The sequence below is a fragment of the Cupriavidus sp. Met-2 genome (genome assembly GCF_049843575.1).
Classification (GTDB): domain Bacteria; phylum Pseudomonadota; class Gammaproteobacteria; order Burkholderiales; family Burkholderiaceae; genus Cupriavidus; species Cupriavidus metallidurans.
Genome location: NZ_JBBHZL010000005.1, coordinates 1 through 56,967 on the forward strand (window position 1 = coordinate 1; position 56,967 = coordinate 56,967).

Annotated in this window: 50 protein-coding genes (1 of these 50 only partly in view); 28 read left to right on the forward strand and 22 right to left on the reverse strand. The window is 65.2% G+C overall.

All coding sequences use genetic code 11. The annotated features are described in order from the left end of the window. Nucleotides 1–122: 122 nt before the first annotated feature. Entirely contained in the window at nucleotides 123–1,850 is a 1,728-nt protein-coding gene (locus WD006_RS12590) for a glycosyltransferase family 39 protein (RefSeq protein ID WP_011519253.1), read from the reverse strand. A gap of 238 nt (nucleotides 1,851–2,088) precedes the next feature. Here WD006_RS12590 and WD006_RS12595 point away from each other — a divergent pair, with 238 nt between their 5' ends. From WD006_RS12595 to WD006_RS12610, 4 genes are read left to right on the forward strand one after another with little or no spacing between them, the layout of a single operon-like run. Then, nucleotides 2,089–2,796: a response regulator gene (locus WD006_RS12595; protein ID WP_011519254.1), complete on the forward strand. Its 708-nt coding sequence runs from the start codon at nucleotides 2,089–2,091 to the stop codon at nucleotides 2,794–2,796. Continuing rightward, complete coding sequence (locus WD006_RS12600) at nucleotides 2,793–4,166, forward strand: ATP-binding protein (protein ID WP_011519255.1); 1,374 nt, start codon at nucleotides 2,793–2,795, stop codon at nucleotides 4,164–4,166. Before WD006_RS12595 ends, WD006_RS12600 begins: the two co-directional genes overlap by 4 nt. 48 nt (nucleotides 4,167–4,214) lie before the next feature. Next, nucleotides 4,215–5,441, forward strand: a complete 1,227-nt coding sequence (gene chrA / locus WD006_RS12605; protein ID WP_011519256.1) for a chromate efflux transporter — start codon at nucleotides 4,215–4,217, stop codon at nucleotides 5,439–5,441. A 4-nt stretch (nucleotides 5,442–5,445) separates the two neighbouring features. Continuing rightward, complete coding sequence (locus tag WD006_RS12610; RefSeq protein ID WP_035822426.1) at nucleotides 5,446–6,099, forward strand: DUF2459 domain-containing protein; 654 nt, start codon at nucleotides 5,446–5,448, stop codon at nucleotides 6,097–6,099. Nucleotides 6,100–6,103: 4 nt separating this feature from the next. Here WD006_RS12610 and WD006_RS12615 read toward each other — a convergent pair whose 3' ends face one another. Further along, nucleotides 6,104–6,256, reverse strand: coding sequence for a hypothetical protein (locus WD006_RS12615; RefSeq protein ID WP_155714383.1), 153 nt, complete (start codon nucleotides 6,254–6,256; stop codon nucleotides 6,104–6,106). Nucleotides 6,257–6,775: 519 nt separating this feature from the next. Here WD006_RS12615 and WD006_RS12620 point away from each other — a divergent pair. Next, nucleotides 6,776–7,090, forward strand: a complete 315-nt coding sequence (locus WD006_RS12620; protein WP_008641381.1) for a hypothetical protein — start codon at nucleotides 6,776–6,778, stop codon at nucleotides 7,088–7,090. A gap of 126 nt (nucleotides 7,091–7,216) precedes the next feature. Here the strand turns inward: WD006_RS12620 and WD006_RS12625 are convergent, their stop codons facing one another. Further along, nucleotides 7,217–8,278: a porin gene (locus tag WD006_RS12625; protein WP_011519260.1), complete on the reverse strand. Its 1,062-nt coding sequence runs from the start codon at nucleotides 8,276–8,278 to the stop codon at nucleotides 7,217–7,219. Between the two features lie 316 nt (nucleotides 8,279–8,594). Between WD006_RS12625 and WD006_RS12630 the strand changes: the two genes are divergently transcribed. Beyond that, the gene (locus WD006_RS12630; protein ID WP_011519261.1) at nucleotides 8,595–11,075 is read left to right on the forward strand and encodes a penicillin-binding protein 1A; all 2,481 of its coding nucleotides are present in this window, start codon (nucleotides 8,595–8,597) and stop codon (nucleotides 11,073–11,075) included. Between the two features lie 27 nt (nucleotides 11,076–11,102). On the opposite strand, the gene WD006_RS12635 is transcribed toward WD006_RS12630, so the two are convergent. From WD006_RS12635 to WD006_RS12645, 3 genes are all read right to left on the reverse strand, one after another. Further along, entirely contained in the window at nucleotides 11,103–11,867 is a 765-nt protein-coding gene (locus WD006_RS12635; protein ID WP_011519262.1) for an EAL domain-containing protein, read from the reverse strand. A 199-nt stretch (nucleotides 11,868–12,066) separates the two neighbouring features. Further along, nucleotides 12,067–13,359: a DUF1501 domain-containing protein gene (locus tag WD006_RS12640; protein ID WP_011519263.1), complete on the reverse strand. Its 1,293-nt coding sequence runs from the start codon at nucleotides 13,357–13,359 to the stop codon at nucleotides 12,067–12,069. A gap of 18 nt (nucleotides 13,360–13,377) precedes the next feature. Then, entirely contained in the window at nucleotides 13,378–14,958 is a 1,581-nt protein-coding gene (locus WD006_RS12645) for a DUF1800 domain-containing protein (protein WP_029306379.1), read from the reverse strand. A gap of 295 nt (nucleotides 14,959–15,253) precedes the next feature. Between WD006_RS12645 and WD006_RS12650 the strand changes: the two genes are divergently transcribed. The 9 genes from WD006_RS12650 (at nucleotide 15,254) to aspT (ending at nucleotide 25,244) form a co-directional block, all read left to right on the forward strand. Further along, complete coding sequence (locus tag WD006_RS12650) at nucleotides 15,254–16,330, forward strand: substrate-binding domain-containing protein (RefSeq protein WP_029306380.1); 1,077 nt, start codon at nucleotides 15,254–15,256, stop codon at nucleotides 16,328–16,330. 62 nt (nucleotides 16,331–16,392) lie between these two features. Next, nucleotides 16,393–17,415 carry an ABC transporter substrate-binding protein gene (locus tag WD006_RS12655; protein ID WP_011519266.1) on the forward strand — a complete coding sequence of 341 codons (1,023 nt, stop codon included), beginning with the start codon at nucleotides 16,393–16,395 and terminating at the stop codon, nucleotides 17,413–17,415. A 23-nt stretch (nucleotides 17,416–17,438) separates the two neighbouring features. Beyond that, nucleotides 17,439–18,257, forward strand: a complete 819-nt coding sequence (locus WD006_RS12660; protein ID WP_008641400.1) for an ABC transporter permease — start codon at nucleotides 17,439–17,441, stop codon at nucleotides 18,255–18,257. Nucleotides 18,258–18,390: 133 nt separating this feature from the next. Next, nucleotides 18,391–19,266 (forward strand): ABC transporter permease, encoded by an 876-nt coding sequence (locus WD006_RS12665; protein ID WP_029306381.1) that lies wholly within the window; start codon nucleotides 18,391–18,393, stop codon nucleotides 19,264–19,266. After that, a complete protein-coding gene (locus WD006_RS12670; protein ID WP_029306382.1) occupies nucleotides 19,259–20,317 on the forward strand; it encodes an ABC transporter ATP-binding protein in 1,059 nt (352 codons plus the stop codon). The genes WD006_RS12665 and WD006_RS12670 overlap by 8 nt, the downstream gene beginning before the upstream one ends. A gap of 23 nt (nucleotides 20,318–20,340) precedes the next feature. Then, nucleotides 20,341–21,186, forward strand: coding sequence for a phosphodiesterase (locus WD006_RS12675; protein WP_029306383.1), 846 nt, complete (start codon nucleotides 20,341–20,343; stop codon nucleotides 21,184–21,186). Between the two features lie 142 nt (nucleotides 21,187–21,328). Continuing rightward, nucleotides 21,329–22,093, forward strand: coding sequence for a hypothetical protein (locus WD006_RS12680; RefSeq protein WP_029306384.1), 765 nt, complete (start codon nucleotides 21,329–21,331; stop codon nucleotides 22,091–22,093). Nucleotides 22,094–22,251: 158 nt separating this feature from the next. After that, a complete protein-coding gene (locus tag WD006_RS12685; protein ID WP_029306385.1) occupies nucleotides 22,252–23,307 on the forward strand; it encodes a TRAP transporter substrate-binding protein in 1,056 nt (351 codons plus the stop codon). 233 nt (nucleotides 23,308–23,540) lie between these two features. Then, entirely contained in the window at nucleotides 23,541–25,244 is a 1,704-nt protein-coding gene (gene aspT / locus WD006_RS12690; RefSeq protein WP_011519272.1) for an aspartate-alanine antiporter, read from the forward strand. 95 nt (nucleotides 25,245–25,339) lie between these two features. Here aspT and WD006_RS12695 read toward each other — a convergent pair whose 3' ends face one another. Next, complete coding sequence (locus tag WD006_RS12695; RefSeq protein ID WP_008641427.1) at nucleotides 25,340–25,681, reverse strand: zinc ribbon domain-containing protein YjdM; 342 nt, start codon at nucleotides 25,679–25,681, stop codon at nucleotides 25,340–25,342. A 204-nt stretch (nucleotides 25,682–25,885) separates the two neighbouring features. Between WD006_RS12695 and WD006_RS12700 the strand changes: the two genes are divergently transcribed. After that, a complete protein-coding gene (locus WD006_RS12700) occupies nucleotides 25,886–26,779 on the forward strand; it encodes a DMT family transporter (protein ID WP_029306386.1) in 894 nt (297 codons plus the stop codon). A 46-nt stretch (nucleotides 26,780–26,825) separates the two neighbouring features. Here WD006_RS12700 and WD006_RS12705 read toward each other — a convergent pair whose 3' ends face one another. Next, nucleotides 26,826–27,776: a LysR family transcriptional regulator gene (locus tag WD006_RS12705; protein WP_029306387.1), complete on the reverse strand. Its 951-nt coding sequence runs from the start codon at nucleotides 27,774–27,776 to the stop codon at nucleotides 26,826–26,828. Nucleotides 27,777–27,866: 90 nt separating this feature from the next. Here WD006_RS12705 and WD006_RS12710 point away from each other — a divergent pair, with 90 nt between their 5' ends. From WD006_RS12710 to WD006_RS12735, 6 genes are all read left to right on the forward strand, one after another. Further along, nucleotides 27,867–29,105: a CaiB/BaiF CoA transferase family protein gene (locus WD006_RS12710; RefSeq protein WP_029306388.1), complete on the forward strand. Its 1,239-nt coding sequence runs from the start codon at nucleotides 27,867–27,869 to the stop codon at nucleotides 29,103–29,105. Then, entirely contained in the window at nucleotides 29,105–30,115 is a 1,011-nt protein-coding gene (locus WD006_RS12715; RefSeq protein WP_029306389.1) for an NADPH:quinone oxidoreductase family protein, read from the forward strand. The genes WD006_RS12710 and WD006_RS12715 overlap by 1 nt, the downstream gene beginning before the upstream one ends. Then, the gene (locus tag WD006_RS12720; protein WP_029306390.1) at nucleotides 30,112–31,116 is read left to right on the forward strand and encodes a Bug family tripartite tricarboxylate transporter substrate binding protein; all 1,005 of its coding nucleotides are present in this window, start codon (nucleotides 30,112–30,114) and stop codon (nucleotides 31,114–31,116) included. The genes WD006_RS12715 and WD006_RS12720 overlap by 4 nt, the downstream gene beginning before the upstream one ends. Before the next feature lie 255 nt (nucleotides 31,117–31,371). Beyond that, nucleotides 31,372–32,007 (forward strand): response regulator, encoded by a 636-nt coding sequence (locus WD006_RS12725; RefSeq protein ID WP_011519279.1) that lies wholly within the window; start codon nucleotides 31,372–31,374, stop codon nucleotides 32,005–32,007. A 12-nt stretch (nucleotides 32,008–32,019) separates the two neighbouring features. Continuing rightward, complete coding sequence (locus tag WD006_RS12730; RefSeq protein ID WP_011519280.1) at nucleotides 32,020–33,795, forward strand: ATP-binding response regulator; 1,776 nt, start codon at nucleotides 32,020–32,022, stop codon at nucleotides 33,793–33,795. A 156-nt stretch (nucleotides 33,796–33,951) separates the two neighbouring features. Further along, nucleotides 33,952–35,403, forward strand: coding sequence for an aldehyde dehydrogenase family protein (locus WD006_RS12735; protein ID WP_029306391.1), 1,452 nt, complete (start codon nucleotides 33,952–33,954; stop codon nucleotides 35,401–35,403). 112 nt (nucleotides 35,404–35,515) lie between these two features. Here WD006_RS12735 and WD006_RS12740 read toward each other — a convergent pair whose 3' ends face one another. Beyond that, nucleotides 35,516–35,683 (reverse strand): hypothetical protein, encoded by a 168-nt coding sequence (locus WD006_RS12740; protein WP_008641438.1) that lies wholly within the window; start codon nucleotides 35,681–35,683, stop codon nucleotides 35,516–35,518. 358 nt (nucleotides 35,684–36,041) lie between these two features. On the opposite strand from WD006_RS12740, the gene WD006_RS12745 reads away from it, so the two are divergent. After that, a complete protein-coding gene (locus WD006_RS12745; protein WP_008641439.1) occupies nucleotides 36,042–36,257 on the forward strand; it encodes a YdcH family protein in 216 nt (71 codons plus the stop codon). A 135-nt stretch (nucleotides 36,258–36,392) separates the two neighbouring features. Here the strand turns inward: WD006_RS12745 and WD006_RS12750 are convergent, their stop codons facing one another. From WD006_RS12750 to WD006_RS12795, 10 genes are all read right to left on the reverse strand, one after another. After that, on the reverse strand, nucleotides 36,393–37,508 hold the full coding sequence (locus tag WD006_RS12750) for an NADH:flavin oxidoreductase/NADH oxidase (RefSeq protein WP_375199007.1): 1,116 nt from the start codon (nucleotides 37,506–37,508) through the stop codon (nucleotides 36,393–36,395). Nucleotides 37,509–37,656: 148 nt separating this feature from the next. After that, nucleotides 37,657–40,059 carry an acylase gene (locus WD006_RS12755; RefSeq protein ID WP_029306393.1) on the reverse strand — a complete coding sequence of 801 codons (2,403 nt, stop codon included), beginning with the start codon at nucleotides 40,057–40,059 and terminating at the stop codon, nucleotides 37,657–37,659. A 201-nt stretch (nucleotides 40,060–40,260) separates the two neighbouring features. Then, on the reverse strand, nucleotides 40,261–40,893 hold the full coding sequence (locus WD006_RS12760) for a CDP-alcohol phosphatidyltransferase family protein (RefSeq protein ID WP_011519284.1): 633 nt from the start codon (nucleotides 40,891–40,893) through the stop codon (nucleotides 40,261–40,263). Nucleotides 40,894–40,918: 25 nt separating this feature from the next. Continuing rightward, the gene (locus tag WD006_RS12765) at nucleotides 40,919–41,209 is read right to left on the reverse strand and encodes an antibiotic biosynthesis monooxygenase family protein (RefSeq protein WP_008641446.1); all 291 of its coding nucleotides are present in this window, start codon (nucleotides 41,207–41,209) and stop codon (nucleotides 40,919–40,921) included. Nucleotides 41,210–41,311: 102 nt separating this feature from the next. Next, nucleotides 41,312–41,776 carry a DUF2127 domain-containing protein gene (locus WD006_RS12770; RefSeq protein WP_011519285.1) on the reverse strand — a complete coding sequence of 155 codons (465 nt, stop codon included), beginning with the start codon at nucleotides 41,774–41,776 and terminating at the stop codon, nucleotides 41,312–41,314. 56 nt (nucleotides 41,777–41,832) lie between these two features. Beyond that, entirely contained in the window at nucleotides 41,833–42,225 is a 393-nt protein-coding gene (locus WD006_RS12775; RefSeq protein WP_035822421.1) for a hypothetical protein, read from the reverse strand. 150 nt (nucleotides 42,226–42,375) lie between these two features. Beyond that, on the reverse strand, nucleotides 42,376–43,857 hold the full coding sequence (locus tag WD006_RS12780) for an efflux transporter outer membrane subunit (protein ID WP_011519287.1): 1,482 nt from the start codon (nucleotides 43,855–43,857) through the stop codon (nucleotides 42,376–42,378). 11 nt (nucleotides 43,858–43,868) lie between these two features. Beyond that, a complete protein-coding gene (locus WD006_RS12785) occupies nucleotides 43,869–47,060 on the reverse strand; it encodes an efflux RND transporter permease subunit (RefSeq protein WP_029306394.1) in 3,192 nt (1,063 codons plus the stop codon). Nucleotides 47,061–47,164: 104 nt separating this feature from the next. After that, on the reverse strand, nucleotides 47,165–48,400 hold the full coding sequence (locus WD006_RS12790) for an efflux RND transporter periplasmic adaptor subunit (protein ID WP_011519289.1): 1,236 nt from the start codon (nucleotides 48,398–48,400) through the stop codon (nucleotides 47,165–47,167). 212 nt (nucleotides 48,401–48,612) lie between these two features. Next, nucleotides 48,613–49,488 (reverse strand): alpha/beta hydrolase, encoded by an 876-nt coding sequence (locus tag WD006_RS12795; protein WP_011519290.1) that lies wholly within the window; start codon nucleotides 49,486–49,488, stop codon nucleotides 48,613–48,615. Between the two features lie 372 nt (nucleotides 49,489–49,860). Here WD006_RS12795 and WD006_RS12800 point away from each other — a divergent pair, with 372 nt between their 5' ends. Further along, nucleotides 49,861–50,787 carry a LysR family transcriptional regulator gene (locus tag WD006_RS12800; RefSeq protein WP_008641456.1) on the forward strand — a complete coding sequence of 309 codons (927 nt, stop codon included), beginning with the start codon at nucleotides 49,861–49,863 and terminating at the stop codon, nucleotides 50,785–50,787. Nucleotides 50,788–50,857: 70 nt separating this feature from the next. Here the strand turns inward: WD006_RS12800 and WD006_RS12805 are convergent, their stop codons facing one another. Beyond that, complete coding sequence (locus WD006_RS12805) at nucleotides 50,858–52,111, reverse strand: M20/M25/M40 family metallo-hydrolase (RefSeq protein WP_011519291.1); 1,254 nt, start codon at nucleotides 52,109–52,111, stop codon at nucleotides 50,858–50,860. A gap of 172 nt (nucleotides 52,112–52,283) precedes the next feature. Here WD006_RS12805 and WD006_RS12810 point away from each other — a divergent pair, with 172 nt between their 5' ends. After that, a complete protein-coding gene (locus WD006_RS12810) occupies nucleotides 52,284–53,369 on the forward strand; it encodes a GlxA family transcriptional regulator (protein WP_029306395.1) in 1,086 nt (361 codons plus the stop codon). A gap of 28 nt (nucleotides 53,370–53,397) precedes the next feature. Here the strand turns inward: WD006_RS12810 and WD006_RS12815 are convergent, their stop codons facing one another. Beyond that, nucleotides 53,398–54,129 carry a BON domain-containing protein gene (locus WD006_RS12815; protein ID WP_029306396.1) on the reverse strand — a complete coding sequence of 244 codons (732 nt, stop codon included), beginning with the start codon at nucleotides 54,127–54,129 and terminating at the stop codon, nucleotides 53,398–53,400. Between the two features lie 231 nt (nucleotides 54,130–54,360). Here WD006_RS12815 and WD006_RS12820 point away from each other — a divergent pair, with 231 nt between their 5' ends. The 3 genes from WD006_RS12820 to WD006_RS12830 all read left to right on the forward strand — a co-directional run bounded on the left by WD006_RS12820 (nucleotide 54,361) and on the right by WD006_RS12830 (nucleotide 56,599). Then, on the forward strand, nucleotides 54,361–55,074 hold the full coding sequence (locus WD006_RS12820) for an SOS response-associated peptidase (RefSeq protein ID WP_029306397.1): 714 nt from the start codon (nucleotides 54,361–54,363) through the stop codon (nucleotides 55,072–55,074). 127 nt (nucleotides 55,075–55,201) lie between these two features. After that, on the forward strand, nucleotides 55,202–55,399 hold the full coding sequence (locus WD006_RS12825; protein WP_029306398.1) for a hypothetical protein: 198 nt from the start codon (nucleotides 55,202–55,204) through the stop codon (nucleotides 55,397–55,399). A gap of 117 nt (nucleotides 55,400–55,516) precedes the next feature. Further along, the gene (locus WD006_RS12830) at nucleotides 55,517–56,599 is read left to right on the forward strand and encodes a calcium:proton antiporter (RefSeq protein ID WP_029306399.1); all 1,083 of its coding nucleotides are present in this window, start codon (nucleotides 55,517–55,519) and stop codon (nucleotides 56,597–56,599) included. A 68-nt stretch (nucleotides 56,600–56,667) separates the two neighbouring features. Here the strand turns inward: WD006_RS12830 and pcaD are convergent, their stop codons facing one another. Beyond that, nucleotides 56,668–56,967, reverse strand: partial view of a 3-oxoadipate enol-lactonase gene (pcaD, locus tag WD006_RS12835; RefSeq protein ID WP_029306400.1) — the end only. The gene runs 477 nt beyond the window's last position; 300 of the gene's 777 nt are visible here — the last part of the coding sequence; its start codon lies beyond the right edge, outside the window — the gene reads right to left on this strand; its stop codon occupies nucleotides 56,668–56,670.

Below are 56,967 nucleotides of genomic sequence, written 5' to 3' on the forward strand. Positions count from 1 at the left end.
GTGGTGGCCGATGAAGCCGTTGATGCCAAGAATCAGGACTCGCTTCTGCTGCATGGATATATATGAAACCAAATTGATAGTGACCGACCTGAAGCCAGCCGGGGAGTTATTCGGAGCAGGTTTTACTGGGGCCCGGCAAGCGATGCCACGTTCGCCACCACCACGCGACGCCAGTCACGCGCCACCACGTACATCGACAAGGTCGGCGCGAGCGCCAGATAGGTGTCCGGGGACATCACGGCCATGGCCGGCTGGCCGTTCTTCCAGAGCTTGGTGAAACTGTCGACATCGGGCACCACGCGCTGCGGCTCCACCGTCGCGCCAAACGTCAGTTCGTCGGCTTGCCCCACCATCATCAGCGGATGACGCAGGTAGAACGGCAACGTATGGTCGAGCATCTGCACGCCGTAGAGCGGCATCTCCGGCGTCAGCTTCTGCGCGATCTGCGGCGCGATATCGGCGCCCGACGCCGGGCGGCCGACCGTCTCGTGGCCAAGCAGCGCCACGGTGAAGCCCAGGTACATGCCCATCGCGTAGACCGCCACGCTGGGCAGCACGCCACGGCGCAGCAGCAGGCGGGCCACCGCGATGCCCAGCAGCATCACGACAAAGGCCACGGCCACCCAGACTGCGTAGGCGCGGTAGAACGAATTGGGAATGTGGTTGGCATTGAGTGTGGCCACCACGGGACTGGCCAGCAGCCCGCAAGCCGCCACGATGGCCATGCCGATGAGTTGCTTGCCCCAGCTACGCGGGCTCAGGCGATCGAGCGCCACCCCGGCGAGAATGCCCAGCGCGGGGATTACCGGCACGATATAGCCCGGCAGCTTCGAGCGGGAAATGCTGAAGAACACGAAGATCGCGATGGCCCAGATGCCGGCCATCAGCGCCGGACGGAAGCGTGCCTGCGTGCCTTCGACCGGCGCGCGCATGGCGGTCCACAGCTTCGGGAAGATGCCCGCCCACGGCAGGAACCCGCCGATGACCAGCGGCAGGAAGTAGAAAACCGAGCCCGACCGCGAGTGGATATTCGACGTGTAGCGCTGCCAGTGCTCGTGAATGAAGAAGAAGTTCGGAAATTCGGGGTTACGGACCGATACCAGATAGAACCACGGTACCGTGATCACGAGCATCACCACGACGCCCAGCGCCAGATGCAGGCGGCGCCAGAGGCCCCAATCCCGCGTCACCAGCGTATAGACCACCAGCACCAGCCCCGGGAGCGCGATGCCCACCAGCCCCTTGGTCAGGATGGCCACGCCCATCGCGGCCCAGCAGGCGACCATCCAGCCGCGCCGCGCCGCCACGGAGGCGTCCGGATGCTGGCCCATCAGCATGAAGGCCAGCACGCAGGACATCACGCCCGCCAGGGTCATGTCGAGCGTATTGAAATGGGCCGCCACGCTCCACATCGGCGCGGCCAGCAGGGCAAGGCCGGTGAAGGCCGCGGCACGCGCGCCAAACCAGCGACGCGCGGCCATCATCGACACGCCGATGCCGAGCAACCCGGACAGCGCCACGGCCAGCCGTGCCTGCCACTCGCCCAGCCCGAAGAGTTCGTAGCCCACCACCGTTACCCACATATGGAATGGCGGCTTCTCGAAATACTTCAGCGCGTTATAACGAATCGTCACCCAGTCACCCGAGGCGAACATCTCGCGCGAAATCTCCGCATAGCGCCCTTCGTCGGGCCCGACCAGATGGCGCATGTCCAGCGAGACGAACCAGACCACCAGGGCCACGGCGACAAACAGCACGACCCAGCCTGTGGCGGCCGACCAGCCGACCGCCCCTTGGGTCGACTGCGAGGATGCGACGGACGCGCGTTGCTGAGAGGTGGGTTGCGGCATGAAAGGGAGGGATGGGTAGGTGGGCTATCAGGGAAATCTCTGGCGCGACGCCATGCCCAGAAAAGCCGGCGTTCGCGATGACACCGGCTAAAAATAGCGCGCAGATTATGAGAGAAACGTTAACGTCAGATTAATAATGCGACACACAGCCTGCGATGCTACGCTTTCCAGCGGCTGATATGGACCTTACGGCGCGATTGGTGCCACTATCTCAAACAGCCGTTTCAGTCACTATAAGATGCGAATCCTGATTGTTGAAGACGACCCGATGCTCGGCGACGGGCTCCAGCGCGGCCTGAAACTGATAGGTCATGCCGTGGACTGGTTTGGCACCGCCGCTGAAGCCGACCGTGCCATTGGCATGATGCACTACGACGCCGTAGTGCTGGACCTTGGTCTGCCAGACGACGATGGCGTGGCGTTGCTTGGCCGTTGGCGCCAGCAGGGCCGGCAGATGCCAGTCGTGGTGCTGACCGCGCGCGATGCCGTGGCCAGCCGGATCTCCGGGCTAGACGCCGGCGCCGATGACTACCTGGTCAAGCCAGTGGAACTGGACGAGCTGGCCGCCCGGCTTCGCGCAGTCACCCGCCGCGCGGCCGGGATGCCCGAGCCCGTCTGGCGTCATGGCCCACTCGAGTACCAGCCCGCTGCGCGCCTGGCGCTCTGGCACGGCAAGGCCGTGGACCTGACCAGCCGGGAATCCATGCTGCTGGAACTGTTGCTGACCTACCCCAACCGTGTGCTGACGCGCGAATTCCTGCGCGACAAGCTCTATGACTGGGACAAAGGCTCCGAAAGCAACACGCTGGAAGTCCACATCCATCACCTGCGCAAGAAGCTCCATCCCGGCATCGTGCGCACGCTGCGCGGCGCCGGCTACACCCTGGGCACGCTCGAGGCGATCGAGATCGGCACCTCGGAACCCGAGGGCGGGGATCGCGCATGACGCTGCGGCGGCGGCTGATCCTGGCCGTCCTGGCCGCCGTGACGTTTGCATGGGTACTGACCAGCGCATTGATCTACCTGAGCGCCCAGGAAGAAATCAACGAGCTCTATGACACCGCGATGGTCCGCATGGCCCAGCAGATGCAGGCCCTGCTGCCGCGCGTGCATACGCAAACCTCGCCGGCGCCGCCGGCGGCGAACGGGCCGATCCCCGGAGATGCCGATCTGGTCGACGAGGGGTCGGCCGGGCTTGGTGATCTGGCGATCGCCGCATGGCGCCCCGACGGGGAGCCCCTGCACATCGACCCGGACGGAGATCACCTGCCCCGGTTGCCCGACGTCCAGGGGTTCACCGAGCGCAAGATCGACGGCGTGCCCTGGCGGCTCTACTACCTGAACGACCCGGCACAAGGCTGGCGCGTATGCGTCGGTCAGGTCAAGGCCGAGCGTGGCGAACTGATCGTCGCGTATCTGCAGGCGCAGGTATTGCCTTGGGTCTTTGGTCTGCCGCTGCTGACCACGCTGCTGCTCTGGGGCGTGAGCCGCGCCCTGCATCCCGTGCTGACGCTGTCGCAGGCCATTGCCGCGCGCGTACCGGGCGATCCTACCCCGCTGACACTGCATGAGGTGCCGCGCGAACTCGTGCCGCTGGTGACGGAAATGAACAAGCTGCTGAGCCGCGCCACGGCGCTGCTCGAACATGAACGCCGCCTGACCGCCGATGCCGCGCACGAACTGCGCACGCCGCTGGCGGCCCTGAAGGCCCAGTGGGAAGTCGCACGCCGCTCCGACGATCCGACCGAGCGCTCCCGCGCCGCCGCCAACGTCGAGGCCGGCATCGACGGTATGAGCCGGCTGGTCTCGCAACTGTTGACGATGAGCAGGCTCGAGGACGAAGAGGCGCCGCCCACGCGTGGCCCGGTGGACTGGCGGGAGGTGTCGCGGCAGGTGCTGTCGGATTGCCTGCTGCTATCCGAACGGCGCAACGTCGACATGGAAGTGCTGTGGCCTCCGGCAGGCCAGCAACCGCTACCTGTCAACGGCGACCCAACACTGCTCGGCACGATGCTTCGTAATCTGATGGACAACGCCATCCGCTATAGTCCGGCTGGCACGGTGGTGACGCTGGCGTTCGAACCTGACCGGATTACCGTGTCCGATCGTGGCCCGGGCGTAGCACCGGAACTGCTGCGGCGGCTCGGCGACCGCTTCTTCCGCGCCGCAGGCCAGCAGGAGCAAGGTAACGGACTCGGGATTTCGATCGCGCGCCGTGTGGCCGTGCTGCATGGGCTCGCGCTGGAGTTCGCCAACCGTCAGGCCGGCGACGGCAGTGGACTGGTGGCTGCCATCCGCCTCAATGGCATGTATTGATCGGCATTGGCCCACAATGACGGGAAATCGTCAGAACCAGCATCCAGCATGAGCACGCTCCGCGCCACCGAAACCCATCGCGCCAGCCAAAGCGCCTGGGAGGTCTTCCTTGTCTTCCTGCGGCTCGGTCTCACCTCCTTTGGCGGGCCGGTCGCCCATCTGGGCTACTTCCGCGACGCCTTCGTCACGCGCCGTCGCTGGCTCACCGAACACGCTTATTCCGATATCGTCGCGCTATGCCAGTTCCTGCCCGGCCCGGCCAGCAGCCAGGTAGGCATGGTGGTCGGTCTGTCGCGGGCCGGCTACCCCGGCGCGCTGGCCGCGTGGGTCGGCTTCACACTGCCATCGGCAATCGCATTGATCCTGTTCGCGCTGGGCCTGTCGCACTATGGCAATCTGGTGCCACCGAGCGCGCTGCACGGGCTCAAGGTGGCGGCGGTGGCGGTGGTCGCGCAGGCGGTCTGGGGCATGGCGCGCTCGCTGTGCCCCGACGCTCCGCGCATCACGCTGATGATTCTCGCCGCCGTGGCCGTGACACTGATCCCCTCGCCGTGGTGCCAGGTCGGTGTGATGGTGGTCGCCGGGATGGTCGGCGCGCAGCGCTTCCGCACCGCACAGGTCCCGCCACACGAACCACTGTCGATACCCGTTGGGCATGGCGCGGCAATCGGATTCCTGCTGCTGTTCGCGGGACTGCTGGCCGGCCTGCCCGTGGTTGCCAGCTTGATTCCGAACCATGCCCTGGCGCTGGTCGATGCGTTCTACCGTGCCGGCGCGTTGGTGTTCGGCGGCGGACACGTCGTACTGCCGCTGCTGCAGGCGACAGTGGTACCCACAGGCTGGGTGAACAATGACACCTTCCTGGCCGGCTATGGCGCCGCGCAGGCGGTACCGGGTCCCCTGTTCACGTTCGCGGCGTTCCTCGGCGCAGCCGGTGGGCCCGCGCCGACTGGCTGGATCGGCGGCATCGTGTGTCTGCTGGCGATTTTCGCGCCCTCCTTCCTGCTGGTCTTTGGCGCCCTGCCGTTCTGGGAGCGATTGCGCCGCCACGCGGGCACGCGTGCGGCGCTCGCGGGTGTCAACGCGGCCGTGGTGGGCCTGCTGCTGTCCGCGCTCTATCAGCCGGTCTGGACCAGCGCGATCCATGCCCCCGCCGATTTCGCGTTGGCACTGCTCGCTCTGGCTGCGCTGACCGTGTGGCGCGTGCCGCCGTGGGCCGTGGTGACGGGTTGCGCGCTGGCGGGCTGGGGGATGCATGTGGGCGGGGTGGCCTGAGCCAATGAAGCGCGCGGGGCTGGCTCGCCCTTGCGCCCGCGTGGCAATCGCCGCGCTGATCACACTGCTGTCGGGCTGCGCCGCCTCCACCGAAACCCCTGCTGCGAATGACCCGGCCACCACCATCGACGTGGTCGAGCGCGACTGGCACACCGACGTCTGCATCCGCACCGAGGATGCGGATACGCGCCTGATGCGGCTGGTGATCGGGTACGGGGACTCGCGTTACCTATGTTTCGGCTTTGGCGATCGACACTACCTGCTCAGTCGGGAGCGCGGCCCGATGACGCTGCTCTCGGCGCTGCTCCCCGGCGCAGGCGCCATCCTGCTGACGGTCTTGCGCGATACGCCGGCCGCCGCATTCGGCGCGGACAACGTGGTGCGGCTCGACGTCAGCGAGCCCGGCATGGAACGGCTACGGGAATTCCTGGGCAACGCCGTGCAGACCAACGATACCGGTGCGCCGATCAGCCTTGGAGAGGGCCCCTATCCAGGTGGCCTCTACTTCGGCGCCACGGCGGACTATGACGGCTTCTATACGTGCAATACCTGGACCGCCGACGCCTTGCGCGCGGCTGGCATCCCGATTCTTGGTCCCGTGCTGTTCGCCGACGGTGTCATGCGACAGGTCCGGCAGATCGCGCAGCCCGCGCGCTAGGCCACTAGCACGGCGCCGGACTGCAGATCGTTGTCGTGGTACCCGGGGCCGGCGTCACCACGGTAGTCTTCTGTGGAGGACTGGGATCGCTGCTGCTGAACGACACGCAACCGGCAACGCAGATCGGCAGCATCAGGATCATGATGAGTCTGGACATGGTGTGTCCCTCCTGGATGTGCAAAAGAACAAAAGAACAAAAAAACAATACGCGGCCAGTTTAGATAGCGGTCCTTGGGCGCCGCCATCGGCCTATCTCCTACAGCGGGTGAACAAGAAGACGCTGGCAAGTGGCGTTGGTAGCGCCGTGAAAAGAGAGTGCCGAGCCGGCTGTGGCGGTCCGGAAACAAATAGAGCCGTCTCGGAAGACGGCTCCATGCCCCGCGTACTTTGTGTCAATTCGCCACCTGCCCATCCTGGTGTCTCTGCGGGCCTCCATGGACGATACCGGCGATAGCGAAGTCGGCCCGCGGCAACCCCTCCGGTCGCATCTGGATTCCCGACTTATTCAGCGGGCCAACAACGGATGACATTCTGACGCTGCAATATTTAGGAAATAAGACGCTGCCGAGCCTGATACCGCACACGTGGATCAGATCCACGCTTATTTCTGTTGCGTCCGTTATCGTGGCGCCATCCACTCGCTAGAATGAAACAACCTGCTTCCCGGAGAGTACGTATGAAACGCGATGCCGTTGCCGTGACCGAGACAACTCCAGAGGGGCTGGCCGCCCTGATCTATCACATTGCCCACAGTGCCAGTCAGGGGCAGCTCGATCCCGAATTCGTACGCAAGCTTGGCAAGCGCGTGGACAAAGAACTCGAAGCGATGGAAGCCGGTGGCAAGATGAATGCGACCGACAAGAAGCAGTTGCTGCACGCGGTGCAAACGCTGCACACGACCACAGACGTGGAGGAAGGTGCCCGCCTGACACGCGCGCTGGAGCGCCTGCGCGATCATGATGCGCGCGCCGCGCTGCCCCCCGCCCAGTAAAAGCCCCCGCTGAAAACGAAGAACGCCCCTGGGCCGCCAAGTCGGTCCAGGGGCGTTTTTTTATCCGGCAGGACGGGGGGAAAGGCCCCGCCTGTCGGTGCCTCCCTTTAGCCGGATCGTGGATGCTTAGAAGCGGTGACGGATGCCTGCGATGGCGCCGGTCTGGTTGGCACCGGCGATAGCCGTGCCAGCACCGTTGAGGCCCAGGTTCGATGCGCCCTTGTTGGTCACGTAGCCCACGTTCAGATAGGCATCGGTGCGCTTCGAGAAGGCGTAATCGGCCGACAGCACGAACATCCACGAATCGTTGTTGCTCTCATGCGCATCAGTGTAGTACGCGGCACCAGTCAGGGACAGGGCCGGGGTCACGCGGTACAGGCCGCCGAGCCAGTAGACATTGTTGCGCGCGGCGGCAGTAGCAGCCGTGGCCACGCCATCGTCACGCATCCAGCGATAGCCGGCGAACACCTTGGCCGGGCCAAAGTCGTAGGACGTACCGACGGCCAGACGTTTGATGGCGCGGTCCGAGATGGCCGGCGTGCCGCTCTGAGTCTGGTCATAGGCGGTGCCGACCGAGAAGGCGCCGGCGGTGTAGGCCAGGCCGGCGCCGAATGCGCGACCAGCCTTGTAGTTGCCCGGCACTTCGCCGTTATTGTTGGCACCCGTGCTGTAGTACCCGGTGCCGGTCAGGCCACCGAACTTGCCCGTGTACTTGAGCGAGTTGTCGGCGCGGCCATTGAAGCCCGAGTCAACCGAGTTCAGCGAGTACTTCGGACCCACGCCCATCGGGTCGTAGGCACCGAACAGGTCATACAACGCGTTCTGCTGGCGGCCCAGGGTCACAGCACCAAAGCCGCCCTGCAGGCCCACAAAGGCCTGGCGACCGAACAGTCGGCTGCTCTGGCCGGACAAACCGGTGTCGATGTCGAAGCCCGACTCGAGCGTGAAGATACCCTTCAGGCCACCGCCCAGGTCTTCTACGCCACGCAGGCCCCAGCGCGAACCGGACATGTTGCCCGAGCTCACGCGCACCGCGGTACCACCGTTGCCACCCGGGGAATGGGTAGCGAATTCAATACCTGCGTCGGCGATGCCGTACAGGGTCACGTTCGAGGCGGTTTGTGCCGATGCAACGCCGGACAGGGCGCACGTACCCGCAGCCGCCAAGGCAAATAGAGCTTTCTTCACTGTATATTTCTCTGTTTTGTTTAAGACATTGAGATGCTTCCCCGCTCCGCAGTCGTCCGGAAAGTGCTTGCGACACAACGCCGGCGAGCGGTGACCGATAGGGGCGCATCGCAATTATTCCAATCCAGTATGAAATTCTTGTGTCGTAACTAGAGTTATTGCCGTATCAGGAATCCACCCTCATAGAGGGTTGTGCTTTCAGACGATGCGTGATTCGGGTTTTCCCTGCCCACAATTTGGTAGCATTCACACTTTTCCGAGAACGGCATTTGACGCCCCGATGACAGCGCGCAACGGGACCGAGGTGCCTGTGTCAATGCGCCTGGATTCCATCAAGACCTTCATCGCCTCACGCCTGTCGCTGATCCGTCAGCATTTGCGCCGTCCCACGCGGCGCGAGGTCGTGCTGGCGGTGGCCGCCATCCCGGCGCTGGTGCTGCTCTATATCCTGTTGCTGATCCCGTTCACGCCGGGCATCAGCGACATCCGCAAGGCCAAGTCCGAACAGCCCGCGCAGGTACTGTCGGCCGACGGCAAGGAAATCGCGGTCTACCGCTGGGCCAACCGCGACTGGGTCAAGCTTTCCGAGATCTCGCCCAATGTGGTCGACGCGCTGATCGCCACCGAGGACCACCGCTTCTACCAGCACCACGGGCTCGACTGGCGGCGCACCGCCTCGGCCGCGCTGCATACGTTCTCGGGCGACCGCCAGGGCGGTTCCACGCTCACGCAGCAGCTGGCGCGCAACCGCTACCCGGACGAGATCGGCCGCGCGCCCACTTTGACGCGCAAGCTCAAGGAAGCGATCACGGCACTGAAGATCGAAGCGCTTTACTCGAAGGACGAGATCCTCGAGACCTACCTCAACACGGTGCCGTTCCTGTACAACGCGTTCGGCATCGAGATGGCCGCGCGCACGTACTTCGACAAGTCCGCCGACAAGCTCGACGTGCTGGAAGCCGCGACGCTGATCGGGATGCTCAAGGGCAACAGCTACTACAACCCGGTGCTGAACCCCGAGCGCGCGCTGGATCGCCGCAACACGGTGCTGGCCCAGATGGTGAAACGCGGCAAGCTCGACCCGGCCCGCTTCGAGACGCTGAAGAAGCGGCCACTGCGCATCGACTTCGAGCGCCAGATCGAGGCACCCGGCCCCGCACCCCACTTCGCCCAGCAACTGCGCAAATGGCTGATTACCTGGGCTGACCGCAACGACTACAACCTCTATACCGACGGCCTGGTCATCCATACGACGATCGATTCGCGTCTGCAGACCATGGCCACCCAGGCACTGACGCGCCAGGGCAACCAACTGCAATCGATCGCCAACGCTGCCTGGGCACCGCGCGCGGGATGGTCCGAGAGCCGGGGTCTGGTGCAGGCATTCGTGCGCGAAACGCCGGAGTTCCGCGCCGCGGTGGCTGGCGGCCAGAGCGAGGAAGACGCGCTGAAGCGCCTGATGGCCGATCGCCCCTTTATGCAGGCGCTGCGCGAGCAGAAGACGCGCGTGCAGGCGGGCTTCATGGCGATGGACCCGACAACCGGCGAAATCAAGGCCTGGGTTGGCAGCCGCGACTTCACAGTCGACGCGTTCGACCACGTAGCCCAGGCGCGTCGCCAGCCCGGTTCCACGTTCAAGCCTTTTGTCTATGGCGCCGCGTTCGCGCGCGGGCAGAGTCCCGACGAGACCTTTATCGACCAGCCGGTCGAGATCAAGCTGGCCGGTGGCGAAATCTGGCGCCCCACCGATGAATCGCCGCCCACGGGCCGCGCGCTGAGCCTGCGTGACGGTCTGGTCTACTCGAAGAACACGATCACCGCCCAACTGGTGCAGACGATTGGCGCGGACCGCGTGGCGCAACTGGCCCGTGCGATGGGCGTGCGCGACAGCAAGCTCGAAGCCGTGCCATCGCTGGCGCTGGGCACGAGTCCGGTGACGCTCAAGGAAATGGTCAGCGCCTACGGCACCATCGCCAATGGCGGGCAATACCTCGCGCCGACCATGGTCACGCGGATCGAGGACCAGCAAGGCAATGTGCTGGCGCAGTTCCGCGATCCGTCACCGCAACGCGCGTTGTCGACCTCGGCCAACGAGACGCTCGTCGACGTGATGCGCGACGTGATCGACCGCGGCACCGGCACGGCGATCCGCACCCGCTTCGGCATCCGTGCCGACGTGGCGGGCAAGACCGGCACCACCCAGGACAACGCCGACGGCTGGTTTATCCTGATGCATCCCCAGCTCGTGGCCGGCGCATGGGTCGGCTTCAACGACAGCCGCGTGACGCTACGTAGCGACTACTGGGGCCAGGGCGCACATAGCGCGCTGCCGATCGTCGGTGACTTCTATCAACGGGCCCTGCGCGCGAGGATCATCGACCCGCGCGTGCGCTTCGCGGAATCCAACGAGAAGACCTGGTACTCCGCGATTACCGATCAGATCAAGGGCTGGTACCAGAAGCTGTTCGGCGCCGGCAAGAAGGAAGACGCCGCGCCCGTTCCACGTCCGGCGCCGCGCCGCCCGGCACTGCCGGAGACCGATAACGACGCATTGCCACCGGCCAGCGCATCGGCGGCAATCGCCGACGGCGGCATGGCACTCGACCCGGGTGAAGTGGTGGAAGCCACGCCACCGTCGTCTTCCGCAAGCGCCCCGGCAGCCCCGGCCGCTCCAACCGCGCCTGCCATCCCGGCATCAGCGCCGTCCGTGCCGGTGGTCTCGCCCGTACCGCCAGTGGCACCTTCGGTGGCCGGCGAGCCGGCTCAGTCGGATGCGGCGCCGGCTACAGCGCACTGACACAGCCACACAGACGCTGGCAGTGATTCAGGGCGCCGCGCGCAACGCGCGCAGCGCCTCCTCCGACAATGTCAACGCCGGTACCTCGGCGGGACGTGCCAACAGGTAACCCTGCGCATAGTCGATACCGAGTTCGCGGCACACGAGCAGATCGTCCACGCGCTCGATGCCCTCAGCCACCAGCTTCGTGCCACTGAGCTTCGCCAGCTTGCACAGCGCGCGCACGGCTTCGAGCTGGAACGTCGACGTGGCAATGCCGTCGATGACGACGCGGGCGATCTTCACGTAATCGGGCTTCATCGCGATCCACTGGCCGAGGTTGGCATGGCCGGTGCCGTAGTCGTCGAGCGCGAACTGCGCGCCGCGCGCGCGGATCGAGAAGACGGCCTTGGTCAGCGATTCCAGCGGCCCCAGTGGTGCCTGCTCGGTCAGCTCCAGCACGATGCGGTCCGAAGGCATGTCCACGCGCTGCAGGAAGTTGCGCACATCCTCCCGCGTGTCCTCGATATCACGCAGGGAGTCCGCGCTGTAGTTCAGGAATAGCTTGCCGGGCAGGCGCGCCTGCATGAATGCGGCAATCGCGGTGCGCGCGGCTAGCCGCTCCATGCGCACCAGCGCCCCCGCCCTGGCCGCTTCCGCGAACAGGGCGACAGGGTTCTCCAGCGGCGTGCCCACCGGGCCGCGTATCAGTGCCTCATACCCGAGGATGTCGCCAGTGGCGAGCGACCCGATCGGCTGGAAAACCGGTCGCAGGTACCTTTGTTCGAGGCAATCGGCGATGGTTGGCGTCATGGTGGCGACAAGGCTTGCACTCAAACTGGCGTTGGTTCATGCGGATCTTGCTATCGGAAGAATCCGCTCCCACCGCAGCTATCGGCATAACTCCTCCGCCACTTGAGCCACAACGCACCCTACTTGACGGGGGCATCACCCCCCACTTTCGCACCCCCTGCCCCCGGCTGCCACCGCATTTGCCACCACACCCTCAGCGCTACACCAGACCGATATCCCGCGAGCGCGTCCCCGGAAACACCTGCGCCAGACGCGCATCGTCCAGGCCATACAGACGACGGAAGACACCCCCCAGCACAGCGCGGTAGTCGTTCAGCACGGGATAGTCCCGGTTCTGATTGAGCGAGGCCTGCGTCACCGCGACCTGCTCGCCGACGATGCGGCCACCACGTACATTGCCGCCTGCCACCCAGTACACCGTGCCATGACCGTGGTCCGTGCCGCGCGTGCCGTTCTCGCGGAACGTTCGGCCGAACTCCGAGATCGCCACCACCGTCGTATTGCGCCAGGTCGGGCCAATCTCTTCGGCAAATCCGGCAATGCCGCGCCCCAGGTTATCGAGCAGGTTCGCCAGTTGGCCCTGCGCGCCCCCTTGATTGACGTGGGTGTCCCAGCCGCCCACATCGATGAAACCGATATTGAATTTATCGCGCATCAGCCCGGCCATGCGGCGGGCTTCCTGCTCGAAGCCACGGGCGCTCAGCGCGCGCCGGTTGGCCGCCTGCATTTCGTCCATGCGGCCCGACATCGACTCACCCTCCGCGCTGCGCATCGCGGCCTCGTGCTTGCGCATCGCCTCGGCCTGCTCGGCAACCGTCTGGCGCAGCTCGAAGCCCTCGGCAATCAGCGACTCGAAACGTGTTCCCTTGTACATCTGCGCCAGCATCTGGGTCTGGCGCGCGTCAAATGGCGTACGCCCGGTGCCCTTCAGCGACACGTTTGGCACGCTGAGCGCGCCCGACATCACCATCGGCAAGCCATCGGTAAACGCCACCGGAGCCGCCTGACCACCCATCGACTGCGCCAGGCGATTCAGGAAACCGCTTCCGCGTGGCATGCCGCCGCCGTGCCCATCACCCGCCAGTCCGGCTTCGATGCCGTCCTGCGTCTCGAAGTGGCTGCGCGACATGTCACTGGTCCCCGCGAACGGGATGAACGCCAGTTGCTGGCGCTGCCACAGCGGCAACATCGTCGTGCCCAGTACCGGGTGCAGCGCCCAACCGTCCGCCGACAGCGGCAGCGACGCAGCCGGATCGGGCGACGCACCGTCGGCCACCGGACGCTTGATGGCGATCGTCGGCCGCGACGCATAGTAGAAATCGCTGCCCGCCGGCACCAGAACGTTGGCCGCATCGTAGCCACCGCGCAGGAACACCAGCAGGAAGCGCGCATCGGCCTGCGCGGGCAGCGCGAACACGCGCGACGACATCGTCGGCAGCGTCAGGGCCAGCCCCGCGCCACCCAGGGTCCTGAGCCAATCACGTCGATTCATGACATGCTCCTTGCGCACTCAACGTTGCATCCATTCGGGCGAACTCAGCAATACCGCATTCCATTCCTGCTGAGACCCGGCCTGCGCCAGCGCGCCGCGCGTGGCGGGGCCCAGCGTGGCTTCGATCGTGTCGTAGAACATGCGGCTATTCGGCATCGGAAAACCACGCCGCTGCGTGGGTTGGCCATCCTCGCCAGTGAACAGGCCCGCCGGGCCGTTGCCGATGGTCCGCGCGATCTCGAAGCGCCGCACCAGTTGGCCCGAACTGGCCCACGCGCTTTCGGCGGCCGGGTAGCCGTCCGGCGTCACGTGGCCATACAGCGGCTCGCCCAACTGATTGAGCCAGTTGATTATCGGACGCAGATTGGTGACTGGCCGTCCGTCATAGGCCAGGCGTATCGACGAGACCACAAAAACCATTGGATCCTTGAACTTGCGCGCGCCGTGGGCCGCGGCACTGTCGAACTCCTTCGACAGCAGCATCGTCCGCAGCACCGCGCCGATATCGCCGTCGGTACGCGTGAACGTGGCGGCCATCCGGTCGACCAATGCCTGCGGCGGGGTATCGGACACGAAGTACGTGGCCAGCTTCGCCGAGATAAAGCGCGCCGTGGCCGGATCGCGCGACAGGATGGTCACGGCCCGCTCCACCTCGCTGTAGCCAGTGGGCTCGATGCGCTGGCCCAGCAGCACCTTGGAACCGAAATCATGGCGATTCGGATTGAATTCGAACAGCCCGTCGCTGCGATACATGGCCGCGCGCGCCGGCCCTAGCTTCGGCGGCTCTCCGCGCAGGTTCACACCCAGCCCGGTCAGCACGCGTGCCAGTTCCTGCACGTCCTGCTGCGTGTAGCGCGAGCCGCTGGGTCCGCCCGATATGCCCAGCGTGTGCAACTCCATCAGCTCGCGCGCGTAGTTCTCGTTGATGCGATTGGCCGCGCTCTGCGCGTTGTCCAGATACACCAGCATGGCCGGCGACGTCACCGTCGCCATCACCAGGTCCCGGAACTTGCCCAGCGCGTGCGGACGGATCGCGCGCTCCTCATACTCGGGCAGCATCGACCCGACCTGCCCCTTGGCCGCATAGACGCTGAAGTGGTTCATCCAGAACCAGGTCATCTGCTCGCGCAACTGGCCGGGCGAGTACAACGCCCTCAGCAGATGACGACGCTCGGTGTCGAGCACGAGTTCCCGCGTCTGGCGGTTGATCGCCTGACGCGCCTGCTGCTTCTCGGATTCGTCGGTAAGCGTGTTGATGCGCTCCCGCTCGGCGCGCACGGCCTGCTGGCGCTGTACGGCATCGCCCTGGCTGACGGGCAGCGCCGCGATTGCCGCCGCCACCGGTTGCGGGTCTGCCAGCGGCGTGTGCAACTGCTCTTCCAGATAACGCTCGCGTCCGATCGTCTGGAGGCGCTGCACGCTGGCCTGGTCAGCGCCGAAGCTGACCGTGTTCAGCCAGCGCAGGTCGGCCGACGACAGGCTGCCGAGCTGCGTCGCCCCCGATGGCGGCGTCTGGGCGCAGGCCGCCAGGAACGTTGCCGTGGCCAGCAGCGCCAGCAGGCGCTGCCACTTCCGTGCGCTCGATTTGGGGTTAACCATGAGGACACCCTCTTCTATGACAGATACAGATGGGAATGCCGGTTTGACGCCTGGACGATGCGGTTGGTTGACGGCCAAAGGTACCGAGTCTGTTACGAGAGCTTTCCGCCTGGGCCTGTCATCGCCCGGTCACACTCGCATCCGAGAATTCGGCTTCATGACAGGCGCAGGGCCCGGGCGAATCGCATCGACGATGCGGCATCGCAGCAACGGAAAACCTTGACGCCTGATTTTTCGGCGCTTCAATGAAAACGTTTTCATCGCTGCATGCCCCCACCCCCCGACGAGGAAGCCCATGGCGCCGTCCCGCCGAACCGTGTTGTCGCAAAGCGTTGCCTCCGCCGAGCCCGGTCACGGTGTGACACTGGCCGACGTCGCCCTCGCGGCGAAGGTATCGCTGGCCACCGCCTCGCGTGTGTTCAGCCATCCGCAGCTCGTCAGGGAAACCACCGCCAACCGCGTTCACGAGGCCGCGCAGCGGCTGTCGTTCCGCCCCAACCTGCTCGGCGCCAAGCTGCGCGCGCAGCAGACCCGCATTCTCGGCGTCATGCTGCCCACGCTGGAAAACGCGGTATTCGCCGAATGCTGGCGCGGCATCGAGGAATCGGCGATGGTCGCGGGCTACTCGCTGATGCTTGTGACGAGCGGTTACGACACCGAACGCGAGCGCGAGCGGATCGAATATCTGCTCCGTCATCGTGTCGACGGCATGGTGCTGACCGTTTCGGATGCCGCCCAGAGCCTCGTTCTCGACCAGCTCGACAAGGAGTCGGTGCCCTACGTGCTGGCCTATAACCAGGTATCGGTTCCAGGCCGGCACTCGGTGTCCGTCGACAACCGCGCCAGTGCATGCGAGGGCGTCAAGGCGCTGATCACCGCGGGCCACCAGCGCATCGCCGTGATCTCCGGCGCCTTCATGGCCTCCGATCGCGCGCGGCAGCGCTTCGCAGGCTATGAGGACGCGATGCGCGCGCATGATCTGACGCCGCTCGCCCCGGTCTGCCTGCCGTCGCACACGGCCAGCAATGCCACGCAGATTCGCGAACTGATGACGCGTGCCGACGCCCCCACCGCATTCTTCTGCACCAACGACCTGCTGGCGATCGGCGTAATTTCCGATCTCAAGCGGCTGGGCCGCCGCGTGCCGGGCGACGTATCGGTGCTCGGTTATGACGGCATCGCGCTTGGCGCGCTGGTGGAGCCGCCGCTGGCCACCGTCATGCAGCCGAACGCCGAGATCGGCGCGCAAGCCGTTCACCAGCTTTTGCAACGGCTCCAGCATCGCAACCTGAACCACGATGACGCAGCAGAAGGCGCTTTCCTGCTGCCACACATGCTGCGCCTTGACGGTACCGTCAGCGCGCCGCGATAAAACCTGCCTACAAGCGCCATACGCACCACTTGCCGTCTCAACCTTCAACCAGGGAGCTTCACATGTCGACGCAATCCTTCTGGCGCCGTCCGCTGCGCTGGCTGGCCATCACCGCAACCGCCGCGGCCTTCAGCCAGGGCGTGGCCGCGCAAACCGCCATCTGCTACAACTGCCCGCCCGAATGGGCCGACTGGGCCGCGCAGATCCGCGCGATCAAGGAAAAGACCGGCATCACCGTGCCACTCGACAACAAGAACTCCGGCCAGTCGCTGGCGCAGCTGGTTGCCGAGCGCGCCAGCCCGGTGGCCGACGTGACCTACTTGGGCGTGACGTTCGGCATCCAGGCCAAGGCCGATGGCGTGACGCAAGGGTACAAGCCGGCCAACTGGAACGACATTCCCGACGGTCTCAAGGACCCGCAGGGCAACTGGTTCGCGATCCACTCCGGCACGCTCGGTTTCATGGTTAACGTCGACGCACTGCGTGGCAAGCCCGTGCCGCAGTCATGGGCCGACTTGCTCAAGCCGGAATACAAGGGCCTGATCGGCTACCTCGACCCGGCCAGCGCCTTCGTCGGCTATGTGGGCGCCGTGGCGGTGAATCAGGCAATGGGTGGCACGCTGGACAATTTTGGCCCGGCCTTCAAGTACTTCCGCGAGTTGCAGAAGAACCAGCCGATCGTGCCGAAGCAGACCGCCTATGCGCGCGTGCTGTCTGGCGAGATTCCCATCCTGCTCGACTATGACTTCAACGCCTATCGCGCCAAGTACAAGGATCACGCCAACGTGGCGTTCGTGATTCCGAAGGAAGGCACGCTGGTGGTGCCCTACGTGATGAGCCTGGTCAACAACGCGCCCCATGCCACCGAAGGCCGCAAGGTGCTTGATTTCGTGCTGTCCGACCAGGGCCAGGCGCTGTGGGCCAACGCCTACCTTCGCCCGGTGCGTAACGTGCCGATGCCGAAGGACGTGCAGTCGCGCTTCCTGCCCGCCGCCGAGTACGCTCGCGCCAAGCCGGTCGACTTCGGCAAGATGGCTCAGGTGCAGAAAGCCTTCAGCGAGCAGTACCTGAAGGAAGTCCGCTGATCCAGGCGCCGCCAGACTCCATCATGACCAGACGATCCCCCGCCCTCTTCCTGTTCGCGCTGCCCGCGCTCGTCGTGTTCCTGGCGTTCTTCTGCCTGCCGATGGCACGGCTGATCGAAGTCAGCCTGACCGGCAAGGACGGCGCGGGGGTCTACTGGACCGTGCTGACCAGCGGCCGCTACCTGCACAGCCTGATGGTGACCGTGCTGCTCTCGGCGCTGGTCACGCTGGCGACGCTGGTGATCGCCGGCATATCGGGCACGTTCCTGCAACGCCATCCGGTGCCGGGCAAACCAGTGCTGGTGGCAATGCTGACGTTTCCGCTGGCCTTCCCAGGTGTGGTGATCGGCTTCATGGTCATCATGCTTGGGGGCCGCAACGGCCTGCTGGCTTCGATTGGCGATGCGCTGACCGGCGAACGCTGGACCTTCGCCTACGGCCTCGCTGGCCTGTTCGTTGGCTACCTGTATTTCTCGATTCCGCGCGTGATCCTGACGGTGATGGCCGCCGTCGACAAGCTCGACACCTCGCTGGAGGAAGCGGCGCGCTCACTCGGCGCCAGCCGCTGGCACGTGGTGCGCGACGTGATGCTGCCTGCGCTGATGCCGGCCATGCTATCGAGCGGCGCAATCTGCTTTGCCACCAGCATGGGCGCGTTCGGCACGGCCTTCACGCTGGCCACCCAGCTCGACGTGCTGCCGCTGACGATCTACAACGAGTTCACCAACTACGCGAACTTCGGCATGGCCGCCGCCCTGTCGATCCTGCTTGGTGCTGTCACCTGGATGCTGCTGGCACTGGCCCGCTGGTACTCCGGCGATGCGGTCGCCGCTACCGCTTAAAAGGCCCTATCAAAATGATTCTGGCGTCGTTGCGCGGCCTTGCCGTAACACTTGCAATGTCTGCGGCCGCGCGTCTAGCCAGCACCGCTTCGCTGCATTTTGATAGCGCCTCAATGCCTGCCGAGGATGCCCGATGACTTCAAAACCCCGCCGCACCGCCTATTGGCTGCAACTGACACTCACACTCGCGGTCTGCGCGTTCATGACGGTGCCCGTGGTGCTGTCCGTGCTCGCCGGCCTGACCAACAACATCTTTGTCGGCCTATCGAGCGGCCTGACTACCCGCTGGCTGGTCGAAGTCTGGTCGCTCTACCGCAACACGATCTTTCTTTCGCTGGGTATCGCGCTGGCCTGTCTGGCCTGCACCCTCGTGATCGGCGTGCCGGCCGCGTACTACATGGCGCTGCGGCGCAACCGCGTGACCCGGCTGATCGAGGAACTGCTGATGCTGCCCGTCGCCGTGCCTGGGCTGGCCACTGCACTGGGCTTGATCCTGCTTTACGGCGGCTGGCAGGCACTGCGGACGAGCTGGGTGTTTATCCTGATCGGACACGTGCTGTTCACGCTGCCGTTCATGGTCCGATCGGTGCTGGCGATTCTCTCCGCCATTGACATCCGCACGATCGAGGATGCTGCCGCGAGTCTGGGCGCCACGCGCCTGCAGCGCTTCTTCACGGTGGTGCTGCCCAATTGCCGCCAGGGCATCCTGGCCGGCGCGCTGATGGTGGTGACGTTGTCGGTGGGCGAATTCAACCTGACGTGGATGCTCCATACGCCCACCACGCAAACGCTCCCGGTTGGGCTGGCCGACAGCTACGCGTCCATGCGGCTGGAAATCGGCTCGGCCTACACCATCGTCTTCTTCGTGATGATCATTCCGCTGCTGGTGTTCATGCAGGCGTTGAGCGCGTTGGGCGCGCGTGCCCGCCGCCACGCTCCCCCACCTGAAGCCACCGCCGACCTGCCGGTAACTGCCGTACCCCAATCCGCCGAGACCCGCCATGCATGAGCCCACCGCAATCCGCCTGCGCCACTGCGCCAAGACCTTTGCCGATGGGACGACCGCCCTGCAGCCGCTCGACCTCGATATCGGCGCGGGGGAAACCGTGGTGCTGCTCGGCCCGTCGGGTTGCGGCAAGACCACCACGCTGCGCATCATCGCCGGCCTGGAGCAACCCGATGCCGGGGGCGAAGTCTGGTTCGGGCACACCGCCGTCACCGACCAGCCAATCGAACAGCGCGGCGTCGGCATGGTGTTCCAGAACTACGCGCTGTTCCCGAACATGACCGTGGCCGAGAACATCGCATACGGCCTGCGGGTGCGTCGTACTGATTCGGCCACGCGCAAGCGCCGCGTCAATGACATGCTGGCGATGATGCACCTGGAGCCATTCGCTGACCGGCGCGTCGACCAGCTCTCCGGCGGCCAGCGCCAGCGCGTGGCGCTGGCACGCGCCATCGCCGTACAGCCCCGCGTGCTGCTGCTGGATGAGCCGCTGACCGCGCTCGACGCCAAGCTGCGTGACGCGCTGCGCGCCGACATCAACCAGCTTTTACGCAGCCTGCACATCACGGCCGTCTATGTGACGCATGACCAGGCCGAAGCCATGGCGCTGGGCGACCGCATCATCGTGATGGACAAGGGCCGCATTGCGCAGGCCGGCACGCCGCAGGAGATCTACCGCTCGCCCGCGAATGCCTTCGTGGCCGACTTCATCGGCACGATGAACCATCTGCCCGCCGTGGCCGAAGCCAGACGCTGGCGCGTGCCGGGCGGTACGGTGCCGATGGCCGCCCCGAACGATGCCCCGGTCTCAGCGCAGGCACGCCTGATGTTCCGCCCCGAGGACGTGGCGCTGGTTCAGGCCGATCAAGCCCATGTGGAAGGCACCGTCGTCACCGCGCTCTTTCTTGGCAACCACACCCGCCTGCTGGTGGACGTGGGGACCAGCCAGCCGATGGTTGTCGAAACCGCCCGCCGCGATGCATGGCAGGCCGGTGAACGTGTCGGCCTGCGGATCGACACGGATCATCTGATCACGCTTCACGAAGCGGCATGACCCGCAGGACCCGGACAGACACCATGAACGCCGCTCCCTATCTGGTCGCGCAACTGACCGATCTCCATATCAAGGCGGGCGGCAAGCTGTCGTACCGCCGGGTCGATACCGCCGGCGCGTTGCGCACCGCCATCGACACGCTGCTCGCCGCGCCGCAGCAGCCCGACATCGTCATCGTCACCGGCGATCTGGTCGATTTCGGCAGCGAATCGGAGTACCGCTTCCTGCGCGATCTCCTGCAGCCCCTGCCGATGCCGGTCAGGCTTCTGCCCGGCAATCACGATCATCGCCCGTCGCTGCGTGCCGTATTCGCCGATCACGACTACCTGTTTGCGAACGGCGATGGCGACGCCCCGGTTCACTACGCCATCGACGCCGGACCGCTGCGGCTGGTCGGTTTCGATTGCACCGTCCCGGGCAAACCGGGGGGCCGGGCCGAAGATGCCGGGCTGGCCTGGCTCGATGCCACACTGGCGGCCGCACCGAAGCAACCGACGCTGGTGATGCTGCACCACCCGCCGTTCCACACCGGCATTGGCCATATGGACGACCAGGGCCTGGAGAACGCGCCGGCGTTCGAGGCGATCATCGCGCGGCACCCGCAAGTGGAACGCGTGGTCTGCGGCCATCTGCACCGCCATATCACGCGCCGCTTCGGTGGCACCATCGCCATGACCGCGCCAGGGCCCGCGCATCAGGTTGCCCTCGACCTCGATCCCCAGGCCGCGTCACGCTTCCGCATGGAGCCGCCGGGGTACCTGTTGCATTGGTGGCATCCCGCGCACGGAATGGTGACGCACCTTGCCGCCAGCGGCGACTATGGCGCGCTGCATCCGTTCTTCGACGCGAACGGGAAACTGATTGATTGATGGGGCGGCCGGGCTCGTCCGCGTTCGGTACGCCACATTCAAACGCATGAAAGAGAATCAAGAGCCGCGCCAGAACGCCCGGATCGTGCCAAAGTAGGGCTCCCGCAACCGCGCGACGTCGATGCGACGAGCAGAGATTCCCATGAACCCGCTCATCAATCATCCAGCCATCCTTTTCGTTGTCATGCTGGTGGTCATGTCGTCGGCCACCGCACTTGGCGCGCTGGTGCTGCGCCGCATCCGGCCACTCCCTGCCGAAGTCAAGGACGACTTCGGCATCGTCCAGGGCGCCACGCTGACCCTGCTGGCCCTGCTGATTGGATTCACGCTGTCGATGGCCGTGGGACGGTACGATCAACGCAAGAACCTTGAGGAAGAAGAAGCGAATGCGATCGGCACCGAATATCTGCGGGCGGACCTGATCGAGGGGCCGGAAGCCGAACAGGTCAAGGCGCTTCTGGTCCGATACCTGGACCAGCGCATTCTCTACTACCGCACGCGCGACAGCGCTCAACTGCAGGAAATCGAAGCGGCCACCTCGCTGATCGAGGACGAGATGTGGAAGCTGATGCGCTCGGCGGCACGCGCGAAACCCACACCGATCACGGGCCTGGTGGTGTCCGGCATGAACGACGTTATCAACAGCCAGGGCTACGCCGAGGCCGCGTGGATCAACCGGATTCCGGTCTCGGCCTGGGGCCTGATGATCGTCATCGCCTTTTTCAGCAGCATGATGCAGGGCTACGGCGCCCGATCTGAAAACGCCAAGATCATCCTGATGCTGGTGCTTCCGTTCACCGTGTCGCTGTCACTGGCGCTGATCTCGGATATCGACAGCCCGCGCGGCGGCCTGATCCGTGTGTTGCCGCAGAACCTGCTCAGTCTTCAGGCATCGTTGAAGCGATAGGCCGCGCTTGCCCGATCGGTGCGCCCGGTACGGGACGGAGGACGGGGAGACGACGCGACATCCCCCCATGGCGATGCCTATAATGCATTGGCACCCGGCATCGCCCGCAGAGGCGGAGCCCGGCATGCCGACATTGCCCACCCACCCTCCGCCCCGCCATGCATCCTCTTCGCCATCGTCTTGCCCTGGCCACGCTGACGCTTGCCACTGCCACCGGCTACACAGCCTCCGCCCTAGTCGCACTCATCGCACCCTTCGCACCCAACGCACACGCGCAGCCCGCGCCCGTCGTCTGGCAGATGGCGACCGAGTACCCGGCCACGTCGATGCCCGGCGAAGGACTGACCACGTTTGCCCAGGAAGTCGCTACCCGCACGCAGGGCACATTGGCGCCGCAGCCGACCTTCGACGCCAGCGCGGGCGTCAAGTCCGCCCAGATGCCGGCCGCCATCCGCGACGGCAAACTGCAGGCCGGCGATGCTTTCGGCGGCGCGTTGGGCGAGGTCGATCCGATTTTCCTGCTGTCGTCGCTGCCATTCGTAGCGACGTCGGTGGACAAGGCCCATCGCCTGGCCGATCTGGCCCGCGCGGACTACGCGCAGGCATTCGAGAAGCAGGGCCAGCACCTGCTCTACATCACACCCTGGCCGCCAACGGGCCTCTGGACACACAAACCCGTGGGCACGCTCGACGATCTGCGCACGCTGTCCGTGCGCGCCTATGACGAAACGTCCGCCGACGTCATGCGCGCAGCGGGAGCGAAGGCGCAGAACCTGTCGTTCGCCGATGCCATGCCGCGTCTGAAGGATGGCTCGGTCAATGCCGTGCTTTCGTCGGGCGATGGCGGCGCGGGCCGCAAGCTCTGGGACTACCTGCCCTACTTCACGGCCATCGGCTACGCCATGCCGTTGTCGTTTACGACCGTCAACGCAGCCGCCTGGCAATCCCTGACACCCGCCCAGCGAGACGCCGTGACCGCCGCCGCCAGAGCGACCGAAGGCAAACAATGGTCGCGGCTGAATACCCGCCTGACCGAGAACACCGCCCGAATGCGCGCCAACGGTGTGACCATCGACGACAATCCAGCGCCCGCCGTGCAACAGGCCCTGCAAGCCGCCGGGCTGAGCGCGGTCGGCGTCTGGCAGACACGCGTGGGCGAGCGCGGAGCCGCCTTGCTGAAGACCTATTTCAGCGCGGAGGCAGGGCTCCGCTGAGCACTGCGGCGTGGGTCGGCGACCGAATGATTGCCCTTTAGGGCAGCGGGATTACCCTTTGTGCCAATGGCGCCCGACCTCCGGGTTGCCGATACTCGCGTTGATATGCTGTCGAGACTGGGAGAGTCCGGCCTTGCCAGGGGGTGCCAGCCACAGCCCTGGCCGCGAGTCAGGATCCTCCGGTATCCGCAGGCGTTTGCGCACGACCCTCGTGTCTACAGGATCTCCCGCCCATGCAATGCTCAATCGGATTCTTCAACCAGATGCCCACGGCGGTGCTGTTCATCACCGTCGGCCTTGGCTACGCCATTGGCAAGCTTCGCGTCGGCCCGATCGTGCTCGGCGGTGTCTGCGGCACGCTGATCGTGGCGCTGCTTGTCGGGCAGACCGGGTGCCAGATGCACGGCGAGTTGAAGGACGTTGCCTTCGCGCTCTTCATCTTCGCGATGGGATATTCGGGCGGCCCGCAGTTCTTCGCGAACTTGAACCGCTCCAGCCTGCGGTTCATGGTCCTGCCGCTCATCGAAGCGTTCGTGGTACTGGCAATCGTGCTGGTGGCCGTGCGAATGCTGGATCTGGACCCTGGCACGGCGGCGGGTCTCGCAGCCGGCGCGGCGACGGAATCCGCAGTGGTCGGCACGGCTGCGGAGGCGCTCAAGCATCTGAACCTGGTCCCGACGGAACTGGCCCGGATGCAATCGAACATCGCCACGGCCTATACGCTGACTTACCTCGTCGGCCTGATCAGCATCGTGTTCTTCACCAGCCAGGTGGCTCCCTTCCTGCTTCGCTTCAACCTGCGCGAGGCATCGAGCGAACTGGCCAAGGAACTGCAGGCCGCGTCCGACGATGACGTCGCCACGCAGCCGGTGCTGCCCCGCCTGGTGGGACGTGCTCACCGCGTGGAACATGCGGCCGGCCTGACCGTGCGCCAACTGGAAGCCGCGCTTGGCGGGCGGACACTGGTGATGGGGCTGGTGCGCGACGGCAAGCTCATGGAGTCGGTGCCGGATCTGACCATAAAACGGGACGACATCGTGGCGCTGATCGGCGTGCGCGACAAACTCGTCTCGGCTCGCGAGGTGATTGGCCAGGAGGTGTCGTTGCCGCTGAGCCAGTCCGACGTGCTGCGGCTCGAAGAGCATCAGGTGATCGTCAACAATCCCGCTGTCAATGGCCGCTCGCTGGCCGAACTCGGCCGGGAAGCCGCCCAGCAACATCTTCGCTACGTCTGGGTCCAGCAGATCGTTCGATCCGGCATGAGCCTGCCGATCACGCCCGCCACACGCCTGCAGCATGGCGACCGGGTAAGCCTGGTGGGCGTGGAACCGACACTGACCTCAGCGGCCCGCAACCTGGGCAGGGATCTACGCACCACCGATACCACCGAACTCGTCTTCCTGTGCGCGGGCATCCTGATTGGCCTCTTGATCGGCAGCGTCACCCTGAAGGCAGCCGGCATCCCGATCTCGCTCGGCAGCGGCGGCGGCGCGCTGCTCAGCGGTCTTGTCTTCGGCTGGATCAATTTCAAACGGCCCGGCGTGGGCGACATGCCAAGCGCCGCGGTCCAGTTGCTGAAAGACCTGGGACTGGCGATGTTCGTGGCCTGCGTCGGCTTGTCTGCCGGACCTGATGCCGTCACGCTGATTCGCGAGCATGGCGCCGTGTTGCCGCTCGTCGGCCTGGCCGTGTCGCTGACGCCGGCATGCATGTCACTCTGGATCGGCCACAAATTCCTGAAAATCCAGGGGCCACTGCTGGTCGGCGCCATCGCGGGGCAGCACGTCAGCACGCCGGCGATCAGCGCCGTGCTGGCCGCCAGCCAGAGTTCGGTCCCGCTGCTCGGCTACACGGTGACGTATGCCATCGCCAACGTGATGCTGCCGGTGCTTGGGCCAATCATCGTGGCCCTCGCATATCGCGTTGGCGGCATGTGATCGATAACGGGCGTGTTGCTGCCCTCAGGTGGAGCATCATTCCGGAGGCTGATGCGTGCGCTCAGCCGCTGCCCCGGAACGGAATCAGCAGACCGTCACACCTTCCGGACGAACTCCGATTTCAGGCTCATGGCGCCAAAGCCGTCGATCTTGCAGTCGATATCGTGATCGCCGTCGACCAGGCGGATGTTCTTCACCTTGGTACCCATCTTGATCGTGCCGGCGGATCCCTTCAGCTTGAGATCCTTGATAACGGTGACGGTATCCCCGTCCTGCAGCACGTTGCCCGCCGAATCACGATGAACCCGGACTTCCGCTTCGGCCGGTGCGGACGCCTGCGCCGACCATTCATGCGCGCATTCCGGGCAGATAAAGAGGCCGCCATCCTCGTAGGTGTACTCGGAATGACAGTTCGGGCAGGCGGGCAATGCGCTCATGGGGAATCCTGAGTGGCGTGACAAAGGCGGGAAGTATACCGCGCCGCCCAACCTCCCTCCCGGCCAGCGCTCTCCGAACGGGAGTACCCATGATGGCTACCGTCCGATACAACACGGATCACCGTATCGGACGTATATTGCCGGCTCCCGCAACGTCTCTGTCCCGTTCACTCGCGGGGCCCGTCAGCCGCGCTCTCTCACAAGATGAAGACCACCCGCATCGACGCGACCACTTTGTTCCTGCTGACATTCCCGCCGCTGGCCTGGGCCGGAAATGCCATCGTCGGACGCCTCGCCGCGGGCACCGTGCCACCGATCACGCTGAATCTCGTGCGCTGGATCATCGCGGCATTGCTGCTGGCCCCCTACGCGTGGCGGGGCGTCATGACGCATCGCGCCGCGCTGCGACAGCATCTCGCCATGCTCGCCACCATGGGCCTGTTGTCGATCGCCAGCTATAACGCGTTCCAGTATCTGGCGCTCACCACCTCCACGCCGATCAACGTCACCCTGATCGGCGCATCCACCCCGCTCTTCCTGCTGCTGATCGGCGCCTGCTTTTTCCACGAGCGCTTCCGGCCGTGGCAGGTGGCGGGCGCCCTGCTCTGCCTGCTGGGCGTGTCGTTCGTGCTGATGCGCGGCGAGCCCGATCGCCTGGCCCATCTCGAATTCGTGCCCGGCGACCTGTACATGCTCGCCGCGACGATCACCTGGAGTTTCTACACCTGGCTACTGCGCAAGCACCGCCCCGACCTGCCTCTGCCGGTACTTCTGCTTGCGCAGATCGTGGCAGGCGTCATCGCCAGCATTCCCGTCGCCGCGTGGGAACTCGGCCGGCTGACGGAACCCCTGGAGTGGAACAGCAAGGTCGCGTGGATCCTGCTGTATGTGGGCACCGTGCCGTCGCTACTGGCGTATTTCGTCTGGGATCGCGCCATCTCGCGCGCTGGGGCGCAATTGCCGGTTTTCTTCATCACCCTCACGCCGCTATTCGCGGCCGTGCTTTCCACCGTTCTGCTGGGCGAGTCGCCGCATTGGTATCACGGGGTGGGCCTTGTTTGTATCGGGGCGGGGATCTGGTTGGCGCAGCGGCGGTAGGGGGATTGGGAGCGCCACATCTGCTCGGCCATTCCCACCATGTCGGCTAAGCCGACAGCACCTGCGGATTGCCACTCCGCCGCCAACTCTCCGCCTGCCGCTCCAGATGCACGCGGATGAAATCCATCAGCGTGCGGGTCGCCAGCGTCGGGTAGCGATTCGATGCCGTCAGCATGTAAACGCTGTCCCCCACGCCCTCCGCCTCGCATTCGGCTAGCACCTCGCGGACCTGTCCTGTCTGGAGTTGACGCCAGACGGCATAGCGCGGCAGCAGTGCCACGCCAAGACCTCCAATCATCGATTCCAGCAGAAACGGATAGTCGCCGGACTGGATACGTGGTGACACGCGCAAGGTCGTCGGGGTGCCTGCCATCCACACCTTGAGCGTGAAGCGTCGGCCCAGCGATGCGGGCGCGATCATGTCGCAGCTCTCCAGGTCGGCCACGCTCAGGATCGGGCCACGGCTGTCCAGGAAAGACGGCGTCGCGCACAGGCACCAGCCGACGTCGCAGATGCGTCGCGCCACGTGATCATCTGGCGGTTGGGACGTGATCTTCAGCGCCATGTCGACCTCGGCGGAAATCAGGTCGCCGATGTTGTCGTTGATGACCACGCGCAGCGAAATCTGTGGGTAGATGCGGGCGAACTCCAGCAGCAGCGGCGTCAGGTAGAGATGACCGAGCCCGGTCGGCAGACGGATACGCACGTCGCCACGCACCACCGTGCCGAGGCTGTCGATCGCGGTCTTGGCCGATTGCAGTTCGTCGAGCATCCGCAGTGCGTGGGCATAGAGCAGTTGCCCGGCCTCCGTCAGCTCGACGTGCCGGGTTGTCCTGCGCATCAACTGGGCACCGAGGTGCTGTTCGAGCACCTTCAGACGGCGGGACACATTGGAGCGGGTCATGCCACTGCGCTCGGCAGCCGCCGTCAACGTGCGCGACTCCACCATCGTCACGAACAGCCGTACTAGGTTGAGATCCAAGCTATTGTCAATCATGAGTCAACACCACTGGCACAAAACGACGGATTGTCACGGCGGAGGCGTAACCCTAGCATAGGCATCACGCTAAATCATGCCGAACCGCCCATGCCGAATGCCCTTGCCCCCACCCATCCAACCGATGACGGCCTGCTCGATCTGCCTTTTGCCGGCCTGCGTGTGCTGGACATCAGCCAGGGCATCGCCGGCCCGTACTGCGCGCATATCCTCTGGCAGCAGGGCGCGGAGATCATCAAGGTCGAGCCGCCGTCCGGAGACTGGGGGCGCAAAGTCGGGGTCGTGCGCGGTGATACGAGCGCGCTGAGCATTGCGTACAACGGCGGCAAACGCAGCATCTGCGTGGACGCCACGGTCGAAGCTGGCAAGGATGTCCTGCGCCAGCTGGCGCTGCAGGCCGACGTGGTGGTGCAGAACTTTCGCCCGCAGGTAGTGGATCGGCTTGGCGTGGGCCATGCCGCGCTGGCGGCGCTGCGCCCCGAGCTGGTCTATGTCTCGATCAGCGGCTACGGTCCGGATGGCCCCTACGCCGACTACCCGGCGTCCGACTCGGTGATGCAGGCTGACAGCGGGTTGATGTTCGCGAACCGTGGCGTCGACGGAACACCCCGCCGCATCGGCATGTTGCTGGCGGACGCCGCCACCGGCCTCTACGCGGCCCAGGCATGCGCTGCTGCCTTGTGCCGGCGGTACCGCACCGGGCGGGGCGCTCATGTCGAACTGAATCTGTTCGAGGCCTGCTGCGCGCTGCAGGCCAACAATCTCCTCGAGCACGCCATCGCGGGCCAGGCCGTTGCCGGCCCGGTCAGCGCGCCCAACGGGGTCTTTGCCACCCGTGACGGCAGTGTGACTCTGCTGGCCCTGAACGATGCGCAGTTCGCCAAGCTCTGTCACGCCCTCGACCGCGACGACTGGCTGGCTGACCCGCGCTTCGTCAACAACGCCAGTCGCATGGAACACGCGGCGCTGCTGAACCGGCAGGTCGGCGACATCATCGTCACGCGCACTACCAGTGCGTGGCAGGAACAGTTGAGCCGGCACGACGTGCTTCACGCCCCGGTCCGCGGCTATGCCGATGTGCTGCAGCACCCGCAGGCGGCGCACCGGCAGACATTCCAGTCTATCGAGCAACCGGGGCTGGGCGCTCTGCCCTTCGCCGGGATCCCGGCCCGGGCCATGCGGCGGCCCGCCGGGCCAGCCCCTGAGAATGGCGAACACACGGTGCAGTTGCTGCAGGAAGCCGGTTTCGGCAGCCACGCCATCGACGAATGGCTGCGGCTAGGCGTGGTGCGACAGGCAACGGTCACGTCGGCGAAGGCGATGGCATGATGAAGGCGCTCGTATGCAAGCAGTTCGGCGGCGTCGAGGATGTGGAACTCGCGACCGTGTCCGAACCCGCCCTGGCCGACCCCCATGCGGTCACGATCGAAGTGGAGTTCGCCAGCGTCAGCCATGCCACCGGCCTGATGATCGCTGGCCAGTATCAGCGCCGCCCGCCGCTGCCATTCGTGCCCGGCACGGAAGCGGTGGGACGCGTGGTGGCCTGCGGCAAGGCCGTCACACGGCTGCGCCCAGGTGACCGGGTCGTAGCCATTGCCAACTGGGGCTGCTACGCGGAGCGATTCACGGTACCTGAGTACACCGTCTACCCTGTCCCCGACTCGCTGCCGCCGAAGGTCGCGCTGCCGATCCCGCTCTCGTACGGCACCGCCTATTGCGGCCTGGTCTGGCGTTGCGCGCTGACGCCGCAGGACACCCTGCTGGTGCTCGGCGCTGGCGCTGGCGTCGGACTCGCGGCGGTGGAGATCGGGCGGCAACTTGGGGCGACCGTGGTTGCCTGCGCCAGCACCGAGGCAAAACGCGCCGACGCGCTGCGCCGCGGGGCCACGCACGCGGTTGCGCCCCAGGACCTCGCCGCTCAAGTCAAGGCACTTACCGGTGGCCGTGGCGCGGATGTGGTGGTGGACCCGGTCGGCGGCGACCTGTTCGGCCAGGCGCTGCGCGCCGCAGCGCCGAACGCGCGCATTCTCAGCATTGGCTTTGCCAGCGGGTCCATCCCGCAGGCGCCGGTAAATCTGCTGCTGGTCAAGAACCTGACGCTGCACGGCTTCTTCTTCGGCCGATACATCGGCTGGACGCCGTCCGACGAGCGCGCCGAGCACGCCCCGGCGTTGCAGCAGGTCATGTCCACCCTGTTTCAGTGGGCTGCGGAAGGGAAGCTGGAGCCGACCGTGTCCGCTGTCTATCCGATCACCGGCCTGGGGGACGCCCTCGCCGCGCTGGAATCCCGCAAGGTTGTTGGCAAGGTGGCAATAAAAATCAAGGAGACAGAGACATGAATCATCCATCTACAAAGACGCCGGCATGGTCACGGCTGCATGTTGCGCTGGCAGTCGTGGGAACGGCCTTCGCCATGCTGCCCGCCGTTGGGTCCGCGCAGACGTTTCCACAACATCCGGTGCGTATGGTCTTGCCCTACCCCGCCGGCGGACCGACCGACCTGCTCGCGCGGGTGGTCGCGGTCAAGATGGGCGAGAGCATGGGCCAGAGCGTCGTCGTCGACAACAAGCCGGGGGCCAGCGGCATGATCGGCGCGGAAGCGGTCGCACGCGCCACGCCCGATGGCTACACGATCCTGGCCAATGCCTCGCTGCACGTGATCAACCCGAGCATCTACTCCAAGATGCGCTACGACGCGTTCAAGGACTTCGTTCCGATCACGCAACTGGCCGAGGTGCCGCTTGTACTGGTGGTCAACAACGATTCGCCGGTCAGGACCGTGCAGGACCTGATCGCGTACGCCAAGCGCCAGGGTGGCGCGCTCAACTTCGGCTCGGCCGGTAATGCATCGGCACAGCAACTGGCTGGCGAATCATTCAAGCTGGCGGCCAAGGTGCCGATGCAGCATGTGCCGTACAAAGGCAGCGCGCCGGCATTGACCGACCTGATGGGCGGGCAGATCCAGCTGATGTTCGATTCGATGCCGTCGGCCATGCCGTTTATCAAGTCGGGCAAGCTGCGTGCCGTGGCGGTGACCACCGCGCACCGCGCCAGCGCCCTGCCAGACGTGCCCACCGTCGCCGAATCGGGCCTGCCGGGCTTCGACATCAGCACGTGGTATGGCCTGTGGGCGCCGCGCGGCACGCCGGCTCCGATCGTCGAAAAGCTGGCGGCGAATGCCGCTGCCGCGCTGAAGCGCCCTGACGTGCGCCAGCAGTACGCCGACATGGGCGCCGAACCCGTCGGGTCCTCGCCGGCGGATTTCGCGCGGTACAACGTCTCCGAGGGCAAGAAGTGGGCGGAGATCGTGCATCGCTCCGGCGCGAAGGCCGACGAATGATTCCAATCGGCATATTTCGCCGAGGCCAAAAAAATACCCGCTGCCGGGTGGAGCGGGTACTCAAAGTGGTATGGACAAGTCGCGGAATTCGTCCATGTCAGCATCGTGGCAGCGACTTTACGCGTTGCCAATAATCTTTCCGGACTACCCCAAATGCGGGGCAACGCCGGAAAGACAGCCGGGGGGTAAGCATCATGGACAAGCACGCTGGAATCGAGTCCAATCGTCCTTGTCTGTCGCCCCCCGCACTTTCTCATGTCGCAAGCCCGGCTTCTGTTGATCGATGACCACACGCTGTTCCGCACCGGACTGAAGCTATTGCTGGCCGCCAGCCCGAACGTCGCGTCGATCATGGAGGCGGGATCGGTCATGGAGGCCACCGAGGCGCATGGCGACAAGCCGGTCGATATCCTGTTGCTGGATATCCAGATGCCTGGGCTGAATGGCATCGAGGGCATCAAGGTGCTCCGTCGGCATTTCTCCCGCGCCCCGATCGTGATCGTCTCCGGCACGTCGGGCATCGACGCGATTCCCGACGAGGCACGCAAGGAAGTCGCTGGTTTCTTGCCGAAATCCGCCGACCCGCGCGAGATCGAGGAAGCGATTGCCTGCTGCCTGGCGGGCGGCACGTACTTCCAGACCGAACAGCCCGGCGACCGCCTCCCCCACACCCGGGCCTACAAGCCCAGCCAGCTCACGCCGCGCCAGCTCGAGGTCCTGAACCAGCTCAATCTGGGGCGTTCGAACAAGGTCATCGCCTATCACCTCGGCCTGTCGGAAAACACCGTACGCGTGCACGTGGCGGCGATTCTCGACCACCTCGGCGTGGTCAGCCGCGTGGAAGCCATTCTCGAAGCCCAGCGCCGCGGTCTGGTGCAGGCACAACGCTGACGCACGCCCGGCATGTGGTCCTCCGTGCTGCCTCACTATGACGAGCCGCGCCTGCTTGCGGCGCAGATGGAGCTGATCGACCAGAGCTTCGGCATCGCGATGCTTGGCTGCTCGCTTGCGGCGATCATCCTGGCAGTCGGCCTGACGGTCACGGGTGGACACCCCGGCGCCATGCCATGGGCCGCGGCGATGGTCGTGCTCTGCGCCATCGCCCATTTCGGCCGGCTGGCCGTGCCCGATCGTCTGACCGAGGCGCGCGCGGGACGTTACGCGCGCGCCATGACCGTCATGCTAGTGCTGATCGGCAGCCTGTGGGGACTGGTGGCCTGGCTCTACCTAGATATCCGGTCGCCCGCCGTGGTGATCTGCGTGCTGTCGCTGATTGCCGGCATGAGCGCGGCGGCGCTGGCGATCTTCTCGGCCTGTCTGCCGGTGGCCATCGGTTTCTTCATTCCCGCGATCCTGCCCGTATGGATCGTATTCCTGCTCACGCATGACATTGCCTACCTGCCGATGTTCTTTGGTACGCCGCTGTATCTGGTGGTGCTGCTGATCTTCGCGCGCAACTACTCGCGCGTGGCGTGTCATTCGATTGCGCTGCGCTTCGAGAATGTCGAACTGATCTCGCAGCTACGCGACCAGACCGCGCGCGCCGGACAGGCTTTGCGCGAGGCCGAGAACGCAAATCGCGCCAAATCGGTGTTCCTGGCATCGGCCAGCCATGACCTGCGCCAGCCCCTCCATGCGCTGGGCCTGTTTCTCGTGTCACTCGGGCGCACGCCGCTGGATGCGCACCAGCGCCAGTTGCTGGACCACATCGAGGCGTCGTCCGGCGCGGCGCGGGAGATGCTCAACACGCTGCTCGATTTCTCGAAGCTCGAGGCAGGTGTGATCACCGCGCGACCGCGCCCGTTCAGGCTGCAGCCGATGCTGCACAAGCTCGAGAACGAGTTCGCGCCGCAGGCGAATGCGCGTGGACTGGTCTATCGCACCCGCGATACCACGGCTACGCTGTTTGGCGACCCGGCGCTGGTCGAACTGATCCTGCGTAACCTGATCGCCAACGCGATCCGCTACACGCATACCGGCGGCGTGCTGATCGCCTGCCGGCCCCGGCGCTTCCATGCTTCGATCGAGGTCTGGGATACCGGCATCGGTATTCCCATCGCGCAGCACCGCGAGATCTTTCGCGAGTTTCACCAGCTCGGCAACCCGGAGCGCGACCAGCGCAAGGGGCTTGGGCTAGGTCTGGCTATCGTCGACGGGTTGGCACGCACGATGCAGACCCGCGTAACGCTGGATTCGATACCGGAACGCGGCTCGGTATTCCGTCTGCAACTGCCACTGGCCTGGGCCGCGCCCGAGGAAGTCACGTTCCCAGGCAGCGTGATCCGCCTGGATGGCCTGCGCGTGCTTGTCATCGACGACGATCCGGCAATCCGCCAGGCAATGGCCGAACTGCTGGCGGCCTGGGATTGCGACTGCCGGCCCGCCGAATCCGAGGACGAGGCGCTGGGCCTGCTCGGCACCTTCACCCCCGACCTGATCCTGGCCGACTACCGGCTGCGTGGCCATCGCAACGGCCACGAAGCCATTGCGGCGATCCGCGAGCGCACCAGCCAGGCGCTGCCGGCCATCATCATCACCGGCGATACGGCGGCGGATCAGCTTCGCAACGTTCACGCGGGTGGCACCGCGCTGCTCCACAAGCCCGTGGTCCCGGGCGAACTCCATTCGGCCATTGGCGCCCTGCTCCGGGGCTCCGAATGGTATCGGGTCCAACAATAAGCATCAGCCACATTCATGCATTCAAAGCATGAATAGATCAATCCTATTAATTGGACTTAGGTCTGGCGGCCCACCACACTGCAAGGCACTGCGGGCCTGATTCCCTCGGCCAACGCGCACGTCATTTCAAACCATGACTCAAGCGAGGAGCCTTCCATGACCGCCACACGCCCCGACTTGCCGAAGCACGATCTGCTGATCGACGGCAAGCGGCTGCCCCCCGGCAGCGGTGAGTATTCCACCGACATCAACCCCGCCACCGAAGAACCCATCGCGCTGGTGGCGCAAGGCAGCGCCGCCGACGTCGACACCGCCGTGCTGGCCGCCCGCGCGGCACTCAAGAGCTGGGCGGGCATGCGCGCCGCCGATCGCGGCCGCATCCTCAACCGGTTCGCTGACCTGCTGGAAGCCCACGCCGAGGAACTGATCACGCTGGAGAGCCTGGATGCCGGCAAGCCGCTGGCGGCTGTACGTCGACAGGATCTGCCGGCCGTTGTCGACACTGTGCGGTATTACGCGGGCTGGTGCGACAAGATCCACGGCGCGGTGATTCCAACGCGGCCGGACGCGCTGACCTACACGGTGCGCGAGCCTGTCGGCGTCGTCGCCGCCATCATCCCGTGGAATTTCCCGCTGATGATCGGCATGTGGAAGATCGCCCCCGCGCTGGCCTGCGGTTGCACGCTGATCGTGAAGCCCGCCGAGATTACGCCACTGACGGCCCTGCGCGTGGCCGAATTGGCGCTGGAGGCCGGCGTGCCGCCGGGGGTCTTCAACGTCGTCACCGGCAAGGGCAGCGTGGTGGGCAATGCGCTGGTTGCCCACCCGGGAATCGACAAGGTGACGTTCACGGGATCGCCCGGGGTCGGACGCGGGATCATGCAGGGCGCGGCCGCCAACTTCAAGCGCGTCACACTGGAACTAGGCGGAAAGTCCGCCAACGTGATCTTTGCCGATGCCGACATCGATGCGGCCACGCGTGCCGCGGCATCCGGAATCTTTTTCAACTCGGGGCAGGTCTGCTCGGCCGGGTCACGCATCCTCGCGCAGCGCAAGGTGTACGACGAAGTGGTGGAAAGGCTGACTACCCGCGCCCGCGCGATACGGGTCGGCGATCCGGCCTCGCCGGACACGACGATGGGCCCCGTGGTCTCGGCGGCGCAGATGAAGACCGTGCTCGACTATGTGGAAATCGGCAAGCGCGAAGGCGCCAGCGCGGTGACCGGCGGCGCGCGCATCGGCCAGCGCGGCTTCTTCGTCGAGCCAACCGTGTTCGCGAACGTCGAGCATGAAATGCGGATCTCGCAGGAAGAGATCTTTGGCCCGGTGGCCAGTGTGATTCCGTTCGAAGACGAGGCCGATGCCGTGCGCATCGCCAATGGCACCGCGTTCAGCCTGGCCGCAGGGGTATGGAGCGCGGACATCGCGCGCGTGCACAAGGTAGCCGGGGAATTACGGGCGGGAACGGTGTGGATCAACACGTACGGCTATACCGACGTGCGTCTGCCCTGGGGCGGCGCCGGCGACTCCGGACTCGGCCGTGAGCACGGTGACGCCGCCATCGAGAACTTCACGGAACCGAAGGCAATCTGGCTTTCGCTGCGATAAGACGAGCGCTGACACAGCAGCGCACGCCGCAGTGGCGCACAAGTAGCGCGTGCGCATGACGCATCCCCGCCCGATTCACATGGGCGGGGATTTTGTCGCAGATACGCGGCTGTCAGCCAATCATCCGCATTGGCAACAGCGAGTAGACGACCGTGAGCACGCCGACCACCGCCGGCGAAACATACTTCAGCGCGATGCTCTGCGACTGCACGCCAAGATAGGCGTACATGCAGATCAGCAGCATGGCGCAAACGAAGACGAGGCCGTCATAGACTTGCATGGATGTCTCCCAGAGTTCGTTCTTCGACTACTTCTGTGAAGGCGGGCCTGCACGTGGGGGGAGCCCGTCTCTACTGCCCAACGCAATCTATTGAGGCCATGGTCGCGCTTGTCGCCCTGGGGCGACAATCATGGTAATCCCTTCGTTTCTGGCATTTTTCGATGTTGCGGCGCGGCACTTCGTGGCGCCGGAATCACCGCTTTCCGCGTCGGGAAAAGTCAAGGAGGAATTGTGCGGGCGCGCAGCGGCGACAGTTCGCCCGGTGTGGCGTGACCGATATCAAACAGCATCCGTCGCGACATGCCTAGAATCAAACGTAGCCTTGCCCATCCATTGATCCATCGCAGGAGAGTTGCCAATGTTTCCGGAATATCGCGAACAGATTTCCATGCTCAAGGTGCATGACGCCCATTTCGCCCGGCTGTTCGACATGCACAACGATCTGGACCAGAAGATCTTGAACATGGAGGCGGGTCTCGACCCCGCCACTCCGCTGGAGATCGAGAGACTGAAGAAGGAAAAACTGCGGATCAAGGACGAGCTCTACGCCATTCTGCGCAAGACGCGCCCTTGATATTGATCTGACACCTCGGATCCAAAAACCATAAAGAACAAAGCGGGAAGGCAGTATCTGCTTTCCCGCTTTTACGTTCCCTGCCAGCCGCTCAACGGCCGCCCACTCAAAGGCCGTCGGCTCAAGGACCGCCCATCAACGCTGGCCGAAGTGCGCGTCCTTGAACAGCTTTTCCAGCCCGCGCGGCTGCGAGCGCCAATACTGCTTCGGCGCGTTGACGCTGGCGCCAAGCTTGGCCGCCGCGTGCCACGGCCAGCGCGGGTCGTACAGCATGGCGCGGGCGATCGAGATAATGTCCGCCTCATTGTTGGCGATGATCGCTTCGGCCTGTTCGGCTTCGGTGATCAGCCCGACCGCCATCGTCGGCAACCCTACCTCCGCCTTGACGCGTTGCGCGTAAGGCACCTGGTATCCCGGGCCAATCTTGATGGCCTGCTGCGGCGACACGCCGCCCGTGCTCACATGCACCGCCGCACTGCCACGCGCCTTCAGTTCGTGCGATAGCGCGATCGTCCCCTCGATGTCCCATCCATTCGGCACCCAGTCGGTGGCGGAAACGCGCATCCAGACCGGACGTTCCGCAGGAAACGCCTCTCGCACGGCGTCGAACACTTCCAGCGGGAAGCGCATCCGGTTCTCGAGGCTGCCACCGTATTCGTCCGTACGGTGATTGGCGATGGGCGAAAGAAACTGGTGCAGCAGATAGCCGTGGGCGCCATGCACTTCGATGCCTTCGATACCCAGGCGAGCCGCGCGCTTGGCAGCCGCGACAAAGTCGTCGCGAATCTTCTTCATACCGGCCTTGTCGAGCGCGGCCGGCGGGACTTCTCCCGCCGCATGCGGCACTGCCGACGGCGCGCAGGTCTGCCAGCCTCGCGGCTGGTCGGGCCGAATTTGGCCACCGCCGTCCCACGGCGCTTCGCTCGATGCCTTGCGGCCAGCATGGGCAAGCTGGATGGTCACCGCGAAGGGCGAATGGTTGCGCACGGCGCCAAGCACACGGCCCAGCGCAGCTTCGTTGGCATCGTTGTACAGGCCAAGGTCGGTCGGCGTGATGCGGCCTTCAGGCGAAACCGCGGTGGCTTCGATGATGAGCAGGCCCGCTCCGGACAGCGCCATCTGGCCCAGGTGAATCATGTGCCAGTCGGTGGCATTGCCTTCCTGTGCCGAGTACTGGCACATCGGCGCGATGGCGATGCGGTTGGCAAGCTCGAGATTGCCGATCCGGTACGGATCGAAGAGATGAGGCATGAGGGCCATCCTTGCGGGGTGTTCTGGTCCGGGCGATTGTAGTCGCCGCTGAAAAACCCTGCTGACCCTGCCGGCGGCATGGGATACGGCCCTGGCCGCCCCCATATCACCTTATGCCGCCGGCATCCTGCTACGTCACTGGGCTACGTCACTGGCTCAGTTTGGTTACGCTCAGTTGCGGATCCGCCGCGATGGCCTGCTCCGAGAACGGCAGCGAAATCCAGCGCTTGGCCGAGAACTGCCGCATCTGGTCCCAGGCATGGGGCGAAGCCGGGTCGATCGACTGGCCGTAGACCAGCAGCGCCTGCGCCACCGGCCCATTGGCATCGAAACCCACGGTCTGCACATAGCTCGTTCCGAAGAACACCTTCAGGCCATCGGCCGACACCGGCTGGCTCTGGAGCTTGTTCAGCACGCCCTCGTACTCCTCCCCACCGTGCAGCGGAATCAGGCCGTTGGGCGACTTCGCGGCCTGCACCTCGCCAAGCGGGGCATCCAGCGCGAAGCCAGCCTTGCGCATGGCCCCCACGGCATCCTTGAGCGCCTTCAGCACGGCCGTGTTCACCGTAGCGTCCTGCATGCGCAGGCCACGCGGCGTGTTAACCGGATCGGCAGGATTGAAGGCGATGGCATACACGTTCGGAATGACGTGCGCGCGCATCCAGAACTCGCGGAACAGCGGCGCGGCCCGGCTTTCCAGATTGCTGCGGCGATCCCACTTGCCCAGCGCCGTGCACCCGTCACGCAGATCGCTGTCGCCCTGAACAGCCTTGGTGCGGCAGGCCCGCAACAGGTCGTCCAGCACAAGCTCGGCAGCCAGATTGCGATCTCGGAACAGCACCGTCTGCAGGTTCTGGATGTCGAAGCGGTTGCCCGGCAGGCCGTCCACACCGTTCAGGCGCTTGCCGATCTCCATCAAGCCAACACGCGTGCGCAAGCGCTGCGGCACCGCCTGCGGCCCGAGCACCGGAGAAAAGCCCTCCATCTTCTGCGCGGGATTCGCCAGCCACGAGCTGTCATTGCTGTTGGCCACGAAGTCGTCGCGTTCCAGCACCGGCATGGCCGATGGCGGGACCAGACCAGGCACCGGCGACGCCGGATCGGCAGTCCAGTTGCAGACACCGCGCGAGCCGTCCAGCAGCACCATACCCGTGCCGGCCATCAGCTTCTTCGCCAGCACGGCACCGTCGCCGGCCGGCGCGCAGCTTTCCAGCATCGAGGTCGAGACATTGGGGGTGACCGAGACGTCGGCAAACATCGCGCGGCCCGAACGGTCGGTGGCAATCGTGTTGACCCACGGAATGCCCAGGTTGCCGATCGCGGTGCGGATCTCGCCCACGTTATGCGCCCGCGCGATATCGAGCCACGTGTCGATCGAGCGCGTGTTGTTCTGGTTGGCGTCCCGCAGCGTGTACGCCTTCTGCGCCGTCCACGGCAGCCCTGCCTGCGGCATGGCCACGACCGGACCGTACTCGGTCATGTAGAACGTATGCGAACGCTGCACGGTACGGCCATCGGCCAGCTTTGCCGCATAGCTGACCGTCTTGGTGGTCATCTTGCGCGGCTTGCCGTCGATCAGGTAGGTGGTCGGATCCCCATCGGCCAGCTTCAGTTCGAACAGCGTGAAGCGACGCGCCGTGGAAACGGTGTGCGTCCAGGCCACGTCCTTGTTGAAGCCGATGCTGATGATCGGGAACGAGGCAATCGACGCGCCCATGACGTCGAGCTTGCCTGGCACCGTCAGGTGCGCCTGATAGAAGCGGTTGGTGGTCGTCCAGGGGAAGTGCGGGTTGCCAAGCAGCAGGCCGGAACCATCTGCCGTGGCCGCCTTGCCGAACGCCCAGCCATTGCTGCCGATCGGCGGATCGAGCAGCTGCAGGTCGCGGTTCACCGCCTCGAAATCGATCGCGGCGATATCGATGCGTGCGGGTAGCGCGGCGGACTTGGTGACCTGTGGCGGCGCAGCCGCGACGATGCCGGCCGCTAGCGCGCCGGCGCTGGCCTGGATACTCTTCTCCTCGGCAAGCCGCGCCATGTCGAGTGCTGTGATCGGGCGCACCCACGCCGCATCGCGGCAGGCGGCCGGGCGCTTCGACGGCGGCGTATCGCGCAGGTAACGGTTGTAGCCGGCGATATAGCCACGCAGCAGTTCATGCGCTTCGGGCGATTGCCTTGCCGCGCTGGCCTGCAAGGCATCGTCGTCGAGAATGGCGCGGAAGAACGCATCGGCGTCCGCATTGCGCATCGGCTTGAAGGACACCTCGGTGGTGCCGTCCGGCCCGAACGTCGCCGAACGCTCGCCGCTGACCGTCACCACCTGGCTGGCCATCAGGCAGACGTTGTCCTGCGCATAGGCGTACGCCATGCCGAAGGCGACGCTGGCGTAGTCGTTGGCGCGGATGTGGGGAATGCCGTAGGACGTGCGGCGGATTTCGGCGCTAAGGCCCTGCTCGCTCCAGTTACCGTTGCCAGTGGCGCAACCGCTCAAGGCCGCAGCCGCCAGCGTAGCCGTGCCAAGCACGACCGCGCCGCGCGCAATGCGTGGGGTCATCTGTCTCTCTCCTGTTTGCTTTGTTGTCGTCATGGCTGCGGCGGGCAATTTCGCGCGCCGCAAGCCACCGGCAATGGTCAGGCAAACCGGGGGATGACAGATAGAGCCTATCCCGCCAGATGGCGTGCCGATACCGCCACCATTACCGCCATCATTACCACCACCATCAGCGGCCTGACGACACGTGCGGGAGAAAAGCGCTCAGAACTTGGGAATGCGGAGGGTCTTCGAGATCATCAGCGAGCCCGACAGCACGAATAGCAACGCCATCGGATGCAGCGTGCCGGGACCAATCTCCCACGCGCCGCCGACCAGCGCATCGCCGATCCGGCCCTGGGACGCGCACCAGGCCAGCACACCGGTCAGCACAACGCTGGTCGGAATCGGTGTGCCCTCGAAGTATTTGACTTTGCCGGTACCCTCGGCCATCGACTCGGCAGTGACATTGAATCGGGCAAGGCGGCTCACACCGCAGCAGACGAAGTAGATCAGCGCCGCCAGATCCCAACCGCCGCGCATGCCGGCCGCAAACGCCAGCGTGGCCGGGCCGACGCCGAACGAGATGATGTCGGAGAGCGAGTCGAGCTCGCGGCCAAGCGCGGAATGCGCGTGGCGCCAGCGGGCAATGCGTCCGTCGAGCACATCGAAGATGAACGCGGCGGGCGCCAGCGCCGCGGCGATATAGAAGGTCCTGAGCGAAGGCTCCGCCACGAAGAACATGGCGAAGAACACCGAACCCATGCCGCACGCCGCGTTGGCCAGCGTGAAGAAATCGGCCAGTTGCAGATCGCGCAGCATCGAGAAATGCCGGGGGCGCGGTTGAGGCGTCGACATGGAATCGGTCCGGTTGAAGCAGTGATCAGATAACGGTATTGACGTGATGCACCTGCGGCGGCGCGACGAAACAGTCGCCCACGAGCTTGCGCCAGGTCTGGAAGTCGTCCGATTCGCGGAAATGGACCATATGGTCTTCCACGGTCTCCCACGCCACCACCAGCGTGTAACGCGACGGCTCCTCGATCGAACGCTGCAGGTTCAGGCCGTGGCAGCCGCGGGCGCGCAGGAACAACGGTTTGGCTTGCGCCACGCCGGCCTCGAACTGGGCTTCCATGCCGGGCTTGATGGTGATCTGGGCGATTTCGTGAATCATGATGGGTCTCTTCTCAGGTTCTTCGTCGACAGGAGTCTGATACGGTGCGCGGCGCCGGCGTGCGCCGCATGGCGTCTACCTTAGCAGATTCGCATGGCTGGCTCAGCCACTGACCTTGTGCCGGGCCAAGCCCTGCGCAAGATAAACGACCACCAGCGCATTCGCAATGGCCAGGCCGCCGTGCAGCCATGTGGGATGCCGGATCGCCTCGTAGAGCTCCACCGGAATATAGATGCCGCCGGACCAGACACCGATCCAGTTGCCCCACGCCAGCCCCCGCCACAAGCCGTAGGCTTCGGCAAACCGCATCAGCGCGTAGACGAACGCGGACCCGCCGATGGCCCAGAGACGGCCATCGCCGGGATTCGCCAGCAAGGACAGGAAAATGGTGGGATAGTGGCTGGCCGGATTGATGTGTATCCGCCGGATGATGGTCTCGGCGATTTCCTGCGCATCATGGTGCAGCAGCGCCATCAGGCCGACACCGGCCAGGATGACGAGCGCCCCCTTGGCGGCTTCGAACAGTGCAATACCCTTGAGCCCCAGTGGCGATCCGGAGTGAGCCATGGCGGAATCGATGAAATATGCGAAGCCGCCATTGTGCTGTCATCCGGGCGGCGGCGCTAGCGTCCGCCCTGCCGTTCGACCATTGGTCCGTTCGCGTTGATATTGCCGGCGGCCTCCAGGGCGCCATTCACGGTCAGGGGGCCGTTGACGTAGAGGTCGCCGTGCACCGCCATTGGCCCCTGCACGGTCAGCGGGCCATGGAACACCTTGAGCAGGCCCTGGGAGGAAGGGCGGGAATACCCGCCAGGCGAGGCAAACCAGTCGGCGGTGAGCGGACCGTTGGCGAAGACGTTACCGTCAACGCGGAGCGTCCCCATGATGGTGGCCGGCCCTTCGACCCGCGCCGATCCCCCAACGATGATCGGGCCAGTGTTCGCCGGCTGCGCGTCGGCGGGCCATGACACCGTCATGCCAAAGGCAATGGCGACGGTGACAATAGTGACCGCCATCGCAAGCGGATACGTGCCTGTAAGTGATCTCGTTCGATGTCGCATATCGGCCCTCCAAACGAAAGCTGGCGCGACGTTTCCAGTGTAGTGCTCCGGAAACGCCACGCCAGCGTGAAATTGCCGCCAAATGTTACCTGCGGCGTACGGCTCTCAGTTCTTCGCCACATTCTCCGGCAGAGGGCCCCAACCGCCACCAAGGCTACGCACGAGCGACACCGTTGCCGCCGCCCGCAGCCCGGCCACCGCATTGGCATCGCGTTGCGATTGCAGCACCGTACGGTCCGCATCGATCACGGTGAGGTAGTCCACCGCGCCCGCGTCATAGCGGCTGCGCGAAGTGCGCTGCGCGCGCTTCGCGCCGGCCAATGCACTGTCGAGCGCCGCGCCCTGCTGGCTAAACCAGCGTACGTCGGCCAGACTGTCCTCGACCTCGCGGAACGCCACCAGCACGGTCTGGCGATATCGCGCCACGCTTTCCTCGTGCGCCGCGCGCGCGCCGGCCAGGTTCGAACTGTTGCGGCCACCGTCAAACACGGTCTGGGCAACAGTGGAACCCACCAGCGGCCCAAGCAACCATGCGCGCGACGACCACTTGAACAGGTTCGAGATATCCGACGACTCGAAGCCGAACAGCGCTGTCAGCGAGATGCGTGGGAAGAACGCCGCCTTTGCCACACCGATCCGTGCGTTGGCGGCCGCCATCTGGCGTTCCGCCGCAGCGATATCGGGGCGACGTTCGAGCAGTTCCGACGGCAAGCCGGCGGGAACCGCAACCGGCGGCGTGTCAAACGGTCGCGCCGCCAGCGCGAACTGCGACGGCGACACCCCGGTCAGTACGGCCAGCGCGTGCTCCTGGTTGGCACGGCGCCGCTCGATGCCAGCCAGATCGGCGCGGGCGGTGCCAAGCTCGGCCTCGGCGCGGGCCGGATCGAGATCGGTGGTTTCGCCAGCCTCGTAGCGCTTGCGCAGCAGCGTCAGCGCGTCCTCGCGCAGCTTGATCGTCGCGTTGAGCAGATCGCGGTCGCTATCAAGCGTGCGCAGCGCGAAGTACGCCTGCGCCGTATCGGCCTGCAGCGCGAGCTGCACCGAACGATACAGGTCTTCGGCGCCCTGCTCGTCGGCGCGTGCTGCATTGACGCTATTGGCCACGCGGCCGAAGAGATCAAGCTCGTAGTTGGCGATCAGACGCGCCTGGTACACGGTCTGCGGCGACACCCGCGTGCCATCGGGCAAGCCTTGCGAGGCTGCCGAGGGCTGCGCGCGCGTCGGGCTGAACCCCGCGCTCAATTGCGGATACAGGTCCGCCTCGGTCGCGCCCGTGAAGGCACGTGCCTGCTTCAGACGCGCCGCGGCGGCAGCGAGGTCCTGGTTGTAGGCGTTGGCCGCGTCGATCAGACGATCGAGATCGGCGTCGCCGAAGACCTTCCACCATTCACCGCGATGCTGGCCTTCGGCCGGCGTCGCGGTCTTCCATTGCGCGCCTTCCGCAGCAGCGGCCTCGGCTTCCTTGAACGTCGACGCGGTGGGCGTCTCGGGCACCTTGTAAGTCGGCGCCAGCGAGCAGCCCGCCAGCACCAGCGCGGCGGCCAGCATACCCAGCTTCGGCAGGACCAGCTTCATTGCGTTATTCATGTTGTTCACCCTTATTCTGCCGATGCCACCGCCTGCGACGCCGACGCAGGCTGCTCAGCCACCTTCTGGCGCTGGCCTCGCGTGGCCAGCAAACGCAGCGCCACATAGAAGACCGGCGTCAGGAACAGGCCGAAGAACGTCACCCCCAGCATCCCCGCGAACACGGCCACGCCCATCGCATGGCGCATTTCCGCGCCGGCGCCGGTGGACACCACCAGCGGCACCACACCCATGATGAAAGCGAACGACGTCATCAGGATCGGGCGCAGACGCAGGCGGCTGGCCTCGATCGCGGCCTGCACCACCGTACGGCCGTGATGTTCCAGTTCACGCGCGAACTCGACGATCAGAATCGCGTTCTTCGCGGATAACCCCACCAGCACGATGAAACCGATCTGCGTGAAGATGTTGTTATCGCCACGGGTCAGCCACACGCCAGTCATGGCGGCCAGCAGGCTCAGCGGCACGATCAGGATCACCGCCAGCGGCAGCGTCAGGCTTTCGTACTGGGCGGCCAGCACCAGGAACACCAGCAACACGCACAGCGGGAAGATCCAGACGCCCGCATTGCCGGCCAGGATGTCCTGATACGTCAGCTCGGTCCACTCGAAGGCGATACCCTTGGGCAGCGTCTCCGCGGCGATCCGCTCGGCGGCGGCCTGCGCCTGGCCCGACGAGAAGCCAGGAGCCGGACCACCATTCATATCGGCAGCCGTGAAGCCGTTGTAGCGGATCACGCTGTCGGGGCCGAAGCTCTGCTTGACCTGCACCAGCGACGACAGCGGCACCATCTCACCACTCACGTTGCGCGTCTTCAGCTGCAGGATGTCCTCCGCATGCTGGCGGAACTGCGCATCGGCCTGCACCTTGACCTGGTACGTGCGACCAAACTTGTTGAAGTCGTTGACGTACGCAGAGCCGAGGTAGGTCTGGAGCGTGTCGAACACATCGGTCACGGGCACGCCGAGTTGCTTGGCCTTGGTGCGGTCCAGCTTCACGTCTAGCTGCGGCACGTTCACCTGATAGTTGCTGAAGATGCCAGCCAGTTCGGGCGTGGCGCGCGCCTTGGCCATGAACGCGTTGGTCGCGTTAAACAGTTCGTCATAGCCCAGCGCGGCGCGGTCCTCGATCATCATCTTGAAACCGCCGATCGTACCGAGGCCCTGCACCGGCGGCGGCGGGAACACCGCAATGAAGGCGTCCTGGATCGAGCCGTACTGCTTGTTCAGATCAGCCGCGATCGCATTGCCAGACAGTTCCTTGCTCTTGCGCTTGTCGAACGGATCGAGCGTGACGAACACGATGCCGGCGCTCGGGCTATTGGTGAAGCCGTTGATCGACAGGCCCGGGAATGCCACCGCCGACTCCACGCCCGGATGCTTGAGCGCGATATCCGACATGCGGCGGATCACGTCTTCCGTGCGATCCAGCGTCGCGCCGTCAGGCAGCTTGGCGAAGCTCACCAGGTACTGCTTGTCCTGCGCCGGTACGAAGCCCTTCGGCACCATCTGGAACACGCCCCAGGTCGCGACCAGCATCAGCGCGTACACGCCGAACACCGAGCCCTTGCGGCGAATCACGCCCTTCACGCCCCGGCCATAGTTGTCCGAGCTGCGGCGGAAGAACTGGTTGAAGCGGACGAAGAACTTGCCGAGCACCTTGTCCATGGCGCGCGTCAGCCAATCCTTCGGCGCGTCGTGGCTCTTGAGCAGCAGCGCGGACAGCGCGGGCGACAGCGTCAGCGAGTTGAACGCCGAGATGATCGTCGAGATCGAGATCGTCAGCGCGAACTGCTTGTAGAACTGCCCGGTCAGGCCAGTCATGAATGCCAGCGGCACGAACACGGCGATCAGCGTCAGCGCGATGGCGATGATCGGACCACTTACCTCGCGCATGGCCTTGTACGTGGCTTCCTTCGGCGACAACCCTTCCTCGATATTGCGCTCGACGTTCTCCACTACCACGATCGCATCGTCCACCACGATACCGATCGCCAACACCAGACCGAACAGGCTCAGCGCGTTGATCGAGAACCCGAACGCGTGCATCAGCCCGAACGTGCCGACGATCGACACCGGCACGGCCAGCAGCGGAATGATCGACGCGCGCCAGGTCTGCAGGAACAGGATCACCACCAGCACCACCAGCGCGATGGCCTCGAACAGCGTGTGCGTCACGGCCTCGATGCTGTGGCGCACGAACTGGGTCGGGTCATAGACGATGCTGTAGTCCACGCCCTCCGGCATGTTCGCTTTCAGCTCGGCCATCGTCTTGCGCACATCGTCCGAGATCTGGATCGCGTTGGAACCCGGCGCCTGGAAGATCGGCAGCGCCACGGCGGACTTGTTGTCGAGCAGCGAACGCAGTGCGTACTCGGAGGCACCCAGCTCGACGCGGGCGATGTCCTTGAGGTACGTCACCGCGCCGTCCGGCGAGGTGTTGACGATGATGTCGCCAAACTCCTCCACCGTCTGCAGACGGCCCTGCGCGTTGACCGACAGTTGCAGATCGGTGCCCGGCAGCGAGGGCGATTGTCCGATCACGCCGGCTGCCACCTGCACGTTCTGCTCGCGGATGGCCTTGACCACGTCCGAGGCCGCCAGATGACGCTCGGCGATCTTGTCGGGGTTCAGCCACACACGCATCGAGTAGTCGCCCGAGCCGAACATCTGCACCTGACCGACGCCCTGGATACGCGCCAGGCGGTCCTTGACGTTGATCAGCGCGTAGTTGCGCAGATACGTCATGTCATAGCGATTGTTCGGCGAGACCAGGTGCACCACCATGGTCAGATCAGGCGAGCTCTTGACCGTGGTAATGCCCAGGCGACGCACGTCCTCGGGCAGACGCGGCTCGGCCTGCGAGACGCGGTTCTGCACGAGCTGCTGGGCCTTGTCCGGGTCCGTGCCCAGCTTGAAGGTCACCGTCAGCGTCAGCGTGCCGTCGCTGTTGGCCTGCGAGTTCATGTAGAGCATGTCCTCGACGCCGTTGATCTGCTCTTCCAGCGGCGTGGCCACGGTCTCGGCGATCACCTTCGGGTTGGCGCCCGGGAACTGCGCGCGCACCACCACCGACGGCGGCACCACTTCCGGGTACTCCGAGATCGGCAACTTGAACATCGATATGGCGCCGATCAGGAAGATCAGCACCGATAGCACACCCGCGAAAATGGGGCGGTCGATAAAGAATTTCGAGAGATTCATCTTGGTCTCGGCGAAAACAGCCCCCCTGGCGGTCCGCTCGCAAGCGGACGCCATTCGATGCCACGAAGGGGGGAAATTGTCTGTGTCTGGCTAGACTGGGTTGCTTAGCTCACGTTGGGCTTCTCGGCCTTCTCTTCCGCTGCCTGCTTGCGGTCCGGCGCGTTGCCTCGCGGCTCGAGCTCGCTGCGGAAGGCCATCGATACCGGCTTCGGCGCAACGGTGTCGCCTGGCCGCACGCGCATCAGGCCATTGACGACGATGCTCTCGCCCGGCTTCAAGCCCTTGCGGATCACACGCAGCCCTTCATACGTCGGCCCGAGTTCGACTTCGCGATACGTGAGCTTGTTGGCCTGATCCACCACGAGCACGAACTTCTTGCCCTGGTCCGTGCCGATGGCGCGATCATTGATCAGCACGGCCGGATGCGGCGTGCCGCCACCGAGCTTGATCTTCGCGTACAGGCCCGGCAGCAGGCGGCCATCTTCATTGGCGAAGATCGCTCGCACGCGGATCGTGCCGCTGCGCGTATCCAGCCGGTTGTCCACCGAGTGGATCTTGCCTTCGTGCGGCGTGTTGTCCTCGTTGGCCAGCCCCAGGAACACCGGCAGATCATTCTTGCCGCCGCTGGCGCCCGGCGCCGTGTAGCGCAGGTAGCTCTGTTCGTCGACGTCGAAGCTCGCATACACCGGCGACACGGACACCACCGTGGTCAGCGCCGGAGACGCCGCGCCGGCGGCCACCAGGTTGCCCACCGTGATCTCGGCACGCGACACCTTGCCCGAGACCGGCGCGACGATACGCGTGTAGCTCAGGTTCAGCTTCGCCACTTCCAGCGCCGCCTGCGCGCCGCGCACGTCGGCCGACATCTCGCTGGCGGCGTTGATCCGCTCGTCGAACTCCCGGCGCGAGATCGCGTTGTCGTCCAGCAGGCGCTGGGCGCGGGCTTTCTCGGTCTGCGCAAGCGATGCGCGTACCTGCGCCGCCGCCAAAGCCGCTTCGGCGCGTGCCACTTCGGCTGCATACGGACGCGGATCGATCGTGAACAGCGGATCGCCCTTCTTCACGATCGAGCCCTCGCGGAAATGCACGGTTTCGATCGTGCCGGAAACACGCGGACGGATCTCCACGCGGTCCACGGCTTCAATGCGGCCGGAGAATTCATCCCATTCGGTGATGGTCTTGCCGACCGCCGCGGACACTTCCACCGCCGGTGCCGGCGGCGGGGTATTGGCCTGTGCTTCCCCGCCGTGCCAGGGACGCAGAACCGAGGTTGCCACGCCGGTGCCCAGGATCGCCACGATGGCGATCGCAATCAGCGTGCGTCGAGACTGTTGATTCATTTTTCTTCACTCCGTGATTCGTCGGGTTTCTTCAACTGGAAAAGCAAAAAATCGAGGCCGAACGCCGCCCGCCGGGCCGAGTGGCCCGGAAATCGGGAATACGGGGGTGTTCCCGTCCGGTCAGGACGGGATTGCTGCTGCCAGCCTCAAAGGGCGCTGGCCGTTGAATCCGATACCGTCATGCTCCCGGTATCGGCCGGTGTTCGGACCGGTTACGAGGCGTCGTCGGCCTTCGCGAAACAATCGCGCAGGAACCGCGCACCTTCTTCGACCCATGCCTGACACTTCTCATGGGACTGTTCCACCCCGTCGCCACAGGCGCCGGGCATGATCAGGGCCCTGGCCGATATCCCGGCCTTGGCCAGCTTCGCGGCGAAGGCTTCACCTTCGGCACGCAAGGCGTCTTGTTCCGCTACCTGCACCAGCGTGGCAGGCAGGCCGGCCATCCGCGATGCCAGTGCCGGCGCCGCATATGGATGCACGCTGTCAGCCGGCGTCGGCAGATATTCGCGATAGTTGCAGGCCAGCCGGCGCAGCATTTCCATCGGCACCTGACGCGTCGAAGACATCGCCGACAGGCACGGGTCCGTGACGGGGCGGATCAGCCACTGGCCCGCCGGCTGCGGCAGGCCGCGATCCCGCAGCATCTGCGCCGTGGCAATTGCCAGGTTGCCGCCCGCCTCTTCGCCGACCAGCGCGAAGCGCAGCTTGTCGACCTTGAGCTTCTTTGCCTGCTTCAGTACCCACGTCACGGTGGCCACGGCGTCTTCGGGCGCGGCCGGGAACGGATTTTCGGGCGCCAGCGAGTATCCCGGCGTCACCACCACGGCCGGGACCGACTCCGCCAGATCCCGCGCCAGTTCCTTGGCTGCCTCGACGTCACCTTCGACAAAACCGCCCGCATGGAGATACACCAGCCATGGCAAGGTTGCCGAGCCTGCGCTCAACGGCCAATAACCTGCGGGGTAACACACGCAGACCTTGATCTCCCGATCGCCACTGACGACCATATGCTGCACCACGTACGGTTCGCCCTGTTCTGCGGCCGGTTGCACGGCGGAACTACGGGCTGTGGTGGTCTTGGTCATGGCGTTCAGGCGACCGGCATGGGTCGTCGATACTGTGTTGCGATGCACCGAATTATGGTGATTGACGATGATGGGATAAAGCGAGCTATTGCCAACGCACTATTTCTGAGTTGGAATAATCGTCGAAGTGAAACCACATGCTTGGCAAGGTCACCCAAAATGTGATTCACTCCGGTCCTTTGGTGCCGCGCAGTTTGGGGAAACATGCGCGTCCACCACGCCCCCAGGCTCCACCCGTCCCCGCTCCGGCCTCCACTGGCGGACCGCCGGCAGCAAACCCAGGCCGCGCACTTGACATGCAGCGGACCCATTCCCGCCAGACATCCTTCTGAACGCAAGCTAGCTCGTACTTCTTTCGAAAGCTTCTCAATCATGGATCGTCTTGTTTCCATGCAGGCATTCACGCGGGTGGTGGATGTCGGCAGCTTTGCGCGTGCGGCGGAGTCATTAGACCTGCCAAAGGCCACGCTCACCCGCCTGATCCAGAATCTGGAAACCCATCTGGGCGTCAAACTGCTGCATCGGACGACGCGCCGCATCAGCGTGACGACCGATGGCGCCGCCTATTACGAACGCTGCGTCCGTATCCTGGCCGACGTCGAGGAAGCGGAACAATCGCTCACGCGGCACAACAACTCGCCGCGCGGCACGCTATGCGTCGACACCACGAGCGGGCTCGCGCAGATGGTGCTGCTGCCGCACCTGCACGACTTCTTCAAGGCTTATCCCGACCTGAAGCTCGAGCTGACCATCAATGGCAAGCCGATCGATCTGCTCAAGGAAGGCGTGGACGTGGTGCTGCGCGTGGGCGCGCTCGACGAGTCGATGGTGGCGCGACGCATCGGTCAGCTGAAGCTGGCGTTCTATGCGTCGCCGATCTATCTGCGTCGCGTTGGCACGCCGCAGAATCTGACCGAGCTGGCACAGCACAAGGCGGTCAACTTCCTGTCCAACCGCACCGGCCGTGAAATGCCCTGGCCGTTGTCGCGCGGCGGCGAACGCACCGAGGTGTTGCTGCCATCGGCCATTTCGACCAACGATGCCGATGTCTACATGGCCTGCGCGCTCGAAGGCCATGGCATCGCCCGCATCTCGCGCGCGATGGCAGAACCGTATGTCAACAGCGGCCGGTTGGTCGAGGTGATGAGCGACTGGCAGACGGACGAATTGCCGATCTCGGCGATGTACCCGCAGAACCGGCACCTGTCGGCCAAGGTGCGGGTCTTCGTGAACTGGGCGGCGGAACTATTCTCGCGCCATCCGCATTTCGGCGCGGCCCCGCAGGCGGTGGCGGCGTAGTTGTCACCGCCTGCTTGTTCCCTCTCCCGTTTGCGCGGGAGAGGGAAACTTGCCGCAGCATTCGATACGTTCAGTTCTTTCCGATCTCCTGCAGCATCCGCGTCATCAGATACAGACGGGGCACGATCGAATCGAGCTCCACGTATTCGTCGCGAGCGTGGTAGCCGAAGCCAGACAGGCCGAAGCTCTCCAGCACAACCGCCTTGCCCGACCGCCCCGCATAGCCGGCGTCCGTGCCGCCACCCGTGCCAGGGATCAGCAGCAGCGAGCGGCCGTCGAGTTCCGCGTAGACCTGCTGCGCGCGCTTGGCCAGATCCTTCGCGCGGGCGTCAGCCACGTAGGCGGGGCGGCCCTCTTCCATCGTCACCGTGGTCTGCGTGTCGGGAATCAGGTGGCCCGCGTTGACCTTCTCCTGCAGCGCGGTCTGCAGCTTCTGCGCGGCGCCGTTGGCCGTGACACGCACATCGCCATACGCACTGGCCAACTCGGGGATCTGGTTGCCTACGTCGCCGCCCTTGGCCATGGTCCAGTTCAGTTGAGAGCCGGGCACCGACTTGGCCACGTCACGCGTCTGCTGCAACTGATAGGCCAGTTCGATCAGCGCATTGCGGCCCAGCTCCGGCGCCGCGCCGGCGTGCGACGAGCGGCCCTTGACCTGCATCGTCGCAGTCGCCGTGCCAGCAGCGCCCAGCAGCAGCGACTCCGACTTGGCGACAGACTTGGCCACGTTCGGCTCGCAGGACAACACCACGTCCTGCTGATCGGCCAGCGCCGCAATCGTTTCGCCCGATCCGCCCGAACCGACTTCCTCATCGGCGTTGAACAGCACGGTCAGTTGCGCGTAGTCCTTCCATCCCTGCGCCTTGAGGATTTCCAGCGAATGCAGGATCACGGCGATGCCGCCCTTGTCGTCGGCGATGCCGGGACCATAGAGACGGTTGCCGTCCTCGCGGATCGGCTGCGTCTTGAGGATACCGGCCGGATAGACCGTATCCATATGGGCAATCAACATGATCTTGTGCTTGCCCGTACCGGTCAGCGTCGCCTTGACGATCGGGCTCTTGCCCGAGCTTGCCGGCACACGCTCCACCTTGGCACCCAACGCCTGGAGCCGCTTCGACGTGTAGTCCGCCATGCGGTCGAGCCCTTCGATATTGGCGCTGCCCGACTCTATCGACACCATGTCCTTGAGCGACTGCACCACGGCCGGCTGTGCGGACCGCGCGGCATCGAGCAACCCGGTATCGGCGCCGGCAGCCACGGCGGCATTGCAGACCACGGCAGCGGCAGCGGCGATGGCAAGGTGGCGAAGGGAAAGCAGCATGACGTCTCCTGTTCTGATGGAAGCCTCAAATGTAGCCCTTGCGATATCTCGCGGGGAGGCTCAATATCGCCATTCCCAAAGCCGATCCCGCCACACCCCGTTCGCTCGCCGTCTTCCCCTTCTTTCGCCTATTTCATCCTTCTCGTCCTTCTCGTCCTTCTCGCCCCCACGCATGGCCGATCCCGCTACCACGTCCAATCACCCCCTGCACGTCAAGTTGCTATGGCTGCCCGATGCCATGCCCGGCACGCTGTTCGGCGCGCTCGACGTGCTGCGCACGGCGGCCGGCGTCGCCCAGTTGCAGCGGCCTGGCGAATCGAACCTGTTGACGTGGGAAATCATCGGTGGCAATGGCCGGGCACTGCCCGCGCCGCTGCCTGGCCTGCAGGCGGTACCCGCCCGGCGTGGCCAGCGCCATGGCCGGACGCTGATGATCGTGCCCGGACTGATGGCCCATAGCGCGCCGCATCTGAGCGAGATGGTGACGAACGATACCGTCACGCAGCGCACGATCGCGCGTCATGTGGACGCAGGCGGCTGGCTGGCGGCCATCTACTCGGGCATGGTTTACCCGCTGGCGCTGGGCCTGCTCGACGGCGCGCGATGCGGGGCGCCGTGGATGTTCCAAAGCTCGCTGGCACAGCGATTCCCGGGTTGCGACCTGTCCTCGGACGAACCGATAGGCCTGCACGAACGCGTGTTCCATTGCGTCGCCCCGGCGCTGCTGACCGAATTCATGCTGCGCGTGCTGGGGCATCTGCACGACCCTGACCTCGCGCAGACTGTCTCGCGCTTGCTGCTCTATCAACAGGAACGCCAGCAATGGGTGCCGGAACTGGTTTCGCAGCGCTGGCTCGGTAAAACAACGGACAGCCCGGTGTATCGCGCCATTGGCTGGCTGCAGGCCCACGTCGACGAGCCATACCGGCTTGGCGCCGTGGCCGAGGCGGCAGCCGTCAGCGAACGGACACTGCTGCGCCATTTTCGGCAGGTCACCGGGCAGACGCCTCTCGACTACCTGCACCGGCTGCGCGTGGAGCGCGCGCGCATGTTGCTCGAAGTCACGCTGCATGGCACGCAGGCCATCGCCGAAGCGTGCGGCTACAGCGATGCCGCGGCGTTCCGGCGGCTGTTTCAGCGCGCCATGCAGATGTCGATGTCGGAGTACCGCACGCGCTTTGCGTTGCGCACGCGCCGCCGTTACTGGCGAGTAGAAGGCCAGGCAGCGCGACGTGGGCGCGCCGCGCCGCAGGCGTGAAGTGTCCTGCGATGAGTCGCCGGAACCTTTAACTGCTCAGGGCGATGTGATTGATGACGTTTTCCACGCCGTGCACATACCAGGCGTCCCGTTCAACCTGCCTGCGCGCGCCATCGCTGGACGCGTAGCCATCGAGCGTCACCACACGGCGATCCGTACGCACACTGATGCGAGCTGCGTCGACGAACGGGTCGGTTTCCAGCACCAGCCGCAATGCCTCGGAGATCTCCTCGTCGCTATCGGCTTCGGCCGGCGCAATCACAATGTCATTGATCACGCAGCGGCAGCCGCGTGACCACCAGGCCAGCACGCCGGCCAGCCGCATGTGCGACAGGCTGATCACCTGCCCATTGAGCGTGACCGCGCCGTCATGCACGGAGACCTCCAGCCAGCCGCTGCGCTCGCCCACCGCTTCGCGCACGGGCTCGAGCTGGCCCTTGACCCGCGCGCAGATCTTGCAGTTCCGGAAATCAATCGCGCTCCGCAGTCGCTCGCAGACCGCCGCGCGTACCTCGCCGTCGCCAATCGGTGTGCCGCCGTTGGCAATGCGCAGGTGATCGATCACCATCGTGACGCCATCCACACGCCGCAACTGGGCCGCGGCACGGGTCTTGTCGACAATATCGGCAACTTCGCCTTCGAGAATCAGCGCGCCGTCGGACAGGCGCAGGTTGATGGTGGGATGGAGATGGTGGCCTTGATATGGCACATGTGCCAACGCGGCTCGTGCCAGCGTCAGCACCGCTTCGCTACTCTGCATGATGTCAATCTCCCCATTTGGTGTGGAGATGGTGGGATGCGTGCCCCTGCCTGCAAGCACGTGTAGCGCGTCGGCCGGGGACATGCGACGGAAGTCCCCGCGTCCGCCTAGGCATTATAGGAAGCGCCCCGCCGCATCACCGCGCATCACCACGCGTATGGCGCGCACATATTGACCAGTGTCACCTTAGCGTGGACGATACGCGGCAGACCGGCTCTCAGGAGCACCCGCATGTGCACGAACTACGCCCCCGTCCAACAGCGAATCCTGCGTGAAATCTTCGGTGTGGAGCCGCCTCCGGGGATCTACCCGGAGGAAACCTGGCCCGACTACGCCGCGCCAATCGTCCACGCCGCCCCGGACGGACCACGACAGTGCGCATTGGCCACCTTCGGCATGATGCCGCGCAAGCGTACCCCACCCGGTGGCCGCCGCTACGATACGACCAACGCACGCAGCGAGACCGTCGGCGAGAAGCCCACCTTCGCGCCTGCCTGGCGGCACGGTCAGCTTTGCCTGGTACCCGCGAGCGCGTTCTACGAATATGCGTACCCCGAGGACGGCACGCCCGAGCACCCGGGCAAGGCGGAGCGCTGGAAGATCTGGCTACCCGACGCCCCAGCCTTTGGCATCGCCGGGCTCTGGCGGACGTGGCCCGACCAGACCCTGTCCTTCACGATGCTCACGGTCAATGCGGAGACCCATCCAGTGTTGCGCCGGATGCACCAGCCGGGCGCCGAAAAACGCTCGATCGTGATCGTCCCGGCGGCCGACTGGGACGACTGGCTGCATTGCCGCAACCCGGAACTGGCCCGCAGCTTCCTGCGTCTTTACCCTGCGGAAGGCATGGCAGCCGCGCCAGATCCCGTTGTGCGAGTGGCAACAGACAAGACTGCCCGCGCGTCGAAAGACCTGGGTGCCCCTGGCGAGGGTTCCGTTCCCTGATGCCATCTGACGCCATCGCCCAAACGGGTGATGCGAGCGCCCTACTGAGTGAGGGTGTCGGATATAGCGGTACCTGACCATACTGGCCCGCACCAGCCATCAGAGCTGTCCAACAGGTCAGAACAATATGAATTCGGTCACTTTTGTCGGTTACGGTCTTGCGTTCCTCATCGCGGTGATCATCGCCGCGCGCTGGATCTATCTCCATCATCCTGCCCTGCGGGACAGCAACCTCGATCCGCCCGGGAAATCGGCGGGAAACAAGCCGGCAGCCACCGGCCCGGAAGTACTCGACACCGCCACCCGTCCACTGCCGCGCGACTGATACTCGCCCCGGCCAGGAACTGTGGCCGCCCTTCGTTGCCAGAATATCTCTTGCGCGCGCGCCATCTGGCGTGCACGCTGTGCCTCTGCACGCCACAAAAAGAAAGGAACACAAGGGATGGCAACTTCCAACAAGCTGCCGGCTTGGACCGTCTGGTCCCCGCTGGCTGCCTGGGCAGCGTTCGGCCTGGGCCTTCTATTGACGGGACAGTCGTGGATGATCGCGGTGATGGCCGCTGCCCTGGCGAGCGCGGTATTTTCCGCAGTGCACCATGCCGAGGTCGTCGCCCACAAGGTCGGCGAGCCGTTCGGCACCTTGGTGCTTGCGATTGCCGTGACGGTAATCGAAGTGGCGCTGATTGTGTCGGTGATGCTGTCTTCCGGGCCTGAGAAGGCCGGTCTCGCCCGCGACACGGTGTTCGCGGCGGTCATGATCATCTGCAACGGGATCGTCGGGGTCTGCCTGTTCGTCGGCGGCCTGCATCACCGCGAACAGGCGTTTCAGGCGCCCGGCGCCAATGCCGCGATGGCCATCCTGGTTGCCCTGCTCGGCCTGACCATGGTGCTCCCCAACTTCACCAGCTCGACGCCGGGACCCATGCTGTCCCCGTCGCAACTCGCCTTCGCGGGCGCCATGTCACTGGTGCTCTACGGCAGCTTCGTGTTCGTGCAGACGGTGCGGCATCGCGACTACTTCCTGGTGGAAGGCAGCAGCGACGAGAACGAGCATGCGCCGCCGCCGCCGGTGCGCGTCGCGGTAGTCAGTGGCGTGCTGCTGGTGGTCTGCCTGGTGGCCGTGGTGGCGCTGGCCAAGCTGCTGTCGCCATCGGTGGAAGCGGCAGTACTGGGTGCCGGGCTGCCTCCTGCCGTGGTGGGTGTGGTGATTGCGGCGCTGGTGCTGCTGCCTGAAGGGCTGGCCGCGTTGCGCGCGGCACGTTCGGACCGGATTCAGACCAGCCTCAACCTTGCGCTCGGCTCCGCGCTGGCCAGTATCGGCCTGACGATTCCGACCGTGGCGGCCGTGTTCATCATGCTCAGCCGGCCGCTTGAACTCGGGCTTGGCCCCAAGGAAATGGTCCTGCTGTTCCTGACCATGATCGTCGCCTCGCTGACGCTGGGCATGGGACGGACCACGATCCTTCAGGGCGTGGTGCACATGGTGATTTTCGCCGCGTATCTGTTCCTGACGATCGTTCCGTAAGGGTACGGTCTTTCGGTACTGTCTTTCGCCTCTCTCCCATAAATGGAGGCGGGGCGAAAAGCGACGGTTTACTTCTGCCGCAGGAATCCGATCACGGCATTCCCAAACGCCTCCGGCAACTCCCAGTTGGACAGGTGGGCGGCAGCCAGCTCCAGATACTCCGCGCCCGGAATCGCCCGGACGACCTCCTGGCCCTGGGCCGCGGTAGTGGCCAGGTCCTGCTCGCCGGCAATCACCAGCACCGGCGCCTGAATACCCGGCAACAATCCACGCAGATCGGCGTCGCGCACGGCCGCGCAGTTGGCGGCATAGCCTTCCGCGCTGGTACCCGTCAGCATCCGGCGCACAGGTTCGTACTCGTCGCGACG

Excerpts from the sequence above, each read along its gene's own strand:
- WD006_RS12590 (WP_011519253.1), bottom strand. The coding sequence starts at position 1,850 with ATGCCGCAACCCACCTCTCAGCAACGCGCGTCCGTCGCATCCTCGCAG.
- WD006_RS12595 (WP_011519254.1), top strand. The coding sequence starts at position 2,089 with ATGCGAATCCTGATTGTTGAAGACGACCCGATGCTCGGCGACGGGCTC.
- WD006_RS12600 (WP_011519255.1), top strand. The coding sequence starts at position 2,793 with ATGACGCTGCGGCGGCGGCTGATCCTGGCCGTCCTGGCCGCCGTGACG.
- chrA (WP_011519256.1), top strand. The coding sequence starts at position 4,215 with ATGAGCACGCTCCGCGCCACCGAAACCCATCGCGCCAGCCAAAGCGCC.
- WD006_RS12610 (WP_035822426.1), top strand. The coding sequence starts at position 5,446 with ATGAAGCGCGCGGGGCTGGCTCGCCCTTGCGCCCGCGTGGCAATCGCC.
- WD006_RS12615 (WP_155714383.1), bottom strand. The coding sequence starts at position 6,256 with ATGTCCAGACTCATCATGATCCTGATGCTGCCGATCTGCGTTGCCGGT.
- WD006_RS12620 (WP_008641381.1), top strand. The coding sequence starts at position 6,776 with ATGAAACGCGATGCCGTTGCCGTGACCGAGACAACTCCAGAGGGGCTG.
- WD006_RS12630 (WP_011519261.1), top strand. The coding sequence starts at position 8,595 with ATGCGCCTGGATTCCATCAAGACCTTCATCGCCTCACGCCTGTCGCTG.
- WD006_RS12635 (WP_011519262.1), bottom strand. The coding sequence starts at position 11,867 with ATGACGCCAACCATCGCCGATTGCCTCGAACAAAGGTACCTGCGACCG.
- WD006_RS12640 (WP_011519263.1), bottom strand. The coding sequence starts at position 13,359 with ATGAATCGACGTGATTGGCTCAGGACCCTGGGTGGCGCGGGGCTGGCC.
- WD006_RS12645 (WP_029306379.1), bottom strand. The coding sequence starts at position 14,958 with ATGGTTAACCCCAAATCGAGCGCACGGAAGTGGCAGCGCCTGCTGGCG.
- WD006_RS12650 (WP_029306380.1), top strand. The coding sequence starts at position 15,254 with ATGGCGCCGTCCCGCCGAACCGTGTTGTCGCAAAGCGTTGCCTCCGCC.
- WD006_RS12655 (WP_011519266.1), top strand. The coding sequence starts at position 16,393 with ATGTCGACGCAATCCTTCTGGCGCCGTCCGCTGCGCTGGCTGGCCATC.
- WD006_RS12660 (WP_008641400.1), top strand. The coding sequence starts at position 17,439 with ATGACCAGACGATCCCCCGCCCTCTTCCTGTTCGCGCTGCCCGCGCTC.
- WD006_RS12665 (WP_029306381.1), top strand. The coding sequence starts at position 18,391 with ATGACTTCAAAACCCCGCCGCACCGCCTATTGGCTGCAACTGACACTC.
- WD006_RS12670 (WP_029306382.1), top strand. The coding sequence starts at position 19,259 with ATGCATGAGCCCACCGCAATCCGCCTGCGCCACTGCGCCAAGACCTTT.
- WD006_RS12675 (WP_029306383.1), top strand. The coding sequence starts at position 20,341 with ATGAACGCCGCTCCCTATCTGGTCGCGCAACTGACCGATCTCCATATC.
- WD006_RS12680 (WP_029306384.1), top strand. The coding sequence starts at position 21,329 with ATGAACCCGCTCATCAATCATCCAGCCATCCTTTTCGTTGTCATGCTG.
- WD006_RS12685 (WP_029306385.1), top strand. The coding sequence starts at position 22,252 with ATGCATCCTCTTCGCCATCGTCTTGCCCTGGCCACGCTGACGCTTGCC.
- aspT (WP_011519272.1), top strand. The coding sequence starts at position 23,541 with ATGCAATGCTCAATCGGATTCTTCAACCAGATGCCCACGGCGGTGCTG.
- WD006_RS12695 (WP_008641427.1), bottom strand. The coding sequence starts at position 25,681 with ATGAGCGCATTGCCCGCCTGCCCGAACTGTCATTCCGAGTACACCTAC.
- WD006_RS12700 (WP_029306386.1), top strand. The coding sequence starts at position 25,886 with ATGAAGACCACCCGCATCGACGCGACCACTTTGTTCCTGCTGACATTC.
- WD006_RS12705 (WP_029306387.1), bottom strand. The coding sequence starts at position 27,776 with ATGATTGACAATAGCTTGGATCTCAACCTAGTACGGCTGTTCGTGACG.
- WD006_RS12710 (WP_029306388.1), top strand. The coding sequence starts at position 27,867 with ATGCCGAATGCCCTTGCCCCCACCCATCCAACCGATGACGGCCTGCTC.
- WD006_RS12715 (WP_029306389.1), top strand. The coding sequence starts at position 29,105 with ATGAAGGCGCTCGTATGCAAGCAGTTCGGCGGCGTCGAGGATGTGGAA.
- WD006_RS12720 (WP_029306390.1), top strand. The coding sequence starts at position 30,112 with ATGAATCATCCATCTACAAAGACGCCGGCATGGTCACGGCTGCATGTT.
- WD006_RS12725 (WP_011519279.1), top strand. The coding sequence starts at position 31,372 with ATGTCGCAAGCCCGGCTTCTGTTGATCGATGACCACACGCTGTTCCGC.
- WD006_RS12730 (WP_011519280.1), top strand. The coding sequence starts at position 32,020 with ATGTGGTCCTCCGTGCTGCCTCACTATGACGAGCCGCGCCTGCTTGCG.
- WD006_RS12735 (WP_029306391.1), top strand. The coding sequence starts at position 33,952 with ATGACCGCCACACGCCCCGACTTGCCGAAGCACGATCTGCTGATCGAC.
- WD006_RS12740 (WP_008641438.1), bottom strand. The coding sequence starts at position 35,683 with ATGCAAGTCTATGACGGCCTCGTCTTCGTTTGCGCCATGCTGCTGATC.
- WD006_RS12745 (WP_008641439.1), top strand. The coding sequence starts at position 36,042 with ATGTTTCCGGAATATCGCGAACAGATTTCCATGCTCAAGGTGCATGAC.
- WD006_RS12750 (WP_375199007.1), bottom strand. The coding sequence starts at position 37,508 with ATGCCTCATCTCTTCGATCCGTACCGGATCGGCAATCTCGAGCTTGCC.
- WD006_RS12755 (WP_029306393.1), bottom strand. The coding sequence starts at position 40,059 with ATGACCCCACGCATTGCGCGCGGCGCGGTCGTGCTTGGCACGGCTACG.
- WD006_RS12760 (WP_011519284.1), bottom strand. The coding sequence starts at position 40,893 with ATGTCGACGCCTCAACCGCGCCCCCGGCATTTCTCGATGCTGCGCGAT.
- WD006_RS12765 (WP_008641446.1), bottom strand. The coding sequence starts at position 41,209 with ATGATTCACGAAATCGCCCAGATCACCATCAAGCCCGGCATGGAAGCC.
- WD006_RS12770 (WP_011519285.1), bottom strand. The coding sequence starts at position 41,776 with ATGGCTCACTCCGGATCGCCACTGGGGCTCAAGGGTATTGCACTGTTC.
- WD006_RS12775 (WP_035822421.1), bottom strand. The coding sequence starts at position 42,225 with ATGGCGGTCACTATTGTCACCGTCGCCATTGCCTTTGGCATGACGGTG.
- WD006_RS12780 (WP_011519287.1), bottom strand. The coding sequence starts at position 43,857 with ATGAATAACGCAATGAAGCTGGTCCTGCCGAAGCTGGGTATGCTGGCC.
- WD006_RS12785 (WP_029306394.1), bottom strand. The coding sequence starts at position 47,060 with ATGAATCTCTCGAAATTCTTTATCGACCGCCCCATTTTCGCGGGTGTG.
- WD006_RS12790 (WP_011519289.1), bottom strand. The coding sequence starts at position 48,400 with ATGAATCAACAGTCTCGACGCACGCTGATTGCGATCGCCATCGTGGCG.
- WD006_RS12795 (WP_011519290.1), bottom strand. The coding sequence starts at position 49,488 with ATGACCAAGACCACCACAGCCCGTAGTTCCGCCGTGCAACCGGCCGCA.
- WD006_RS12800 (WP_008641456.1), top strand. The coding sequence starts at position 49,861 with ATGGATCGTCTTGTTTCCATGCAGGCATTCACGCGGGTGGTGGATGTC.
- WD006_RS12805 (WP_011519291.1), bottom strand. The coding sequence starts at position 52,111 with ATGCTGCTTTCCCTTCGCCACCTTGCCATCGCCGCTGCCGCTGCCGTG.
- WD006_RS12810 (WP_029306395.1), top strand. The coding sequence starts at position 52,284 with ATGGCCGATCCCGCTACCACGTCCAATCACCCCCTGCACGTCAAGTTG.
- WD006_RS12815 (WP_029306396.1), bottom strand. The coding sequence starts at position 54,129 with ATGCAGAGTAGCGAAGCGGTGCTGACGCTGGCACGAGCCGCGTTGGCA.
- WD006_RS12820 (WP_029306397.1), top strand. The coding sequence starts at position 54,361 with ATGTGCACGAACTACGCCCCCGTCCAACAGCGAATCCTGCGTGAAATC.
- WD006_RS12825 (WP_029306398.1), top strand. The coding sequence starts at position 55,202 with ATGAATTCGGTCACTTTTGTCGGTTACGGTCTTGCGTTCCTCATCGCG.
- WD006_RS12830 (WP_029306399.1), top strand. The coding sequence starts at position 55,517 with ATGGCAACTTCCAACAAGCTGCCGGCTTGGACCGTCTGGTCCCCGCTG.